The sequence below is a fragment of the Salicola sp. AFF1 genome, from assembly GCF_056783195.1.
Genome location: NZ_JBXAYL010000010.1, coordinates 1 through 57,671, shown reverse-complemented (window position 1 = coordinate 57,671; position 57,671 = coordinate 1). Strand labels below are relative to the sequence as shown.

At 60.9% G+C, this 57,671-nt stretch carries 50 protein-coding genes and 3 pseudogenes (1 of these 53 running past the window's edge); 27 read left to right on the top strand and 26 right to left on the bottom strand.

The window, feature by feature from the left end; genetic code table 11:
• Together hmpA and AC1RQI_RS08695 are read left to right on the top strand one after the other, a co-directional pair.
• Positions 1-398: the 3' end of an NO-inducible flavohemoprotein gene (hmpA, locus tag AC1RQI_RS08700; protein WP_481904439.1), read on the top strand. The gene continues 781 nt to the left of window position 1, outside the view; 398 of the gene's 1,179 nt are visible here — the last part of the coding sequence; its start codon lies beyond the left edge, outside the window; its stop codon occupies positions 396-398.
• A gap of 97 nt (positions 399-495) precedes the next feature.
• Entirely contained in the window at positions 496-675 is a 180-nt protein-coding gene (locus tag AC1RQI_RS08695; RefSeq protein ID WP_481904438.1) for a DUF2897 family protein, read from the top strand.
• A 27-nt stretch (positions 676-702) separates the two neighbouring features.
• On the opposite strand, the gene AC1RQI_RS08690 is transcribed toward AC1RQI_RS08695, so the two are convergent.
• From AC1RQI_RS08690 to AC1RQI_RS08680, 3 genes are all read right to left on the bottom strand, one after another.
• Positions 703-2,268 carry a BCCT family transporter gene (locus AC1RQI_RS08690; protein WP_481904437.1) on the bottom strand — a complete coding sequence of 522 codons (1,566 nt, stop codon included), beginning with the start codon at positions 2,266-2,268 and terminating at the stop codon, positions 703-705.
• Between the two features lie 151 nt (positions 2,269-2,419).
• Entirely contained in the window at positions 2,420-3,466 is a 1,047-nt protein-coding gene (locus AC1RQI_RS08685) for a 3-deoxy-7-phosphoheptulonate synthase (RefSeq protein ID WP_481904436.1), read from the bottom strand.
• Positions 3,467-3,585: 119 nt separating this feature from the next.
• The gene (locus AC1RQI_RS08680; RefSeq protein WP_481904435.1) at positions 3,586-3,723 is read right to left on the bottom strand and encodes a hypothetical protein; all 138 of its coding nucleotides are present in this window, start codon (positions 3,721-3,723) and stop codon (positions 3,586-3,588) included.
• 127 nt (positions 3,724-3,850) lie between these two features.
• Between AC1RQI_RS08680 and AC1RQI_RS08675 the strand changes: the two genes are divergently transcribed.
• Positions 3,851-4,591 carry a siderophore-interacting protein gene (locus AC1RQI_RS08675; protein ID WP_481904434.1) on the top strand — a complete coding sequence of 247 codons (741 nt, stop codon included), beginning with the start codon at positions 3,851-3,853 and terminating at the stop codon, positions 4,589-4,591.
• Between the two features lie 12 nt (positions 4,592-4,603).
• Here AC1RQI_RS08675 and nhaD read toward each other — a convergent pair whose 3' ends face one another.
• Together nhaD and AC1RQI_RS08665 are read right to left on the bottom strand one after the other, a co-directional pair.
• A complete protein-coding gene (gene nhaD, locus AC1RQI_RS08670) occupies positions 4,604-6,022 on the bottom strand; it encodes a sodium:proton antiporter NhaD (protein ID WP_416634859.1) in 1,419 nt (472 codons plus the stop codon).
• Between the two features lie 133 nt (positions 6,023-6,155).
• Complete coding sequence (locus AC1RQI_RS08665) at positions 6,156-7,043, bottom strand: DMT family transporter (RefSeq protein WP_481904433.1); 888 nt, start codon at positions 7,041-7,043, stop codon at positions 6,156-6,158.
• Positions 7,044-7,249: 206 nt separating this feature from the next.
• Here AC1RQI_RS08665 and AC1RQI_RS08660 point away from each other — a divergent pair.
• The 4 genes and pseudogenes from AC1RQI_RS08660 (at position 7,250) to arcC (ending at position 11,896) form a co-directional block, all read left to right on the top strand.
• Positions 7,250-8,694 (top strand): annotated as a pseudogene (locus tag AC1RQI_RS08660) (YfcC family protein).
• A gap of 22 nt (positions 8,695-8,716) precedes the next feature.
• Positions 8,717-9,946: an arginine deiminase gene (locus AC1RQI_RS08655; protein WP_481904432.1), complete on the top strand. Its 1,230-nt coding sequence runs from the start codon at positions 8,717-8,719 to the stop codon at positions 9,944-9,946.
• 18 nt (positions 9,947-9,964) lie between these two features.
• Positions 9,965-10,966, top strand: a complete 1,002-nt coding sequence (gene argF / locus AC1RQI_RS08650; RefSeq protein WP_481904431.1) for an ornithine carbamoyltransferase — start codon at positions 9,965-9,967, stop codon at positions 10,964-10,966.
• A 24-nt stretch (positions 10,967-10,990) separates the two neighbouring features.
• Entirely contained in the window at positions 10,991-11,896 is a 906-nt protein-coding gene (arcC, locus tag AC1RQI_RS08645; RefSeq protein WP_481904430.1) for a carbamate kinase, read from the top strand.
• Between the two features lie 51 nt (positions 11,897-11,947).
• Here arcC and AC1RQI_RS08640 read toward each other — a convergent pair whose 3' ends face one another.
• Entirely contained in the window at positions 11,948-12,943 is a 996-nt protein-coding gene (locus AC1RQI_RS08640) for a M23 family metallopeptidase (RefSeq protein ID WP_481904429.1), read from the bottom strand.
• 223 nt (positions 12,944-13,166) lie between these two features.
• On the opposite strand from AC1RQI_RS08640, the gene AC1RQI_RS08635 reads away from it, so the two are divergent.
• Entirely contained in the window at positions 13,167-13,964 is a 798-nt protein-coding gene (locus tag AC1RQI_RS08635) for a hypothetical protein (RefSeq protein ID WP_481904428.1), read from the top strand.
• Positions 13,965-13,979: 15 nt separating this feature from the next.
• Here AC1RQI_RS08635 and AC1RQI_RS08630 read toward each other — a convergent pair whose 3' ends face one another.
• The 4 genes from AC1RQI_RS08630 to AC1RQI_RS08615 all read right to left on the bottom strand — a co-directional run bounded on the left by AC1RQI_RS08630 (position 13,980) and on the right by AC1RQI_RS08615 (position 16,921).
• Positions 13,980-14,504: an RDD family protein gene (locus AC1RQI_RS08630; RefSeq protein WP_481904427.1), complete on the bottom strand. Its 525-nt coding sequence runs from the start codon at positions 14,502-14,504 to the stop codon at positions 13,980-13,982.
• A gap of 23 nt (positions 14,505-14,527) precedes the next feature.
• On the bottom strand, positions 14,528-15,010 hold the full coding sequence (locus tag AC1RQI_RS08625) for an N-acetyltransferase family protein (protein ID WP_481904426.1): 483 nt from the start codon (positions 15,008-15,010) through the stop codon (positions 14,528-14,530).
• 173 nt (positions 15,011-15,183) lie between these two features.
• Positions 15,184-16,215: an AraC family transcriptional regulator gene (locus AC1RQI_RS08620; RefSeq protein ID WP_481904425.1), complete on the bottom strand. Its 1,032-nt coding sequence runs from the start codon at positions 16,213-16,215 to the stop codon at positions 15,184-15,186.
• A gap of 106 nt (positions 16,216-16,321) precedes the next feature.
• Complete coding sequence (locus tag AC1RQI_RS08615) at positions 16,322-16,921, bottom strand: hypothetical protein (RefSeq protein ID WP_481904424.1); 600 nt, start codon at positions 16,919-16,921, stop codon at positions 16,322-16,324.
• Between the two features lie 299 nt (positions 16,922-17,220).
• Here AC1RQI_RS08615 and AC1RQI_RS08610 point away from each other — a divergent pair, with 299 nt between their 5' ends.
• On the top strand, positions 17,221-19,179 hold the full coding sequence (locus AC1RQI_RS08610; protein ID WP_481904423.1) for a M12 family metallopeptidase: 1,959 nt from the start codon (positions 17,221-17,223) through the stop codon (positions 19,177-19,179).
• 50 nt (positions 19,180-19,229) lie between these two features.
• On the opposite strand, the gene AC1RQI_RS08605 is transcribed toward AC1RQI_RS08610, so the two are convergent.
• Positions 19,230-20,237 (bottom strand): zinc-dependent alcohol dehydrogenase family protein, encoded by a 1,008-nt coding sequence (locus tag AC1RQI_RS08605; RefSeq protein ID WP_481904422.1) that lies wholly within the window; start codon positions 20,235-20,237, stop codon positions 19,230-19,232.
• A gap of 301 nt (positions 20,238-20,538) precedes the next feature.
• Here AC1RQI_RS08605 and AC1RQI_RS08600 point away from each other — a divergent pair, with 301 nt between their 5' ends.
• Both AC1RQI_RS08600 and AC1RQI_RS08595 read left to right on the top strand, forming a co-directional pair.
• On the top strand, positions 20,539-21,489 hold the full coding sequence (locus AC1RQI_RS08600; protein WP_416634873.1) for a DegV family protein: 951 nt from the start codon (positions 20,539-20,541) through the stop codon (positions 21,487-21,489).
• Between the two features lie 67 nt (positions 21,490-21,556).
• Complete coding sequence (locus AC1RQI_RS08595) at positions 21,557-22,855, top strand: NAD(P)/FAD-dependent oxidoreductase (protein WP_481904421.1); 1,299 nt, start codon at positions 21,557-21,559, stop codon at positions 22,853-22,855.
• A 7-nt stretch (positions 22,856-22,862) separates the two neighbouring features.
• Here AC1RQI_RS08595 and AC1RQI_RS08590 read toward each other — a convergent pair whose 3' ends face one another.
• From AC1RQI_RS08590 to zwf, 3 genes are all read right to left on the bottom strand, one after another.
• Positions 22,863-23,969, bottom strand: coding sequence for a glutathione S-transferase family protein (locus tag AC1RQI_RS08590; protein ID WP_481904420.1), 1,107 nt, complete (start codon positions 23,967-23,969; stop codon positions 22,863-22,865).
• Positions 23,970-23,992: 23 nt separating this feature from the next.
• Complete coding sequence (locus AC1RQI_RS08585) at positions 23,993-24,484, bottom strand: N-acetyltransferase family protein (protein WP_481904419.1); 492 nt, start codon at positions 24,482-24,484, stop codon at positions 23,993-23,995.
• A gap of 174 nt (positions 24,485-24,658) precedes the next feature.
• Positions 24,659-26,098 (bottom strand): glucose-6-phosphate dehydrogenase, encoded by a 1,440-nt coding sequence (gene zwf, locus AC1RQI_RS08580; protein WP_481904418.1) that lies wholly within the window; start codon positions 26,096-26,098, stop codon positions 24,659-24,661.
• A gap of 146 nt (positions 26,099-26,244) precedes the next feature.
• On the opposite strand from zwf, the gene galU reads away from it, so the two are divergent.
• Genes galU through AC1RQI_RS08555 form a run of 5 tightly spaced genes read left to right on the top strand, consistent with a single transcriptional unit; the run spans position 26,245 to position 31,183 of the window.
• Positions 26,245-27,090 (top strand): UTP--glucose-1-phosphate uridylyltransferase GalU, encoded by an 846-nt coding sequence (gene galU / locus AC1RQI_RS08575; protein WP_416634878.1) that lies wholly within the window; start codon positions 26,245-26,247, stop codon positions 27,088-27,090.
• Positions 27,091-27,110: 20 nt separating this feature from the next.
• On the top strand, positions 27,111-28,124 hold the full coding sequence (locus tag AC1RQI_RS08570; RefSeq protein ID WP_481904417.1) for a hypothetical protein: 1,014 nt from the start codon (positions 27,111-27,113) through the stop codon (positions 28,122-28,124).
• A 4-nt stretch (positions 28,125-28,128) separates the two neighbouring features.
• On the top strand, positions 28,129-30,618 hold the full coding sequence (locus AC1RQI_RS08565; RefSeq protein ID WP_481904416.1) for an efflux RND transporter permease subunit: 2,490 nt from the start codon (positions 28,129-28,131) through the stop codon (positions 30,616-30,618).
• Positions 30,618-30,944, top strand: a complete 327-nt coding sequence (locus AC1RQI_RS08560) for a hypothetical protein (RefSeq protein WP_416634881.1) — start codon at positions 30,618-30,620, stop codon at positions 30,942-30,944. The genes AC1RQI_RS08565 and AC1RQI_RS08560 overlap by 1 nt, the downstream gene beginning before the upstream one ends.
• 5 nt (positions 30,945-30,949) lie before the next feature.
• Complete coding sequence (locus AC1RQI_RS08555) at positions 30,950-31,183, top strand: hypothetical protein (RefSeq protein ID WP_416634882.1); 234 nt, start codon at positions 30,950-30,952, stop codon at positions 31,181-31,183.
• 38 nt (positions 31,184-31,221) lie between these two features.
• Here the strand turns inward: AC1RQI_RS08555 and AC1RQI_RS08550 are convergent, their stop codons facing one another.
• A complete protein-coding gene (locus tag AC1RQI_RS08550; RefSeq protein WP_481904415.1) occupies positions 31,222-32,106 on the bottom strand; it encodes a DMT family transporter in 885 nt (294 codons plus the stop codon).
• Positions 32,107-32,229: 123 nt separating this feature from the next.
• On the opposite strand from AC1RQI_RS08550, the gene AC1RQI_RS08545 reads away from it, so the two are divergent.
• The 5 genes from AC1RQI_RS08545 (at position 32,230) to AC1RQI_RS08525 (ending at position 36,857) form a co-directional block, all read left to right on the top strand.
• Positions 32,230-33,093, top strand: coding sequence for a LysR substrate-binding domain-containing protein (locus AC1RQI_RS08545; protein WP_481904414.1), 864 nt, complete (start codon positions 32,230-32,232; stop codon positions 33,091-33,093).
• A gap of 91 nt (positions 33,094-33,184) precedes the next feature.
• A complete protein-coding gene (locus tag AC1RQI_RS08540; RefSeq protein WP_481904413.1) occupies positions 33,185-33,493 on the top strand; it encodes a DUF6522 family protein in 309 nt (102 codons plus the stop codon).
• A gap of 110 nt (positions 33,494-33,603) precedes the next feature.
• The gene (locus AC1RQI_RS08535; protein WP_481904412.1) at positions 33,604-34,875 is read left to right on the top strand and encodes an EAL domain-containing protein; all 1,272 of its coding nucleotides are present in this window, start codon (positions 33,604-33,606) and stop codon (positions 34,873-34,875) included.
• A 26-nt stretch (positions 34,876-34,901) separates the two neighbouring features.
• Complete coding sequence (locus AC1RQI_RS08530) at positions 34,902-36,002, top strand: methyl-accepting chemotaxis protein (RefSeq protein ID WP_481904411.1); 1,101 nt, start codon at positions 34,902-34,904, stop codon at positions 36,000-36,002.
• A gap of 3 nt (positions 36,003-36,005) precedes the next feature.
• Positions 36,006-36,857 (top strand): nitrate- and nitrite sensing domain-containing protein, encoded by an 852-nt coding sequence (locus AC1RQI_RS08525; protein WP_481904410.1) that lies wholly within the window; start codon positions 36,006-36,008, stop codon positions 36,855-36,857.
• Here AC1RQI_RS08525 and fghA read toward each other — a convergent pair.
• Positions 36,848-37,690, bottom strand: a complete 843-nt coding sequence (fghA, locus tag AC1RQI_RS08520; protein WP_481904409.1) for an S-formylglutathione hydrolase — start codon at positions 37,688-37,690, stop codon at positions 36,848-36,850. The two genes, AC1RQI_RS08525 and fghA, sit on opposite strands and share 10 nt — an antisense overlap.
• A 9-nt stretch (positions 37,691-37,699) precedes the next feature.
• Positions 37,700-38,809: an S-(hydroxymethyl)glutathione dehydrogenase/class III alcohol dehydrogenase gene (locus AC1RQI_RS08515; protein ID WP_481904408.1), complete on the bottom strand. Its 1,110-nt coding sequence runs from the start codon at positions 38,807-38,809 to the stop codon at positions 37,700-37,702.
• A gap of 245 nt (positions 38,810-39,054) precedes the next feature.
• Between AC1RQI_RS08515 and AC1RQI_RS08510 the strand changes: the two genes are divergently transcribed.
• Positions 39,055-39,507 (top strand): pseudoazurin, encoded by a 453-nt coding sequence (locus tag AC1RQI_RS08510; protein WP_481904407.1) that lies wholly within the window; start codon positions 39,055-39,057, stop codon positions 39,505-39,507.
• Positions 39,508-39,920: 413 nt separating this feature from the next.
• Complete coding sequence (locus AC1RQI_RS08505; protein ID WP_481904508.1) at positions 39,921-40,991, top strand: sensor domain-containing diguanylate cyclase; 1,071 nt, start codon at positions 39,921-39,923, stop codon at positions 40,989-40,991.
• Positions 40,992-41,073: 82 nt separating this feature from the next.
• Here the strand turns inward: AC1RQI_RS08505 and AC1RQI_RS08500 are convergent, their stop codons facing one another.
• Entirely contained in the window at positions 41,074-42,813 is a 1,740-nt protein-coding gene (locus AC1RQI_RS08500; RefSeq protein ID WP_481904406.1) for a bifunctional diguanylate cyclase/phosphodiesterase, read from the bottom strand.
• Between the two features lie 396 nt (positions 42,814-43,209).
• Between AC1RQI_RS08500 and AC1RQI_RS08495 the strand changes: the two genes are divergently transcribed.
• Complete coding sequence (locus AC1RQI_RS08495) at positions 43,210-44,235, top strand: zinc-dependent alcohol dehydrogenase family protein (protein WP_481904405.1); 1,026 nt, start codon at positions 43,210-43,212, stop codon at positions 44,233-44,235.
• Positions 44,236-44,249: 14 nt separating this feature from the next.
• Here the strand turns inward: AC1RQI_RS08495 and urtE are convergent, their stop codons facing one another.
• The 5 genes from urtE to urtA form a co-directional block, all read right to left on the bottom strand.
• Positions 44,250-44,939 (bottom strand): urea ABC transporter ATP-binding subunit UrtE, encoded by a 690-nt coding sequence (gene urtE / locus AC1RQI_RS08490; protein WP_416634912.1) that lies wholly within the window; start codon positions 44,937-44,939, stop codon positions 44,250-44,252.
• A gap of 4 nt (positions 44,940-44,943) precedes the next feature.
• Positions 44,944-45,768 carry an urea ABC transporter ATP-binding protein UrtD gene (urtD, locus tag AC1RQI_RS08485; protein WP_416635614.1) on the bottom strand — a complete coding sequence of 275 codons (825 nt, stop codon included), beginning with the start codon at positions 45,766-45,768 and terminating at the stop codon, positions 44,944-44,946.
• A gap of 5 nt (positions 45,769-45,773) precedes the next feature.
• Positions 45,774-46,868, bottom strand: a complete 1,095-nt coding sequence (gene urtC, locus AC1RQI_RS08480) for an urea ABC transporter permease subunit UrtC (protein ID WP_481904404.1) — start codon at positions 46,866-46,868, stop codon at positions 45,774-45,776.
• Positions 46,869-46,886: 18 nt separating this feature from the next.
• On the bottom strand, positions 46,887-48,578 hold the full coding sequence (gene urtB / locus AC1RQI_RS08475; RefSeq protein WP_481904403.1) for an urea ABC transporter permease subunit UrtB: 1,692 nt from the start codon (positions 48,576-48,578) through the stop codon (positions 46,887-46,889).
• Between the two features lie 61 nt (positions 48,579-48,639).
• Positions 48,640-49,953, bottom strand: coding sequence for an urea ABC transporter substrate-binding protein (gene urtA / locus AC1RQI_RS08470; RefSeq protein ID WP_481904402.1), 1,314 nt, complete (start codon positions 49,951-49,953; stop codon positions 48,640-48,642).
• Between the two features lie 446 nt (positions 49,954-50,399).
• On the opposite strand from urtA, the gene atzF reads away from it, so the two are divergent.
• From atzF to AC1RQI_RS08455, 3 genes are read left to right on the top strand one after another with little or no spacing between them, the layout of a single operon-like run.
• Positions 50,400-52,196, top strand: coding sequence for an allophanate hydrolase (gene atzF / locus AC1RQI_RS08465; protein ID WP_481904401.1), 1,797 nt, complete (start codon positions 50,400-50,402; stop codon positions 52,194-52,196).
• An 11-nt stretch (positions 52,197-52,207) separates the two neighbouring features.
• Positions 52,208-55,846, top strand: a complete 3,639-nt coding sequence (uca, locus tag AC1RQI_RS08460) for an urea carboxylase (protein ID WP_481904400.1) — start codon at positions 52,208-52,210, stop codon at positions 55,844-55,846.
• A gap of 13 nt (positions 55,847-55,859) precedes the next feature.
• The gene (locus tag AC1RQI_RS08455) at positions 55,860-56,564 is read left to right on the top strand and encodes a GntR family transcriptional regulator (RefSeq protein ID WP_481904399.1); all 705 of its coding nucleotides are present in this window, start codon (positions 55,860-55,862) and stop codon (positions 56,562-56,564) included.
• 16 nt (positions 56,565-56,580) lie between these two features.
• Here AC1RQI_RS08455 and AC1RQI_RS08450 read toward each other — a convergent pair whose 3' ends face one another.
• The 3 genes and pseudogenes from AC1RQI_RS08450 to AC1RQI_RS08440 all read right to left on the bottom strand — a co-directional run.
• Complete coding sequence (locus AC1RQI_RS08450) at positions 56,581-56,862, bottom strand: hypothetical protein (RefSeq protein ID WP_481904398.1); 282 nt, start codon at positions 56,860-56,862, stop codon at positions 56,581-56,583.
• Between the two features lie 98 nt (positions 56,863-56,960).
• Positions 56,961-57,417: pseudogene (locus AC1RQI_RS08445) on the bottom strand (methyl-accepting chemotaxis protein); the annotation flags it as partial.
• Between the two features lie 33 nt (positions 57,418-57,450).
• A pseudogene (locus tag AC1RQI_RS08440) lies at positions 57,451-57,531 on the bottom strand (HAMP domain-containing protein); the annotation flags it as partial.
• Between the last annotated feature and the right edge of the window lie 140 nt (positions 57,532-57,671).

Here is a 57,671-nt window from a genome sequence, read left to right as displayed (position 1 = left end):
TGCTGATCAGCGGCGGGGTTGGCCAGACGCCCATGCTGCCGCTGGCCAAGCAGGCGCTGGAACAAGGTCGCCATGTGACCTACTTGCACGCGGCACGCAGCCGGCAGCAACATGCGTTCCGCGATGAAATCAAGGCGCTCAGGGACCAGTACCCGGAACAGTTCAACCCGGTGGTGATCTACGAGCAAGGCACGCCAACCGACGGCGCGGATGCCATCGGAATGATCAACCATTCCCTGCTCAAGCAGCACCTGCCCGCCCCCTCAGCCCGCTGCTATTTTGTCGGACCAGAGGCCTTCATGCAGACGGTTGATGCCGCATTGGAGGCGCTCGGCGTGAATGAGAGTCGACGCCATTTTGAGCATTTCGGGCCCTCCAGGCCGCTGCGGGCCGCCTGAAACGCCCGGCACTCCCTGTCTCCGGCTGGCAGGAACAATGGTACTATGGTTCCGGCCTATACCAACTGCCAATTCTCCAGCCCAAGGGGAGCGCATCATGGCCACCACTGAATGGTTCATCCTCCTTGCCGTTATCGGCTCCCTGCTGGGGGGCCTTGTCACGCTGAAAAACCGGGCTCACAGCCTGGATGTTTCCGGGGACCGGATGGAACGGATCCGCAAACGCAAGGCGGAACTGGAAGAACAGGAAAAGCGCGAGAACGACCAGGAGCCGTAACCTACTTACTCCTGGACGGCGCGCCGCTCAATCACTGTCCCAGAGTTCCGGCTTGGGCGCTTCCGGCGTCTGGGCATGCTTGCTCCAGGGCATCAGCAGGAAGTCCCCCTTACCGCCACGGGTCATATGGCGCTCTGAACGCAGTGCTTTGTAGAAGCCCAGACAGATCGCGATCAGCAGAAAGGACATGAAGAAGCCAAGGGAAATGGAGGCATCCTGAATCGCCCGCAACCCGCCCACAACCAGGAGGATCGTCGCTACAGACCCTTCTGACACCGCCCAGAAAACACGTTGTGCCCGCGGGGGATTGGGGTGACCGCCCGACGTCACCATGTCATCAACAAGTGACCCGGAATCCGAAGACGTAATGAAGAAAATCACGATGACCAGGGTTGCCCACATCATGGTCACCCCCGCCAGGGGTAGCGCCTTCAGCAAGGCGTGCAGTGACAGCGATACGTCCTCGTGAACGATCTGACTCAACCCGCCATTACCAAAGAGCTCGATATGGAGCGCCGACCCCCCAAAGACCGACAACCAGACGAATGTAACCAGCGTGGGCACCAGCATCACCGACAGCACAAACTCACGCAGTGTCCGTCCCCGGGAAATACGGGCCACAAACACCCCAACAAACGGCGACCAGGAAATCCACCACCCCCAGTAGAACATGGTCCAGGTGGTTTGCCAGTCGGTATGCCTGGTGTATTCCACCCACAGGCTCATTTCCGGCAGTGTCTGGATATAAAGTCCCAACGATCCCACGAACGTTTCCAGAATATGGATCGTTTGCCCGGCAAAGAAGACGAACACCATCAGCCCGAAAGCCAGAGACAGATTGATCAGGCTCAACCGCCGGATGCCCGCCTTGATTCCGGAGACCACCGAAAGTGTTGCCACCAGGGTAATCAGGGCAATAATGCCGACCTGCACATTGGTCTCCAGCGGTATGTCCATGTACTGGGCAAGGCCGCTGTTGATCTGCATGGCGCCCAATCCCAGGGAGGTGGATACCCCGAGCAGGGTGCCGACCGTGCAGAGAATGTCCACCCCATGGCCAATCGGCCCGTTTACATGGCGACCAATCAGCGGGTGCAGAATGGACCTGGGGGCAAGCGGAAGGTCGTGACGGAAATGGAAGTACGCAATGGAAGCGCCGAACAGGATATAGATGGCCCAGGGGTGCAGGCCCCAGTGGAAGAACGTGTAGCGCATGGCCTCCTTGGCCGCTTCCGGCGAACCGCCCTCCGCAAACAACGGATTGGTATGGTGGTACAGCGGCTCCGCCACGCCCCAGAACACCAGGCCGGTCCCCATACCGGCGCTGAACAGCATGGCAAACCACACACGATACCGAAATTCGGGCCTTGAATCCGGCGGTCCCAGCCGCAGCCGCCCATAGGGGCTGAGCATCAACCAGAACGCGAACACCACAAAGACAGTGACAATCAGCGCGTAATACCAGCCAAAGGTCCTGGAAATGGCCTGTTGCAGACTGGAAAAGGCCTCACTCGCTGTGGCCGTGAAAAGCCCCCCGAACAAGCAGAAGCCAATGACGCAAAGGGCCGACCCAATAAAGACCGGCGGTGACATTCTTTGGGTAAAACGCTGCCACGCCCTTACTACCCCTGATTGAAGTGCGCCCATAAATCCACAACCCGTAGAAGATCCAAGTGACGGTAACGGTTCACGCGCTACCGTAAGCCATTGTGATGTCGCGCTTATGATAGGGCTTCAGAGCAGCTCAGGCCATCTGTTGCAGTACACGCACCGTTTCATCCCATCCCAGGCAGGGATCCGTAATGGACTGGCCGTGGGTCAGCTCGCCCTCATCCTTTTGTTTACCATCAACCAGGAAGCTTTCGAGCATGATGCCAACAATACGGCGATTGCCCGCCTGGCGCTGACGCAGCAGTTCACGGGCGATTTCCGGCTGGCGTTGATGCTGCTTGCAGGCATTGTCATGACTGCAGTCAACCATAACGGAGGGGGTCAGTCCGTTCTTCCGAAGCGTTTGCTGGGCCGCCGCGATGCTGGCTTCATCGTAATTGGTAATGCCCCGGCCTCCGCGCAACACCAGGTGTGTATCCGGGTTACCGGGCGTCTGCATCATGGCCGGTCGACCCTGAAGATCCGTGCCCAACCGGTAATGGGGGGAAGCCGCTGACTGCATGGCGTTGAGTGCCATTTCGTGACTGCCATCCGTACCGTTCTTGAAACCCACCGGCATGGGCAACTGGCTTGCCATCTCCCGGTGAAGCTGGGACTCGGTGGTACGCGCGCCAACGGCGGTCCAGCTCACAAGATCGGACAGGTAATCCACCGCCATGGGATTGAGAGCCTCGGTGGCCAGTGGCAGACCCAGCTGCGCCAGGTTCAGAAGCAGACGCCGACTGCGCACCAGTCCCTGGGCCAGATCCCCTTCACCGGTGCGCTCCGGATCGTAAAGCAGTCCTTTCCAGCCCACCGTCGTACGGGGCTTCTCAAGGTAGGCGCGCATCACGATGAGGCAGCGGTCCTGTAACGTTGCCGCTAACTCCGCCAGCCGCTCACCGTACTCAAGCGCAGCCACTTCATCATGGACCGAACAGGGCCCGACAACCACCAACAGCCGCTCGTCCTCGCCTCTCAGAATGGCCCGAACCGCCTGCCGATGGCTCTCAACCTGAGCCTGTAGCGCCTCTGAACAGGGCAGCTGCCGCCTCAGTTCCACCGGTGCCGGCAACGCTTGAACAGCATTAGAATCCTGCGCCTGTTGGGTTGTTCCGGTCGTCGTCTGTGCATCGCTCATTGCTGTAACCATTATTGACCTCCCATAAAAAAACCCCGACGGCTGGCTGCCAGTCGGGGTTCTTCATCCGGTGGCAGCCAGGCTTGTTGCCGGGCCGCCTCCTGAAGTGTGAAGGATCGTCAGGCGTGGCCCGGCATGCGGCTAAAGAAAAAGCCGAAACCAAACCACTGGCAATACACAGCAGCCACCATGCCCGCCGGATTGTCGGCGAGTACCTGATTATTGATTGACGTGGATGCTGCGGTAACTGACTTCATGGTTCGAACTATAACGTACCCGCCCGGGTTTGCAACACCCGGCCAGACCGGAACGCCTTTCCTGTTTTCCAGGAAGATGAGAATATTATCACTGGAAAACGCGAACCTGATACTGACCGAGTAAATAATGCCAAGTGATTACAGCCTCACTGTTTACAGCAACGACCGCCTGACCCCGAACATGCGTCGCATCGTGTTGCACGGAGCGGAGCTGGCCACTTTCCCGCCGAATCAGGAAGGGGGCTACGTTAAACTGGTTTTCGAGCCAGCGCATCAAGACGCTAAACCCACCCTGCGTTCCTATACCATCCGCGCCTTTGACGCCGCCCGTCAGGCCATGACGCTTGATTTCGTGGACCATGGTGATGAAGGGCCCGCATCAGCCTGGGCCAACCGGGCCGAACCTGGCGACACCATCACCATCCGCGGCCCCGGCGACCCCAAAGTCGCTCCCCGGGATGCCGACTGGTTCCTGTTCGCGGGCGATATGAGCGCATTGCCGGCACTGGCCGTCAACCTGGAACAGCTCCCAGCCGAGGCCCGTGGTTACGCCATCATTGAAGTCCTGTGCGAACAGGACAAACAGCCCATCAAGCATCCCGAAGGCATCGAGTTGACCTGGCTGGTCAACCCTGACACGGCCAACCCCAACGCCCCGATCGCGGAGCGAGTACGCGCCCTGCCTTGGCTACCGGGCACTCCGTTTCCCTGGTTCGCCGGCGAGTTCAGCACGATGCGCAATCTGCGCCGCTTTTTCCGGGACGAGCAAGGCATCGATAAGCGGGCCATGTATTGCAGTTCCTACTGGAAGAAGGGGGATACCGATGAGGGCATGAAACAAGCGAAAAAACAGGATCTGGAGGCCTAGCACCTGTCGGCACTAGGCGCCGCTCAGCCATAGGTGCACGCCGATACTGGCCACATACCCCAGAAAGATGGCTGGCGTCCACCGTAGATGCCCGAGGAAGGTATAACTGCCTCGCGCCTGGCCCATCAGGGCAACGCCCGCCGCGGAACCAATGGAAAGCAGGCTGCCTCCAACCCCGGCGGTCAGTGTGATCAGCAGCCATTGGTTATGGGGCATGGCGGGATCCATGGTCAGAACCGCAAACATGACCGGGATATTGTCAACAATCGCCGAGATAACCCCGAGGAAAACGTTGGCGTAGGTGGTCGACCATTCCGTGTACAGTGTGTGGGACAGCAACTCCAGGTAGCCCATGAATCCCAGGCCACCAACGGCGAGCACAACACCATAGAAAAAAAGCAGCGTATCCCACTCCGCCTGAGCCACCCGATTGAAGACGTCAAAGGGAACCACGTTACCCAGGCGCTTCAACGCCTCCTGATCGCCCTTGCGTTCCGCATGGGCACGCCTGCGCTCCAGCCGTTCCGGCAAGGTCCGGCGCAGGTAGAACCCAAAGAACTGCAGCAAACCAAGCCCGGTCATCATGCCCAGCACCGGCGGGAGCCGCAGTACAGAGTGCACAAAGACCGCCAACGCCACGGTAACCAGAAACAGGCCAATAATCCGCACCGCACCCCGCTTCATGGTTACTGCTTCATACACAACCCCTGGTTTGCGATCCACCAGGAATGCGTTCATCACCAAGGCAGGGACGAGGAAGTTCACCAGCGCCGGCGGGAACAGCCGGGCAAACTCAGCCACGCCCACAACCCCGGACTGCCAGACCATCAGGGTGGTGATGTCACCGAAGGGGCTGAAGGCACCTCCCGCATTGGCCGCTACTACGATATTGATGCAACACAGATTAATGAAGCGGCTGTCCCCTTCGCCCACCTTGGTCACCACCGCACACATCAACAGGGCCGTGGTCAGGTTATCGGCCACTGGGGATATGACAAACGCCAAACCACCCGTGATCCAGAACAGCGCGCGATACCCGAACCCCTTGCGCAGCAACCAGGCCCGCAACGCATCAAAGACGTGGCGCTCCTCCATGGCATTGATGTAGGTCATCGCCACCAGAAGGAACAGCATCAGTTCGCTGAACTCCAGCAGTGTGTGCCGGAAGGCCTCTTCAACCACATCGGGGCGGCCCTCCGCCACATAAACACCCCCGATCACCATCCAGATAATACCCGCCGCCACCAGGACAGGTTTGGATTTGCGCAACTCAAGCCGTTCCTCGCCCATCACCAGGGCGTAGGCGATGGCAAAGACCAGCAGGGCGACCGCCCCAGGCAGTGTTGCGGTCAAGTCCAGCTCACCGGCACTGGCAACAACCGGCGCACTCGTAAACAGCAAACACAGGACAGCGGCTAGACGGTATAGCATGGGGCTCCGAATGTCGGGTTAGAAAACAGGGGCCAAAAGCGGGCTTAGTCTAATGCAGGCGGCTCGGCCCTGTCCTTGGCGGACATCAAGTGATTGACGGGCATCAAACCGGAAGCGCTCCCCCAGTAACGCCTCAGTCCTCGGGCAGCGACCTTTTCGGGCTTGAGAACACACTCAGCGCCGTAACCGTGGCCAGGATCAGGACCATCCCCACAACCTGGAGGGCGACCAGACTCTCTTCCAGAACCACAACACCGAACAGGGACGCCGTTACGGGCTCCACCATCGCCACAATGGAGGCTACGGCGGGCGCGGTGTGGTTCAGCCCGAGGATGTAGAAAATGAAGGACAGTCCCGCCCCCAGAATCCCAAGTGTTACGAACAGTGGCCAATCCGGCGTTTCCAGAGCGGTAGCGATCTGACTGGTATCACCCAGCCCCACCAGCAGAATGACCAGTGCCGCAAAGGCGACCACCAGTATCGCCTGAGGGCTGCCGTGGGGCGCCGCGTACTTGAACCCGAAAATAAAGACCGCATAGGACAACCCGGCCAGAAGCCCCGCGCCCACGCCAAGCGGCGTTACCCCGCCGGCATCAATGTCGTAAATGCGGGTAAGCAGCACGATCCCGATCATCACCATCACGATCGCCACCCACTTCATCGGAGTTGGGCTTTCCAGCTTCAGCGCAAAGGAAAGGAGATAGACAAACACGGGCGCGCAATACATCAATGTTGCCGCGACCGCAACGCTGCCCTCCGAAATGCTCAGGAAATAGAACGCAAAATTGCCGGCGACCCCCAGGCCTGCAATCGCCGACCAGAACCACAACCAGCGGTTTGAAAGCCCGCTCCCGCGCGGTCGCAGAGCCAGCCACCCCAGGACGAACACCAGCCCAATGGCCCCCCGGTAGAACGACACCACGAAGGCATCCCAGCCATCCGCCATCAGGATGCCACCGATACCGCCTGATAACCCCCAACACAGGGAAGCCAATACTACGAGCGCTGTTGCAGCTGCCATTGAAGCTCCTGATTGCACGTTGAAGATTGGGGCACACCCGACCAGCATTCAGGCTTAACCCTGGGTCAGGGAAAGTGCGGATTATGGGTGACAGACCAACGTCTGTCGAGTTGATACTCCTCAATTGATTAAGCGCTAACAGGGTTCATAGTGGAAGTGGTGGGTCGGCCCATCAGCCAGCCACAATTGGTAATTGGAGATGCCACGTGACGGACGAACAACCTCCCTCGGCGAACCCGGAACAAGACCTGGAAACACGCTTTCCCACTGCCTACACCATATTGTTCCTGCTGATCATTCTGGTGGCCGCGCTCACCTGGATCATCCCTGCGGGGCAGTATGAGCGGTCCATGAACGAAGAGATCGGGCGTGAGGTTGCGGTGCCAGGGACCTATGAAACCGTTGAACCCAACCCCCAGGGCTTCGTCGATGTGATGCTGGCGCCCACGGCAGGCTTTTATGATCCCGGAAGCTACGCCGCCAATGCCATTGATGTGGCCCTGTTCGTGCTGTTCCTGGGGGGTTTTCTGGGCGTCATGAACGCCACCGGCGCGATCGATACAGGCATTCGAAGCGCCATGCATCATCTGGAAGGCCACGAGATCTGGATGATTCCGATACTCATGACGCTCTTTGCGCTGGGCGGAACCACCTACGGCATGGCCGAGGAGACCCTGGCGTTCTACGCCATCCTGATCCCAGTCATGATCTCAGCCGGGTATGACGCGGTTACCGGTGTGGCCGTGATTCTGGTGGGGCCGGCATCGGGGTGCTCGGGTCCACAATCAACCCATTTGCGACGGTTATTGCCTCCAATGCCGCCCAGATTCCCTTCACGAATGGCATTGTGCTCCGCGCCATATTGCTCGTGGGTGGCCTTATCATATGCGCCGCCTACGTGATGCGCTACGCACAGCGGGTGAAGGCGGACCCTTCCCGCTCCGTGGTGGCCAAACAGAGAGCCGCACACCGCAGGATTTTCCTACAGGGCCACGATGAACTGGAGAACTTCGAGCTCACAGGCACACAGAAAATCGCCCTGATCATTTTCGCGCTGACGTTCATCGTCATGATCTGGGGGGTTTCAACCCAGGACTGGTGGATGGCCAGGATGGGATCACTCTTCTTCGGCGCCGCCATCGTTATCGGCATCATCGCCCGCCTGGGTGAAAAGAAGCTGACCAGCAGCTTTGTTGACGGCGCCCGGGACCTGCTCGGCGTAGCACTGGTTGTTGGGCTGGCCCGGGGCATTGTGGTGATCATGGAACAGGGCATGATTGCCGATACCATCCTGCACAGTGCCGAAACCACCCTGGGAGGCCTGCCCGAGCTCGCCTTCATCAACCTGATGTTCTGGATTGAGGTGGGCATGAGCTTTTTCGTGCCGTCATCGTCCGGCCTGGCCGTGCTCTCCATGCCGATTCTGGCACCGCTGGCGGATTTTGCCGGCGTCGGCCGTGATCTGGTGGTCACCGCTTACCAGTCCGCCAACGGCCTGGTGAACCTGATCAACCCAACCTTCGCAGTCGTAGTGGGCGGCTTGGCCATTGGCCGTGTTTCCTATGATCGCTGGCTGGTCTTTATGTGGCCCCTCTTGCTGATCCTGACCGTGTTCATCACGGCCGTGATCAGCATTGGCGCACTCCTTTAACATCAGCGGACGAGGACCTGACATGACCGAGCACACCCTTGGTGTTCACTCCGAAACCGGCGCTCTCAGGCAGGTGATCGTCAGCCGCCCGGGGCTGGCACACCGGCGCCTGACGCCCTCCAATTGCGATGCCCTGCTGTTTGACGACGTCTTCTGGGTCAAGCAGGCCCAGAAAGACCACGATGTGTTTACCTCCGTGATGCGTGAACGTGGCGTGGAGGTACTGGACGTCAACGATCTCCTGGGGGAAACACTTGATATCCCGCAGGCACGGGCCTGGATTCTCGATCATCGGATCACCTGGAATCATATCGGCGTGGGTATGGTGTCCGACCTCCGCGCGTGGATGGACCAACTGCCGGGTCAGACTCTGGCGGCGTTCCTGATGGGGGGCCTGGAAGTGGGCGACCTGCCCTTCGAGCCAACCGGGCTGTTCGGCAACCACCTGGGGCGCCATGGCTTTGTGCTGCCGCCCCTTCCCAACTTCCTGTTCACCCGGGACAACAGCGCGTGGATCCATGATGGGGTGACCCTGAATCCCATGTACTGGGCCGCCCGCAAACCGGAAACACTGCTGATGAGCGCGGTCTACCAGTATCACCCTGCCTTTGCCGGCAGGGTCAACGTCCACTGGGGCGACCCCCTCACCGACCATGCCCTGGCAAGCCTCGAAGGCGGTGACATCATGCCGGTGGGCAATGGGGTGGTGCTGGTGGGCATGGGAGAACGCTCCTCGCCGCAGGCCATAGGCCAGCTCGCCAGGGCCCTGTTCGAAAACGGAGCGGCTGAACGGGTTATTGCGTGCCAGATTCCCAAGACCCGCTCCGCCATGCATCTGGACACGGTGTTCACCTTCTGTGGCGGCAATGTGGTAACCAGCTTCAAGGAAGTGGCGGATCAGGTCGTATGCTACGACCTGCGCCCGGGCGAAAACGGCAAGCACCTGTCATTCCACCGGGACCCCCGTCCGCTGTTTGATGTGGTTGCGGAGGTGCTGGGCTATGCCGCCCTGGAGGTGGTCCCCACCGGCGGCGACACCCCGGCCGAGCGCGAGCGGGAACAATGGAACGACGGCAACAACGTACTCGCATTGAGCCCGGGCGTGGTCATTGGCTATGACCGCAATGACGATACCAATGCCGCCCTGAGGGCCGCCGGCATCGAGGTTCTGGCCATTCCAGGGGCTGAACTGGGCCGGGGCCGGGGCGGAGGGCGCTGTATGAGCTGCCCCACCCAACGTGACCCTGTCTGAACGAAAAGGAATCAAGGTATGGCTTTCAACCTCAGGAACCGGCACTTCCTCACCCTTAGGCACTTCAGTCCCCGCGAGATCGGTTTTCTGCTCAAGCTTTCAACCGACCTCAAAACCGCCAAGTACGCCGGCACTGAAACGCCCTGCCTGGAGGGCAAGGACATTGCGCTGATCTTTGAAAAGAACTCCACCCGAACCCGGGTCGGATTTGAGGTGGCAGCTTTTGACCAGGGTGCCCGTGTCACCTACCTGGGCCCCACTGGCACCCATATTGGCCACAAAGAGTCAGTCAAGGATACTGCCAGGGTGCTCGGACGCGTTTATGACGCTCTCGAATACCGTGGTTTCGGCCAGGATGTGGTCGAGGAACTCGCCCAATACGCTGGCGTGCCGGTCTACAACGGACTCACCGATGAGTTCCACCCAACCCAGATCCTGGCAGACTTCCTGACCATGCAGGAAAACGTGGAGAAACCGCTCCGGGAGACAGCATTTGTTTTCATGGGCGATGCTGCCAACAACATGGGTGACAGCCTCCTCATTGGCGGCGCCAAGATGGGCATGGACGTGCGGCTGTGCGCCCCCCGGGCCTGCTGGCCCGAGGAAGCCGTGCAAGCCGAAGCACGAGCCATTGCCGAGGATACCGGGGCCCGGGTCACGATCACCGACGACATTGATGCAGGCGTAACAGGTGTGGACTTTGTCTACACCGACGTATGGGTATCCATGGGCGAATCCAAGGACAAATGGGCGGAGCGCATTAAGCTGCTTCAGCCCTATCAGGTGAACGCCGCCCTGATGGAGAAAACCGGCAATCCCCGCGCCCGGTTCATGCACTGCCTGCCCGCTTTCCATAATACGGAAACGGCTGTCGGCAAGGAGATCCAGGCCGAATTCGGTATTGAGGCCATGGAAGTCACCGAAGACGTTTTCGAAAGTCCCGCCTCCATCGTTTTCGACCAGGCGGAGAACCGGATGCACACCATCAAGGCGGTGCTCGTCGCCACGCTTGGAAACTGACAGATAGAGATAAGGGAGCCAGACATGCTTGTGGTAGCAGCCCTGGGCGGCAATGCCCTGTTGCGTCGCGGGGAACCGCTGACAGCGGAAGCCCAGCGTGCCAATGCCCGGACCGCCGCGCAATCACTGGCTGGCATCGTCCGTGCCGGTCACCAACTGATCATCACTCATGGCAATGGACCGCAAGTTGGCCTCCTGGCACTGCAGGGAGCCGCCTACAAGCCGGATGAGTCCTACCCACTGGATGTCCTGGGGGCCGAAACGGAAGGCATGATCGGTTACATCATTGAACAGGAATTGGAAAATACCCTGAGCCATGAGCGGGCCGTCGCTACTCTTCTGACCCAGATCCGGGTGGACAGGGATGACCCGGCTTTCAGCAACCCCACCAAGTTCGTCGGACCGGTTTACGACAGGCAGGAAGCCGAGGCCAAAGCTGAAGCCGCTGGCTGGCAGATCGCTCAGGATGGGGACAAATGGCGCCGTGTCGTCCCCTCTCCCCAACCAAAGGAAATTCCCGACACCCGGGTTCTGGAACTGCTCCTTGAGCAGAACGTCGTCGTCATCTGCGCCGGTGGCGGCGGCATCCCTGTACTGCGCCGGGAGGACGGCAACCTGATCGGCGTGGAAGCCGTTATCGACAAGGACGCCGCCAGCGCCCTGTTAGCGCGCCAGCTGGGAGCCGATGCCCTGCTGCTGCTCACCGATGTGGACGCCATCTATCGCGGCTTCGGGACAGACGCCGCTACCCCACTCCATGAACTCAGCCTGAGCGATGCCCGGGCGCTCAACCTGCCAGCCGGCTCCATGGGCCCCAAGCTGGCTGCGGCAACCGACTTTGCCGAAACCGGGGGCCTGAGCGGTATCGGGCGGCTGGAGGATGCCGTGGCGATTCTGGAACGGACAGCGGGGACCCGTATTGGCGGATGAGGACCGGAAACAGGTAGCCGGCTCCCCGCCGCACTAACGTCCTGGTCCAGCCTAACGTTCCGAGGGCGAATGCCGGATCACCTGACCTTTCACCGGCTCGCCTCTGGCAACTGGTTCGCCATCTGCGGCGTAATGCCGGAATTGAGCGGGCAACCCTTCGCCCTTGAACGGCTCTGACGTCGTTTGCAGATGGTAGTGCAGATGGGGTTCACTGGAATGGCCACTGTTGCCACAGTCCCCGAGCAGCTCCCCGGGCTCTAGTTGATCGCCCTCCTCTACCTCAACACTGCCCCGCCGCAAGTGTGCCAGAAACGAGAACTCATCATTGCCATGATCGATGATGACGTAATTGCCCAGTGGCTGACGCGAGTTCATATTCCCCGGGACATTGTCCTCAACCCCGTCCACGGCCGCGACAACCGTTCCGGAAGCGGGGGCCAGAACCGTTTGCCCAAAACAGTAATAGTCCGCATTTCTTTCGCCCTTACCAGCATGCGAGGCCCCCTCCTCCCTGATCACAAAGTCATAGGCAAACCGCTGATCCTTCACGCGGGCATGCCGATTCTGGGATAACGTCCGCCCTCCCCACAGGACATACCACTGCCCACGGAAAGGCAGGCGCAGATCGGCCTTTGTCTCATACTCCCGGTATTGGGTTGGTGCCGCTTCAGCTGGCGTCACCAGGAAACCCGTGACTGCCCCCTCCTTATCGAGGGACCATTGAACCAGCACCGGTCCTGATGCCTTCTCAAAACGGGCCGTCCGTTTGTAAACCTGAGAGTCCCCAGCTGCGTCAACTCCCTCTGAAAGCAAGGATGCCTCCTGCCCCAACTGAGCCCCTATTTGGTCCCGAAAGAGCCTCAAGGCCTCTGCATCCCCAAAGTGTTCCTTCATTGGCGGCGCAAACTGCTCCCAGAGGCTGTCCAGTCGCTCCTGATAGAACCGCTGAGTCAGCTCCCGCCCCCGCTCCAGCGTCTGCCCTGTCTTTGCCACAGCGCCTGCGGCCAGACTGAGGAATAGGGCAAGCATCAGTACCGTTCGCCACATAGAGACCTACCTCCTGAATTCATTCTCTCCACTTCCGACTGCTCCTGTGAGAGCAATCACTCCCCACATTAGAGTCAACCGGGCATTCCCTTTACATTGCTCCCCGAAACGGATCGTCGCCAAGGCCAAGGCAACCAGTCTGACAGACTGCTAACATGCCATTAAGGTTCGCTGCACGAACTGGAACCTTCGTTTTCCTGCTGCCGAAAAAGGTGTTACAGACGTGTTCCGTATCAGCATCATTCTGCTCGTCCTGGCGCTTCTCACACCTGGCTTGGTTCAAGCCGAGACGGTCCGCATTGCGGGTTACCGCTTCCCACCCTTTGTCATGATCAAAGGAAATGGGTATACGGGAATGACTCTGGAAGTTATTGACGCGCTCAATGAGATCCAGGACCAATACAAGTTCGAATTCTTTCTCACCTCTTCGAAACGCCGTTACCTGGATCACGAACAGGGGTTCTATGATGCAATCCTTTTTGAGGACAAACGCTGGCAATGGCGTGACCGCCCGGTTGAAGGGACGCGCGTTATTGCCCGGGACGAAGAGGTGTTTGTCGCTCACAGCAATCGCGTCGATAGCCAAGACTTCTTCAATAACCTGAAAGACAAACAACTGGTGGGCATGCTGGGGTATCATTACCAGTTTGCCGACCATGTAACGGATGAAGGCTTTCTGGACACGAAATTCGATATGCTGCTGTCGAGCAGCCTCGAAAGAAACATTAAGCTCATCCTCCTGGACCGACCCTCGGTGGCGGAAGTAGCTGTCGTTCCCCGCTCCTTCCTCCGCCTGTACTTACGACGTCACCCCCGGGCCCGCGAACACCTAACCATCAGTGAGCGCGTGGACCAGGTCTACAAGCTACGCGCCCTCGTCCGGGAAGGCAGTACCATCCCCGTCAAATCAATGGACCGTCTGCTGGGCCAACTGGAAGAAAGCGGCAGGTTGCCCGAGCTGCGGCGAAAGTATCGGCTACCGTCGCCTCAGAGCGACTCGGACAACAATGCCAAGCCTTGATCCTGGGACAGCGGATCATCCATGAGGGTCAACCGGCCCGGATTGCTCTGGGACGCGCTGAACCACGCGGGTCCCGGCAATCATGTCGTGGATGCAGCGCCTGTCCTTGCGAAAGATAAAAAGCGCATCAATCAACCCGAACAGGTTCCCGGGGGCCATGGACATAAACGTGACCGGCAGATAGCGCTTACCGATGATGGCCGGGGCACCAATGAGGTGGCCTTCCAGGTTCTCGATCCGAATCCCCAAAGCCTTCTTGCCAAGGCTTTGACCACTATGGTGAAGGAAGTAGCCGTTCACCAGAACGTAGCCCACGACGCCGTATATCAGGAGCAAGACATCGGTTCCGAAAGAGGTTTCACCACCACTGAGCAGGTCGCCCCATTTTCCCCATACAAAAAGGACAGGCGTCATGATCAGGAGGGTGACTATTCCATCAATCATGGCCGCCCCCAGACGGCTTACCCTGGACGCCAGAGGCCGGCCTTCAGGGACTTCATCGGTTAGGGTAGAGGCAGGGACCTGATATGGATCCGGCACGGGACTCTCCTTGTCGAAGGCATTCATTCCTGAGCAAAATCTTCAAGCGCTTTGCCATCCAAGCGATAGACAACCCACTCACTCTGTGGTTCAGCGCCAATTGATTCATAAAACCGAATCGCCGGCTCGTTCCAGTCGAGAACACTCCACTCAAACCGCCCGCAATCATTGGCCACCGCAAACTGCGCAAGATGTTTCAGAAGCGCTTTTCCAGCGCCATCCCCCCTGTACTGTGGAGAAACATACAAGTCCTCAAGGTACAGGCCCCGCTTACCGAGCCATGTGGAGAAATTGAAGAAATAGACCGCAAACCCGATAGGTTCACCGTCAAGGTCGCAAATAACCGCATCAGTACTCGAACCGGGATCAAATAAAGCATTTTCTATGTCAGCGACTGTGGCCAGAACCTGCTCTTGCGCTCGCTCATAAGCAGCAAGCTCTGTGATAAACCTATGAATCAGAATCGCATCTTCAATTCTTGCTTGACGAATTTCTACACCTGACACTTCACACTCCCGTCTACAGCACAAAACAGGGGTTCTTCCAGATTGCATGGATACCGGGCACCTGATGAGCAAGCGGCCAGTCTTCCACTAAACAGGGCCCCCTTCAATCCCCTTTTGATCTGTGATGGACGCCGATTTGTCTTCGAGGCCACTCAAGAGCCTGGATGCCATGATCAATGGGTTTGGCCACGGTATTGACCCGGAGATGAACCGGTCCAGCGCTTGAACGCACGCTGGAATGCGCTCTGATCGCTGAATCCAAGCAGCCCGCTGATCGTGTGGAGGGCAAGATCCGGGTTTTCGATGTAACACAGGGCCAGATCGCGGCGCACTTCGTCCAAAAGGCTTTTGTAGCAGTGGCCTTCGGGGCTGAGGCGCCGCTGCAGGGTGCGGGGGCTGACATTCAGGCGCCGGGTAAGCTCGCTCAGGCTGGGCTCACCCTCGTGGAGCATCGCTTCCAGATGGTGCCTGATCAGTGCGGAGAACGCCTGGGACCGCGTCTGCATGAGCTGCGCCAGCTGGCTCTCCGCGCGCGCCTGGAGCACCTTTCGCAACATGGGGTCTGGCAAGCTCAGTGGCAGCTCAAGGATGGATCGCTCCAGGCAGAAAGCTGTCCAGGGCTGACCAAAGTGGACAGGACACTGGAAAAGGCGCTCATAGCGTTCACGTTCAGGTGGTTCGGGGTGTTCAAAGTAAACGCACTGGAGACCGTATTGATACTGGCTCAGCCAGCGGAAAAAGGCGAACCAGGCGGACAGCTTGGCCTCCGCGATGTGCCGTGGCGGCCGCCCCTCGCCAGGCATCGTCGTCCAGCTCAGCAGTAGTGAATCGCGTCGCCCCCTGAGCCGGGTTCGTCCGATGCCATCAACAATGGGCTCATACATCAGGAAGTGTTCAAGGGCTTCCCCCATGGTTTCGCTGCACATCAGGAGAGGGCCGAGAACACCACAATGCCAAGGCTTGGTGACCTGCCCCACATGCAGCCCGAAAAGAGAGTCTTCCAGGCGCCGCGACGCTTCATCGAACAAACACGCTACCGTTGTAGCCGGGACATGTCTCGACGGCTCCTCCAGCCAGCTGCTGGGAATACCACAATCCTCAAACAACCCTGTGGGCTCCAACCCGGAATGACGGACATAGTCCGCGGCAGCGCGTAGCACACTTATGGCAATACCACCAGTAATGGTCTGGCCCTCCTTGTCCAATTGCCTCAAATCCAGATCAGGCCTTCCGACCCTGAAGGCAGACTAATAGAAGGCGGGACCCCCCAGCGTGATCAACGTCACACATAGACGCCGTTGATACCCAGGATCAACCGGGCTCGGGATCCGGGGTTGCTGCTTTAATGGTGATGCGGTAGGGCGCTTCCACGGCACGCATGTCGCTGCACTGACCGGCAATATCCCCGTTGCGACAACCGGGATCGGACGATTGCCGTTCCACGACCCGACGGAACCTGTGCCCTTGAATCCCAATCGTCAGGGTCTCGTGCGTATAGCTGCGAAACGCCACATCCGGTCCTTTGACCCTTGCCTCCGCGAGAATCCGTCTGTCCGGGCTTGAGCCGGGATTCGCTTCGTATTGGATGCGGGCGTACTGGAAGTGTTCCCGGAAGTTATCAAGGCTGTACCCGTGCGCCAGCTCAGGCTTGAAGAACAACGTCAGCTTAAGACGCTGATCCTCGTAGGCCAGGGCGTGGTAGTCGAAGTCCGCATCGCACCGGACCCCACTTGGACAGGCTTTCCGGAACCGATTCCCGTCGCTGGTGGCCGTGTAGCTGAACCCGGCGCCCGGTTCAGACGCTGGGCGGGCAGCAGAGGCCCCGTTACAACCAGACACCGCCATGAGTGCGCCCATCAGCAACACACCCATACCGAGTCGTGGCACGAGCAACACGTGACCAATCGTCATGGGTTCAAGCTCATTCCTTCAATTGAGACCGCTAAAGCCCTTGAGCTGGATCAGGGTACCGGCCAGGTTCCATCACGGATTAGAACAAAGGTTGAACGGCGATGATTGTTCCAACGCGTCAGTCCGGATTGATCCCGGATGACAACAGCGCCTGCTGATCAGCTTGGCGCCATGGATCAATGCAGTCTGACGCAGCAGAACAAGATGACAGAGGCTTAGGTCCTCTTAAATCAATACTCGCGACCTCCGTTTTTTCGGAAGGACGGATCCATAACGTGGCTAACAAGAAAGAGGGAATCATGATGCAAAACAGGAGACCATCAACCACGCTCAAAACCTTGTGCGCCCTGGCGGTCGGTAGCGCCATGGGCATGGCACAGGCGAGTTCCGACGTCAGCCAGAGGACGATGGACACGACGGCCAGTGAGCAGACAGCCATGGCCCGCATCCAGGGCAGTAGCGAGAAGCTGACCTACAAGGTTGTTGATGGCTATGCCATCTTCGGCGGCGACATTGTGCTTGGGCGCCATGAAACAATTCAGGACACCGGTATCCCACCTATGCGCGTCAGCCCATGGACGCGTGGCACGGACAACCAGACCCAGCCAACCACGAACGCCGCCGTTGCCGAGGGCGCCGCTACCTGGCCGAACGGCGTGGTGCCCTACGAATTCGGCGGGAACTTCTCCAGCTCGTTCCGTCAGGTGGTTCAAACCGGCATGGAGGCAATCGAGGCACAGACCGATATCCGGTTTGTCCGGCATAGCGATGAGCGCAACTACGTCAATATCATGCGTGGCTCCGGTTGTTATTCCTTTGTAGGCATGAGCGGCGGTGCCCAGAACCTCAGCCTGGGAAGGGGTTGTGGCCAAAAGGGCGTCGTGATCCATGAACTGGTGCATGCGCTCGGGCACTTCCACGAACAGTCGCGGGAGGACCGTGACCAATACGTCACGATCCAGTGGAACAACATTAAGGACGGCCGCGAAAGCCAGTTCCGAATCCAGAATGAACAGAATATCGGCCCCTACGACTACGGCTCCATCATGCATTACGGCGCCTGGGCTTTCTCCCGCAATGGCGAGCCTACCATCAGGCCCAACCGGGACGGCGTCTCCCTGGGTGACCTGGGCCAACGCGAGGGGCTGAGTGATCTGGATGTGGCTGCCCTGAATGAAATCTACGGCGGTCCCGGCAACAGAGGCCCTGAACTGAGCCTGCGCCACCAGGAAGCCGTCATCTTCAATACCCAGTCCTATGAGCTGACTGTACGGCTGGCAGATGATCAAACGCCGGATTCCGACCTGAATGTCAGCGCCAGATCCTCGAATACCACGGTTTTACCCAATCGCAACATCGAGGTTAACGCCGGCAGCCAGTCCGATGAGCGGATCCTGGCCATGGCTCCCAACCGTCAAGCAACGGGCACGGCCGAAGTAACCATCACCGTGACCGATGGCGAAGGACTGAGCACCAGCAAGACCTTCACGCTGACGGTCAAAAAGGACGATGGCGGAACATCCGACTTCCGGTCACTGGCGTCGATGCTCAATGGCCAGTGCCTGACGGTGACCGGCGATGCCAGCCAGGATGGAGCCCTTGTGGAGCTTACTGAATGCCGGGGCAGCGAGAGCCAGAAGTGGACTCACAATGGCAGCGGCCAGCTGCGCCCCCAGGCGGCCTCCGGTAAATGCCTGGACGTGGGCAACAACCCGAACTGGGGGGTTCGTGCCCGCATCCGCCGCTGTGTTGACAACGCCAGCCATCAGCAATGGGATATGAAAGCCGACAAGCTGGTGAACCGGAAACGCTCCGACCTGGTGCTGATTGCCAGGGACAGCGATGGCGCCGTTTTTGCCTGGGGCGACAGCGGCAGCTATTTCGGTGAGCAGAACAAGCTCTGGCAATGGAGCGATGAAGATTCTGGCGGTGGTGCTGCACCCTGCACGGACTGTCAGAATATCACGGGCAGCCTCGAAGGTAGGGGAGACAACGATATGCTGCCTGACGGTACCCACTACCAATCGGGTTCTGCAGGAACCCACCAGGGTTGGCTGGATGCCCCGGACGACGCCACCTACAGCCTGACCCTGTATCGCTGGGACGGCGCCCGCTGGCAGCGCGTCGCCAGGGACGCGACGGACGGCAACAGCCGCGCCGAGGTGCGTTATGACGGACCAAGTGGCTATTACACCTGGAGCGTGGCCTCCGGGTCCGGCGCCGGCGAATACGAGTTCTGGTTGAACCGCCCTGACTGACTCCTCCATGCAGGCCGGGCACCCCTGGTGCCCGGCCTGCATTGTTCAGCTCAGAACTCCAGGCAGATCTTACCGAAGTGCTTCCCTGCTTCCTCGTGCCGGAAGGCATCCGCGATATTGTCCAATGTAAAGCTGCGATCGATGATGGGCTTGATGCCGGTGGCATTGATGGCCCGAACCATCTCTATCTGGTGCTGGCGGCTGCCCACAAGCAGTCCCTGTAGCCTGACCTGCTTGGCCATGAGCTTGGCCGTGGGCACTTCACCGCCGCTTCCGGTGAGTACGCCAATCAGCGAGATAAGGCCACCAATGCGGACAGCCTCAATGGACTGGGCGAGGGTTCCGGGGCCGCCCACCTCAATCACCTGGTCCACCCCCCGACCGTTGGTAAGCTCCATAACGGTCTTCCCCCACTTCGGGTCTTCCTTGTAGTTGATGGTGTGCTGAGCCCCCATCTCCCTGAGCCGTGCCAGCTTGTCGTTGGAAGAGGACGTGGCGATTACGTTCACGCCCATGGCCCGCGCGAACTGCAACGCAAAAATGGAAACGCCCCCGGTTCCGAGCAGGAGGATGGTGTCTCCGGCCTTGATCCGGTTATCCACCGTCAACGCCCGCCAGGCGGTAAGGCCCGCTGTGGTCAAGGTGGCAGCCTCGGCATGACTGTAGCCAACGGGTGCGTGCGTAAACCAGGTTGCCGGGCGCACGACCTGCTCGCGGGCGTACCCGTCCACCCCATCACCCGGAACAGCAGCAAAGTTGCCCTGCTGGGGCTCGCCTTCTAGCCAGGGCGGAAAGAAGGTGGAGACGACGTGATCACCCACGGCGAAAGCCTCAACGCCCTCACCGAGCGCTTCCACAACCCCTGCGCCATCAGACATGGGGATGCGCCCATCTTCCGTGGGAATACCTCTGTTAACCACCAGGTAATCGTGGAAATTCAGCGAGCTGGCATGGACCCGCACCAGAATTTCGCCGACACCGGGCTGGCCCGGTTCAGACTGGTGGCTAACCTGAAGCTGATCAAGACCGCCGGAGCTGGGGACGGTAACCGTTTTCATCAGGGTTCTCCTATTGCGTTACGGGATTGGGATGAATCGTCTCAATCATTGGGCGTCAATGCCCTGGCGTCAACAACCGCCGGAAATTCCACGGTGTGATTAGCATGACAGGTCAAACTCTTCCCGATTTCGGTTAGCTTTTCAAAGTTCCTTGAAAACCGGAACTGCTGCACGGAAACTCGCCAGCCGGCTGTGATAAACAGGAAATTCGATGATGCAAGGCCGCTAAAGGAAGTGCCCACGAGTTCCGGGGATTTCCCTCTGCTCCCCTGTAAGCAGTGCGGACTTAAGGAGGCTTACCATGAAAACAGGGCTGATTGTCGACTCGGCGTGCGACATTCCCCATGAGTTCAGCAGGGAGCACGGACTCTTCGTCCTGCCGGTTACGGCGCATATCGATGACCAGACCTACACCGATACGCACGACCCCAAGCTGACGCAGGAGTTCTACGAGCAGGGGCTGCTCCAGAAGGGGCATCACGCGGAAACAGAGCCGTTCTCGGCAGAGCAGATCCATAACCTGTTCATGGACCAGATCGTGGATCACTATGACCTGGCAATCTGCGAGACGGTCACCCGTTCACGCAGCAAGATCTACGAAAACGCCAGCGTTGCCATGAACACGGTTCTGTCCGAATACCGCCGCAAGCGCGATGCGGCTGGCGGAACCGGCAGCTTCTCGATGCGGGTGGTGGACAGCAGGCAGATCTTTGCCGGCCAGGGTCTGCTTGCAGCCCACACCACGCACCTGATCCGGAAGAACCTGGACAAGAATGCCCTGCGCCATGAAATCGACAGCTTCACGGACAAGATATACAGCGTGGTCATCCCTCGCGATCTCCACTACATCCGCGAACGGGCACGCCGCCGGGGCGATAACAGCGTCTCCGGACTGGTGGCCTTTCTCGGCAAGGCCCTGAGCATCACCCCGATCATCTTTGGCAAGGGCGCCGAAGGCAAACCCGTCACCAAGACCCGGGGCTTCGAGCCAGCGGTGGAGAAAGTGATGAATTACGCGGTGTCCCGCGTGGAGGCGGGGCTGCTCACCCCCTATGTGTCGCTCTCCTGTGGCATGAGCTGGGAGGAGATCGAAGCCCTGCCCGGTCTCGACCGGTTGCGCGATGCCTGTAAGGCCAACGGTGTGGAGCTTCTGCTGTCCCAGATGGGCATCACCAGCACCATCTACATCGGTCCGGGCAGCCTGTGTCTGGCCATGGCGGCTGAACCACACGAGTTCAACGACTTCCAGTAATACGAGCCCCGACCAGCGCCCCTGGCTGTGTTACGATTGGCCTACCAATCAACACAGCGGAGCCGTCATGACAGCGGAGATCGTGATTGTTGGCGGCGGTGCCGGGGGGCTGGAACTGGCCACCAAACTGGGCCGTCGCATGGGTCGCAAGGGTGAGGCGCGCATCACCCTCATCGACCGCAGCCCTACCCATATCTGGAAGCCCCTGCTGCACGAAGTCGCCTCTGGCGCCATGGACTCCTCCGTGGACCAGATCAGCTACCGTGCCGTGGCCCGCCACCGGGGGTTCCATTTTGTGCTGGGCGAGTTTGCAGGGCTGGACCGTCTGGCCCAGACCATCACTCTTAATGCGATCCTTGATGACAACGGCCAGACCATACTGCCCGAGCGCCAGATCGCCTATGATTACCTGGTATTGGCCATTGGCAGCGTTACCAATGATTTCGGCATTCCCGGCGTGCAGGATCATTGCCAGTTCCTGGACTCTCCCGACCAAGCCCAGCATTTCCATCAGACCTTCCTGAATACCCTGATGCGGGTGAACAGCGAGCGCCGGACAAACCCGGAGGCCTGTGCCCGCATTCCCATTGTCGGCGGTGGCGCCACGGGAGTCGAGCTGGCGGCGGAACTGGTGCATGCCTCGGAAACAGTGCATGAGTACGGGTTCTCCCAGGCAGACCGCAGCATGCTCCACATCACCCTTCTGGAGGCCGGTCCCCGCCTGCTGCCAGCGCTGCCCGAGCGTATCTCACGCGACACATTACGCGAACTCAAGGAACTCGGTGTCGACGTCCGCGTTGAAGCACGGATTACCGAGGCCCGACCCGAGGCGTTGGTGGATGAGGATGGGCATGAGATTCCCGGCGACCTCATGGTCTGGGCAGCCGGCGTTCAAGGACCGCCCCTGATGGAACGACTCGATGGCTTAAGCCTGCAGCCCAACCGCATGCTCAAGGTGGCCGCCACACTGCAGTCCGTGGATGACCCGCACATCTTTGCGCTGGGCGACTGCGCCGCCTGCCCCCAGGGACAGGGCTTTGTACCGCCACGCGCCCAAAGCGCACACCAGATGGCGGATCACCTCGTGACCAACCTGCGCCGCGCCCTCCACGGGCGCGAGCTCAAGGCCTTCCAGTACCAGGACTACGGTTCGCTCGTGAACCTGAGTCAGTATTCCGCGGTTGGAACCCTGATGGGTGGCACCTCCAAGGGCAGCCTTCGCGTGGAGGGTCGCTTGGCCCGCCTGGTTTACGTCTCACTGTACCGGATGCACCAGATCGCGGTCTTCGGCTGGCTCCGGGGCCTGCTGATGGCCTTCACAGACCGCCTGCACCGTGCCTTCAAGCCCAAGATGAAACTGCACTGACCTCGGTTCAGGCCTCAGGCACGAGGCGGTTATTCTCGCGGCGAAGGCGGCGGGGAAGGGTCATAGTCATGGCCTTCCGGCCGCCGACTGCCTCAAGTAAGGCATCAACCGGCCCGCGCTCGCCCGCCGGCAGCCCCTGATAGAAATCCAGGGGCCGTTGCAGCTTCCATTGAGGGAAGCTGAGCAACGCCCGTGCCTCTTCCACTCCACTCAAACAGTAACGGTGCTCGCCCACTTTACGGGGCAATCTCTGGCCCGGATGATCGTTGACCCACTGCCCAACGGCGTCCGCCGTCTCACGCAGTACCGGGAACTGGCTCTCGAACTGGTGCTTGAGCAGTGGGTACAGCGTCTCGGGCACCTGGTCGTCTGGGAGCCAGTCCCCCACCCGGGGTTTGCGGGCGTTCATGCGTTCAATCCACTCGACCAGGTACGGCGCCCGACGCTTCATGATGCGACCCGGCGCCGGATCCCGATAGAGGTGGGCGTAGAAGGGGGCCATCAAGCCGAAATCCCCGATACTGGCACGCTCTCCCAGCAGATACGGATGCTCACGAAAATGGGTATTGAGCTGGTCGAGTACCTGGTAATACCAGTTCTCGATGGCGGAGGCAGTACGATCCGTAATACCGAGCAGGGGCAGCATGCCAGAAAAATGCTTGGCGAGGCGGCTGCCGGCCAGACGGCGCAACGGCCCGGGCAGCCAGGGCGACACCACCTTGCCGAATTCGTCATGAAGGAAACGCCGGTTCTCTTCCGGGAAGTTCCAGCGAAAGTGCATGGCCGGAATCAACAGCCATTCGTCAGCGTACAGCTCCACCAGCAGCGATACCAACCGTTGCTTTGGCGTAGCGGGATAAATGTCGCGCTCCGGGAAGCGCTGCTCCAACGTATCGATGATCTCGACGGTGTCCTGAATGAACTCATGCTCGGGGGTTTCAACCACCGGAATCATTGCCACCCCGGTCTTTGGGATCAGAACCCGACGATAGACGCCCAGGGTGGCCCGCTTTTGCTCAAAAGGAATGCCTTTATAGCGCAAATAGGACCGCGTTTTGCCGCTGTACAGGGAAAACTCGGTTCCATAGTGGGTAAAAGCATGAGTGGTGCTCATTAAGGCTCCCTTTCGGTGGGCAGTCAGGTCAGCCAGCGGTACATGACATGGGCATCCACATAACCGTATTCCGGGTGCTCAAAAGCCCCCGGAAGCGTGCCAGTGACCTCGAAGCCGTTACGCTCCCAGACCTTGATGGCGCCCAGGTTGGTGGCCACCACCAGATTATACTGCATGGCCCGATACCCCATCCGTTTGGCCTCTTCCATGGAATGGCGGCACATGCTGTCCGCAAGGCCACGACCGCGCGCATGCTCGGCCACGATATACCCACAGTTGCAGACATGGCTACCAGGACCAGCCGCATTGGTCTTGAGGAAGTAGGTGCCCAGATAGGTTTCGTCATCATCCAGCATCACGTAACTGCACGCTGACTTTTTCACCCAGAAGGAGAACGCGTCATCCTCACTGAGGTCCGTGGGCACCGCATAGGTTTCACCAGCACGCAGAACCGGCTCCAAAACCGGCCAGATTGCGGGCCAATCGTCGGGCAGGAAGGGGCGAATCTCGGGCATGGTGTCTCCTCAATCATCCCAGCGGAAGATGGTTGCACCGGCTTCGGTATGGCTGGCCCTCATGGTGCTCTCCTTTTCAGTATAACGCACCAGCCCTGGCGTCAACGCGCAAAAGGTCGCCATCACAAAACCGTGCAACGGCTCCGCCACGCACGGATGCGCCACGTTACCGCCTTAAGTGTCGGGGGCATCGCCCGCCCCCCGTTCATCCCATAGCCGCCCATCACGGGCAAGCAGCAGGGTCGCTGCTGAAGGCCCCCAGGTGCCAGCCCTGTAAGGCTCGGGGCGGGCACCGGACTCGCGCCACTCCTGCAGGATCGGGTCCACCCATTCCCACGCGGCCATGAGCTCATCATGACGCACGAAAAGCGTCTGGTTGTCATGGATCACATCCCCAAGCAGTCGCTCATAAGCATCCGGTGCGCGCTCCATTCGCAGGGTCTGAGGGTTCAGGCTGAGCTCGGACATACGGATGTCCATGGCGGCACCCGGGCGCTTTTCGCTGAAAGACAGCTGGATGCCCTCGTCCGGCTGCAGCCGGAACACCAGGCGGTTGGCCATGCTCGCCCGCTGCTGCGGGAAAATGGAGTGTGGTACGGGCCGGAAATGAACCACGATCTCGCAGGTGCGCTGCGGCAAGCGCTTCCCCGTACGCAGGTAGAACGGCACGCCAGCCCAGCGCCAGTTGTCGATGGCCACACGCATGGCCACAAACGTCTCCGTGGTACTCTCACGAACACCGGCATCCTCGGGATAGCCCGCCTCGCCGTTGGCACCTGGCGTGTACTGGCCACGCACCACCTGCTCGGAAATAGTGCTGGTCTCCATGGGCCTCAGGGCCCGCAGAACCTTGACTTTCTCGTCGCGCACGGCATCCGCACTCAGGGTATTGGGGGGCTCCATGGCCGTCATGCACAGCAACTGGAGCAGGTGATTCTGGACCATGTCCCGCAGGGCGCCAACCTCATCATAAAACGCCCCGCGCCCGGCCACACTGCCGGACTCCGCGATGGTGATCTGGATGTGATCGATGTAGCGGTGATTCCACTGGCTCTCGAAAATGGAATTGGCAAAGCGCAGCACCAGCAGGTTCTGGACGGTCTCCTTGCCCAGGTAATGATCAATGCGGAAGATCTGGCGCTCACTGAAGCGCTCGCGCACCCCTGTTTCAATCGCTTGCGCTGAGGCGTAATCCAGCCCAATGGGCTTCTCCAGCACAATCCGTGACTGGTCCGAGACCAGTCCGGCCTCATCCAGTGCCCGGGTGATACCAGCGTAAAGATCAGCCCGGGTAGCGAGATAGAAGATGCAGCGCTTGCCCTCCACCCCCTCACGCAGGCAGGCCAGCGCCCCTGCATCCGTGGCATCCGCCGCCAAATAGGTCACGTGGGCCAGGAAATCCGCCACCCCATCACCCTGGAGCTCCCCGGCAAGCGCCGCCCGCCATTGCTCACTGGTCCAGTCACGGCGGCTGATGCCCACGAGCTGCCAGCCCGCAGGCAAGGCCCCCTCGCACCACAACGCATAGAGCGACGGCACCAGGCGCCGGCGAGCCAGGTCACCGGCGGCCCCAAACAGCACTATGGCAAAGGGCGTGTCATCGTATTGGCTCATGAGCACAGCATGATCAATCCGGACCAACAGCGCAAATCGAGGACACCGCCATGAGAGCCCCCTCCTTTTTGCGCAACGGATTGTTTACACTGGCGGGTTCTGGAATCATCCGCGCATCAGTGAATTCATAACAGGGAATGCCAGTCATGATCAGCAAGTGTCTTTTCCCGGTCGCCGGCTACGGCACCCGGTTTCTGCCGGCTACCAAGGCCATGCCCAAGGAGATCCTTCCGATCGTTAACAAGCCGCTGGTGCAATACGCGGTTGAAGAGGCCTGCGAAGCGGGCATTCAGGATGTGGGTTTTGTAACCGGCCGAGGCAAGCGGGCCATCGAGGATCATTTCGATATCAGCTATGAGCTCGAGCACCAGATCGCCGGCACGGGCAAAGAGGACAACCTCAAGGGCATCCGCGACCTGATCGAGAACCACCGCTTCGCCTTCACCCGCCAGAATGAGATGAAGGGCCTGGGCCACGCCATTCTCACCGGCCGCAACCTGATCGGTGACAACCCCTTCGGCGTCATCCTGGCGGATGATTTCTGCGTGGCGGGATCCGAGGATGAAGGCGTGATGGCGCAGATGGTCAAGCTGTACAACCAGTTCCGCTGCAGTATCGTAGCAATAGAGGAGGTGCCCGAGGATGAAACCCACAAATACGGGGTCATTGAGGGGGAAACCATGAAGGATGGGCTGTACCGGATTACCGGTATGGTGGAAAAACCCCCCAAAGAGCAGGCGCCCTCCAATCTGGCCATCATTGGGCGCTACATCCTGACACCGGATATTTTCGACATCCTGGAGCGTACACAACCAGGCAAGGGCGGCGAGATCCAGATTACGGATGCCCTGCTGGAACAGGCCCGCAACGGCTGCGTTCTGGCCTACCAGTTCCGGGGCCGGCGTTTTGACTGTGGCAGTATTGACGGCTTTGTCGAAGCCACCAACCACGTCTACGAAAACGTCTATCGCCGCGGCGAACGCAACCTCTGAGCAGGAGTCCAGACCGGCGCATGACGGAAAAAGCGGCACATTCAGAGCACCGGCCGGGGACCGTTATACTCCCGGGAGCCAGCTGGCCCGAAGGCCACCCCCTCGGCGGCGAGAGCATCAATGAGGCCCGCCAGCATGCGGTCCTGGCCCTGCAGCGCTTCATTGCCGATGAGCAGCTGCCACAGGGTTGGATGAGTGTTTTCCCGCGCCTGGTCATCCCGATGGCGGCGTGGCTGCTGTCCCAACAGCGCCAGCTCGGTCGTCCGCTGGTCATGGCCATCGGCGGTAGCCAGGGCAGCGGCAAGACAACACTCGCCCGGGCACTGCGGCTGGTACTCCATCATTGTTTTGCGGTTTCGGCATGCGTTCTCAGCCTGGATGACTTCTACCTCAGCCGGGATGCACGCCGCGAACTGGCCTCTACCGTCCACCCCCTTCTGGCCACACGGGGCGTTCCCGGCACTCATGAGGTGGAGGCGCTCCTGGCCTGCGTGGAGAGGCTGCGCAGCGCCACCTCTGATACCCTTACCGCCTTGCCCCGTTTCGACAAAAGCCGGGATGACCGGGTGCCCGACACCGAATGCGATACCTTCCAGGGTCGCCCCGGTGTCATTCTTCTGGAAGGATGGTGTCTGGATGCACAGGCCGTGGATGGTGAAGAGCTGGCCACGCCGATCAACAACCTTGAGGCGGAGCAGGATCCGGACGGGCGTTGGCGCCATTACGTGAATCAACAACTCGCCGGACGCTACCAGGACCTGTTCCAGCGGTTTGACCGCTCCCTGTTCCTTCAGGCCCCCTCCTGGGAGGCCGTACGCCGCTGGCGACTGCTCCAGGAGGCCAAGCTCATCCGCAACCGCAGTGACAGCTACCGCGCCCACCTGGACGAAGGCGATGCCTTCAATACCTTCATGGCGCATTATGAACGCATCACCCGGCGCCTGCTTGAGTCGCCCCCCGCAACCGATATCCGACTTGCTCTGGATGAGCAGCAACGGCTTGCGACTCTAACGTTCAACCCAGCCGAGAGGTAATACCTTGGGTAACCGCCTTTTCCGCCTCTACGACCGTACCGTCCTGGCCCACCCGGTTCTGACACTGCTCGTGGTACTGGCAGCAGCCGTGCTCGCCGGGCTTCGTGTCGACCAGTTCCAGCTGGATGCGTCTCCGGACACACTGGTCATGGAAGGCGACGAGTCGTTTGAATATTACCAGCAGACCTACCGGCGGTTCGAAACCACGGATGGCTTTCTTGTGGTGAGCTACCAACCGGAGGAAGAACTGTTCAGCGACAGTGCCATCAGCCGGCTCCGGAAGCTTCGCGACGATCTGATGGACGTGAAGGGCATCGACCAGAGCAACAGCATACTGGACGTGCCCCTGCTGCACAGTCCAGACATCACCCTGATGACGGTCAGCGAGCACATGAAGACCCTCCAGGGGGATGATGTGGCGCTGGACACCGCCCGCAAGGCGCTGATGGAGAATCCGCTGTACCAGAACATGCTGGTCAGCAAGGACGGCTCGACCACTGCCATCCAGCTTCTGCTGCCCACAGACAAGCGCTATTACGAACTGCGTGACCGGCGTGATGAACTGGAACAGAAGCAGCGTGATGAAGGGCTCTCCGCAGCGGAACAAGCCGAACTTTCGAAGGTGCTGACCGAATACCGCCAGCGCAAGGACGCGCTGAACACCCGGCAGGACCGGATCATCCACGACGTGCGCGAGGTGCTGGCCGATTACGGCGATAACGCCCAGATCCATCTGGGCGGCGTGCCCATGATCGTAGCCGATATGATGGCCTTTGTGGAAAGCGACCTGGTGACCTTTGGACTGGGCGTACTCGCTTTCATTATCCTGATGCTCGGCATCATTTTCCGCCAGCCACGCTGGGTCCTGCTGCCACTGCTGTGCTGCGGCCTCACCGTCTGGTTCACTCTGGGCTACCTGGGCTGGACACACTGGCCGGTGACCGTCATTTCCTCCAATTTCGTGTCACTGCTGCTGATCATCACCATGTCGCTGACGATCCACCTGATCGTGCGTCATCGCGAATACCAGCAGCTCGAGCCCGAGGCCGACCGTTATCAGCTGGTCTCGGAGACCGTCAGCGCCATGGGCCGGCCCTGCTTCTACATGGTCGTCACCACCGTGGTCGCCTTTGGCTCGCTGATCTTCAGCAACATCCGCCCTGTCATCGACTTCGGCCTCATGATGACCGTCGGCATCCTCATCGGCTACGCCGTGGTGTTCCTGGTCCTCCCGGCCGTGGTCATGCTGCTGCCGCGCGCGGCGCAGCCAGGCGGCGCCCTCCACCGCACCCCCATCACGGAATACCTGGCCCGGATCACGGACAACTACCGTGGCACTATCCTGGCCGTGAGCGCGGGGTTGGCCGTGGTCTGTGCTGTGGGGGTCTCCTGGCTCTCGGTTGAAAACCGCTTTATTGACTATTTCAAGTCGGACACCGAAATCCACCAGGGCATGAAGGTAATCGACCAGAAACTGGGAGGTACCACACCACTGGACGTGGTGATCAGCCTTGAAAAGAACGATGACACCACCTCACAGTCATGCGATCCCTTCGTGGACCCGGACTGTGAGCCCGAGCAACGGATCGACAGCTTCTTCAGTACCGAGGGCGCAAAGCTGGTCAAAACCATTCACGACTACCTGGATAAGCAGCCCCAGACCGGCAAGGTCATTTCCCTCGCCACAACCATCCGGCTCGCGGAACGCGTTAACCAGGGCGAGTTGAACCCACTGCAACTGGGCCTTATGGGGCGGGCATTCCCAGAGGACCTGCGAGGGTTGCTTCTGGATCCCTACGTTAACGAGGAAACGGGCGAAGCCCGCTTCAGCGTCCGTCTGATCGAGTCCTCTCCCAACCTTCAACGGGACGCGCTGTTCGACCGGATCCGTTCACACCTGAGCGGGGAAGTCGGCCTTAAGGACGAACAGGTCAATCTCACCGGCATGGCAGTGCTCTACAATAATATGCTTCAGAGCCTGTTCAGTTCCCAGATCAAGACTCTGGGCGCGGTCTTCCTGGCCATCATGGCCATGTTCCTGGTTCTGTTCCGCTCCCTCCGGGTGGCGGTGGTGGCGATTGTGCCCAACCTTCTGGCCGCGGGGACGGTGCTGGGTATCATGGGGCTGATGGGGATTCCGCTGGACATGATGACCATTACGGTCGCCGCAATAACGGTGGGCATTGCCGTGGACGACACCATTCACTACGTCTACCGTTTCCGGGAAGAAGTCCGGCGTGATGGCGACTACCAGGCAGCCATGCACCGCAGCCACCAGACCATCGGTCGTGCCATGCTCTATACGTCGCTGACCATCATTGTTGGCTTTTCGATCCTGGCATTGTCGAACTTCATCCCGACCATTTACTTCGGGGTCTTTACTGGTCTGGCCATGGCCATTGCGCTGCTCGGGGCACTGACGCTGCTGCCGAGGCTCATGCTGATTGCCCAACCCTTCGGCCCGGACCAGGGAGCCAATGAGGAAAACCGATAATGGCCATTGTCACGACCATTGGGCTGCTCATTCTGATCGCGCTCAGCGCCTGGGCCCTGTATCACCTGCGGGAGCAGCGCCGGCGCATCGAGCATGCGCTGGCTCGGGTGGCGGATCCCGAAGTGCCGCCCCCCGAGATGCTGATGACGGTGCGCGTACTCAACCCGATTGAGGTGGCACGGCGTGAGTCCGCCTCCGCACGACTCGTGGGCGACTACATGCCCGAAACCGTCAGGCGCATTGTATTCCGCCAGCTGACCACGGAACTCGATGAAGCGCTTTCCGAGCGGGGCATTGAGTCCGAGATCAGCGTTGAGTACCGTTAGCCGCCATGATAACGATCCTGAACGTCCTGCTCGGCATCATTCTGCTGGCGCTTTCCGCAGCGGTGATCTGGGAGATACACCGCCAGGAACAGCTCGTTCAGCGCCTGGAACAATACGCTGCTAATGAACGCCGCCCCAAACACGGGCGGGTGATCCACAGCAACTTTGAAGAGCCCATCGCGCCCACGTTCGAATCGCTCCCCCAGCGGATCATCGAGCGCTTCACTGGCAGGCGTTAGGGCTTCTGGAACAGTGGCACCGGTTCACGTTTCAGAAGTCAGCTGGCGCGGCGCGCAAGAAGCGACCCGAAGACAACCATCAACGCTGCCATCGGCAACTGCCAGCTGGGCGTAGCAAAACCAGCCACCACCAGGAAGAACGCCGCCATCACGGGCACCCCGTAAGCCAGACTGCCCACAAGGCCCGTCGGCCCATTGCGGATCGCAACGTCCCAGGCAACCATGGCAATCCCGTAGGGGCCAAGCCCCAGGGCCGCACCCGCAGCAATACCCTCGTAGGGGAACCGCAGCACCTCCGGCTCAAGTATCACGCCCATGGTGGCAGCGACCAGCGCCGCAATCATGAAGATGGTAGGCATGAACGGCATCAGCGTGACCGGCGTGGTCTGACAGAGCCAGGAATAAAGGGCCCAGCAACACCCTGCGGTCAACGCAAACGCGTACCCCGACAGATTGCCCGAGAATCCATTGTTCACGACATCCGGCGCCAGCAACAAAACAGCCCCACCAAAGGCAACGGCAGCACCACCGAGCACCGCCCCGGACAACCTCCCATGGGTGAACCACTGACTGACCAATACGAACACGACCGGCCAAGTGTAGGTAATAAGCGCGCCTTCCGCCGTGGGCGCCATTCCCAATCCCACCAGATAAGAGCCCACTGCCCCCAGCACCAGCAGCGGCATCAGCCCATAGATAACCACTGATAACCCTGAGGGTATCTCTACGTGGAAATTCCTCCCAAGGCTGAGCGGCAAGGCAGCCATTGAACCAGCCAGAAGGGTGACCGCGGTCAGTCTCAGCGGCGGGATCGTGGCCGCCAGGTCAATCAGAAGGGGAGCCGAGGCCCAGAGAACAACGGCAAACAACCCTGCCATTGGGCCTATGGGAAACCGGCGATTCTCAATGCTCACTGCCTGCACAGTCGTCTCTCCTTTCAATGCGTTCAATGATTCGGCCATGAAATGACAGGTGCAGATTACGATGTGCACAATAATCACAAAATCAATTTTATTTGAACGTTCTCATCATAAGTTGTGATCAATATGCGTGCTCCCGTACTCGACCTTAACCTGCTGCAGACCCTGCTCGCGGTGGCAGATACCGGCACCGTCACCGGCGCGGCGGAACGGCTCGCCTATACCCAGTCCACCGTCAGCATGCAGTTGCACCGGCTGGAAAGCACGCTGGGGGTAACGCTGCACGAAAAGGCCGGTCGCGGTATCCGCTTCACCAATGAAGGTGAACGCCTCCTGGGCTACGCCCGGCGGTTGCTGATCCTGAACAACGAAGCCCTGCATGATCTGAAGAACCGCAGAGTGGCCGGTTCCCTGAGCCTGGGGATTCCAGAGGACTACGCCTTCCTGCTCACCTCCGCGCTGGCGTACTTCCACCAGATGTACCCAGCCATGCAGCTGCAGGTAACCTGCGGGGCCAGTACCGACCTGGCCCGCCAGGTACAGGCCTCCGAACTGGATCTGGCAGTGGTGACCCGCCAGACGCACTCTCCTGGAGGCGAGGTCATCCGCCAGGATCCGCTGCTATGGGCGGTGGGCGCGCACCAGCAACCGTCTCTGGAAGATCCACTGCCGCTGGCGCTTTACAGCCCGGGGACGGATGTTTTCCGGGACGTGGCCGAGCGTGCTCTTGGGGCCGCAGGCAGGCAGTGGCGACTGGCCTATTCCAGCCAGTCCATGACAGGGCTGATGCCCGTCGTGGTAGCAGGACTTGCGGTGGTGCTGATCACCAGGGACATGCTCACCCCCCAATTAAGAGCCCTGGATGAGAAAAGCGGCTTGCCCATGCTTCCCTCGGTCGAGATCGCCCTGCACCGGGCTCCCGGCCGCCCCTCGGAGCCGGCGCGACAGCTTGCGGATCTGATCCGGGACCATATGGGTTCCGAAAGATAGCGGAGCTCCGGCATCATTGGCGTTGCCCGGCCTTTGCTATTTAATGGGGACAATCGAGCGAATCACGAATGAGAACGCGGGGAGGTCAGTCTTGGTAACCAATGCTGGGGGCTCGGTCAGCCTGGATTCAGGGGATGTTGTCATCGACGCCGACACACTTGCCGAATGGCTTGGCGTGGACACGGCCACGCTGTCCCAGGCCATTGAAAACGGCACAATCCGCACCCTTGTCGAACGGGGTGAAGGCGAGGATGCGGGGCGGGTGCGACTGACCGTGCGGTACCAGGACCGGCAACTGTGCATGATCCGCGAACCGGATGGCTCGCTCACCGAAACCACACCGCCCCCCGAAACACGCCGCTATGTAAAACCTTCCCTGATGCAGCTTTTGGATAGATAGCCGGACTGAGACCCGCCGTGTAACAAACCGAAACATCAGCCAATGCTAAATGGTATCCCCATTGCTTGCTTCCTGGATGTATCCGAGCAAACAGACACAGGGGAACCGCGATGAACGATCTTACTGGTGGCGCGCGCCTCGATGGGCAGGCTCCGTGCCTGCCAATGCGGTTTGGCGCGTTCTCGCTTGCCTGTGAATTCCAGCCGATCGTCAGCCCTGCCCACCGGCGTACCGTCGGCTTTGAGTCACTCGCCCGGCCCTGGTGTGAGGGCCATCCAGCCTCACCGGGCACCCTGTTTTCACATGCCAACGCCGAACAGCGTGAACCGTCCCTGGATATCGCGCTCTGGCAACAGGCCCTTCGATCCTATGCCTGGTCCAACCCTCATGCCTGGCTGTTCCTGAACCTCAGCGCCGCCAGCGTTGGGGATTCGTGCACCACACCGGAGACACTGGCGGCGCTCGTGCACCAGGCTGGCCTGTCCTGCGACCGTATTGTGCTGGAGATTGTTGAAGATGCGGTTCATGACCAGAACGCACTGGTGCAATTCGTGGCCCATTGCCGACAGCACGGATTCCGTATCGCGATTGATGATTTCGGGGCCGGCGATGCCCACTTCGAGCGGATCTGGCGGCTCCGGCCGGACATCGTGAAAATGGACCGCACCATGGTGGTGCATGCGGTGGAAAACACCCGGGCTTCCAGGCTGTTTCTGAGCCTGATCCGGATGATCCGCGAAAACGGCAGCCTGGTTCTGGTGGAAGGCCTGGAAACACACCAACAGGCCGCGCTGGGCTGGGAATCCGACGCGGATCTACACCAGGGATTCTGGTACAGCCACCCCTCTCCCACTCTGGAGACAGCCTCCGCCGATGCGGAAAGCCAACTGCTCGAAGCGCAGCAGCACTTCACGGTTCCCAATTGCCAGCAGGAATCAGAGCGCAATCAATACTTCAGACACCTGCGCCACGAGATCCTGGAGGTGTGCCATCGGGTTGCCGGAGGTGCCCCGCTGTCTGAAGCGGCCAGCAGGCTACTGGCGTGCCCTGGTGCTAAACGCTGCTATCTGTTGGACACCAGGGGCGAGCAGCAAGGGGAAACGGCATTCGCCGCCGGCTACGACCGCACCCGCTCGATGTTCAATCCCCTGCTGAGAGCCAAGGGCGCCAACTGGTCCCACCGGGAATACTTCCGCAACGCGGTCAACACCCCCGGCAACATTCACCTGTCCCGGCCCTATGTGGCGCTGCCCGATACGGCCCGAACGGTCACTGCTTCGCACATGACATTCACGCTGGAGGGATACCGCATCCTGTGCCTGGACATTCACCCGGAAGAAGCCTTTCCGGATTCCCATCACCAGCTACCGCGCCAACTCTAAGTCCCCGCCAAACGGAGGTCGGAGTCATGACGATGCTACTAAGCCTGCCCGGCGGTTTGTTGGTCCAGGAAGTGGGCTTCAAGGGTGCCATTCGTGTGGTAACCGGCCTTGTAATGGCGGCGGCAATTGCGTCGGCCCTTCTGCCCTGGTCCATTGCCTTTGGCCTGGTCGGTGCCGGCGTACTGCTCGCACTCTCGCTCCTGGTTCTCATCCAAAGGGAACTGGCCGCCGACGGCGACGCCACTGGTGTCAACGGCAAATGGCTGGCAGGAGTGCTGACTTCCCACTCCAGCGCGCAAGTGGCAGAGGCACAACGAACCACGCACCGCCTGCAGCAACGCCTCGACGAGATCGCTCATGCCGCCAGCGAGGTGGCGCAGAGCGCGGAATCCGTCACCGACAACACACAGGCACAGAATGAAGCCTCTGAAACCGCCGCATCCGCCATTGAGCAGCTGACTGCCAGTATCAACGACATTGCCCGCATCGCGGACGAATCGCGCGCCAGCTCTCTCCAATCAAGCAGTGAATTGACGGATGGCAACAACAAGCTTGCCCAACTGGTGGACGATGTCACCACGATGGCGCAAAGAGCCCAGGAAACCCATGCATTGATGACGGAACTGAATGCGTACTCCCAGCGGATTACCGAAATGTCCGCCACGATCCGCGGCATCGCGGACCAAACCAACCTGCTGGCGTTGAACGCCGCCATCGAGGCCGCCCGTGCTGGTGAGAGCGGGCGTGGCTTCGCGGTGGTCGCGGACGAGGTCCGCAAGCTGGCCCGTTACAGCGAAGAGTCGGCCTCCGAGATCGACCGCAACAACCAGCTGGTTCTGGATCAGATTGAAGGGGTTACCCAGCGGGTCAGCCAATTGACGGAAGCGGCACAGAGTAGCGCCGCTCATTCCAATGACGTCAGTTCGTTGCTGGATCACATCCAGGAAGGCGTCAACAACCTGACCGACCAGGTGGTCCAGGTGGCCACCAGCACGCAACAGCAGAGCCAGGCCCTCACCGAGATTGCCACGCTCGCTGAACGTGTCCGTGAGGGCAGCGCCGCGAACCTGGAAGCGGCCAACCAGGCCCGCGCAATGGCGACCCATCTGTCCCGGTTGACGGAGTAACCCATGGCTTTCTTCCTCTCGACCCCATTCGTAGTGACCGCTGCCCTCCTGCTCGGCCTTGCCGGTTCAGGCGCCGTACTGGTGCTGCGCCAGCACCACCGTCACAGACGGCGCCGGCGGCAGCAGCTGGCAGCCCTTCGCAGCCTATGCGATCTTATCCAGAACCTGCAGCGCCACCGAGGCCTGAGCACAGGCGTGCTGTCCGGCGGGTCAGGCATGCAGCAGGAATTGGCCTCCCTGCACCAGCATCTGGACCGGGTATTCCGGGAAGCGCCGATGAGCGATGCACGATACGCCGAGCGCTGGCTGGGCCTCGAGGATCACTGGAGGCGGTTACGCCAAACCGGCAACCGGTCGGTTGAGGCCAACCTGAACCAGCATCACCAGATCATCCGCAATACGCTTTTTCTTATCCAGAACATAGCCGCTGACGACAGGGTTGCGCCCCACCCTGCCAATCACCACTGCATCTGGCACGAAGTGCTCGAAGCCGCCGAATGGGCAGGCCAGGCCCGGGCCCTGGGAACTGCCATGGCTGCCGCGGGCCACAGTTCCGCGGCTCAGCGAGTTCGCCTGCGGTTCCTCCGGGAAAAGATCCGAGACCTCTCCAGCATTGCCTTCGAGGCCCTGAATCAAGCCCAACCGGCAAAGGTTGACGCGAACCAGCTGGAGGACGTTCAAAAGGCCGTTGATCAGCTTTTGCATGAAATGGACTCCGACCTGCTGGCCGCCACCCCCATCGTGATCCCCGCCCAGACGTTTTTCCAGGACGCCACTGCAACGGTGGACGCTCTGTTTTCGCTGGTCGCGGCTACGCTGGAGGCCATGGCGGAGGATCCACCAGTTCACACATAACGGGCGTGAAACCGCAGGTGATCCTCAATAAAGCTGGCTATGAAGAAATAGGAGTGGTCGTAGCCCGACTGATACCGCAGCGTCAGGTCCACTCCGGCCTCGGAACAGGCGGCCTCAAGGGCCTCGGGCTGAAGCTGGCCCGCCGCCAGGAAATTGTCCGCATCCCCCTGATACACCAGCAATGAATGCGCCGTCCCCTGGGAACGGATCAGCTCACTCGCATCCCATGCTTTCCAGGCCTCACGGTCACTGCCCAGGTAGTTGCCAAACGCCTTCTCCCCCCAGGGACAGTTCGCCGGATGGCAGACCGGCGCGAACGCGGACACCGACTGGTAGCGATCCGGATTGTGGAGCGCACAGATCAGGGCCCCGTGGCCGCCCATGGAATGCCCGGCAATGGCTTCCTGGCCGTTGAGCGGGAAGACGTTGTGCACCACATCGGGCAGCTCTTCCACCACATAACGGTACATACGGTAGTGCTGGTTCCAGGGGGGCTGTGTGGCGTCCACATAGAACCCGGCCCCGGAGCCGAAATCATAGCTGTCATGCTCGCCAGGCAGGTCCGTGCCGCGAGGACTGGTATCCGGGCAGAGGATCGCCATGCCCAGTTCCGCCGCAACGCGGTGCGCCCCTGCCTTCTGCATGAAGTTCTCATCCGTGCAGGTCAGACCCGACAACCACCAAAGAAGAGGGACCGATTGCCTCTCGGCCTGGGGTGGCAGGTAGAGGCCGAAAACCATGTCGCAATCCAGCTCCTGGGAGCGGTGGCGATAACGCCTGAACCAGCCCCCAAAGCTTTTGGTCTCTGAAACCAGTTCCAGTGTTTCGGTCATGGATGCTCCTCAGTAGTGCAGAACGGTGCGGATGCTTTCGCCACGATGCAGCAGCTCAAACGCGTCGTTGATCTGCTCAAAGGGCATGTTGTGGGTGATGAACTCATCGATCTTGAGCTTGCCCTTCATGTAATCGTCCACATAGGTAGGCAGCTCACTGCGCCCCTTAACGCCGCCGAAAGCGGACCCTTTCCAGACACGCCCGGTAACCAGCTGCACCGGACGGGTACTGATTTCCTCACCCGCACCCGCGACACCGATGATGATGGACTCCCCCCAGCCCTTGTGGCAGCACTCCAGCGCGGAACGCATAACATTCACGTTACCGATGCACTCGAAGGAATAATCCACACCGCCGTCGGTCTGGTCGATGATCACCTGCTGGATGGGATCGTCGTAATCGTTCGGGTACACAAAATCAGTGGCCCCGAACTGGCCAGCCAACTCGAATTTCTCCGGATTCACGTCAATAGCGATGATCCGCTCCGCCCCGATCATCTGCGCGCCCTGGATCACGGCTAGCCCAATTGCTCCGAGACCGAAAACGGCGATGGTCGATCCCGGCTCCACCTTGGCCGTGTTGTGAACAGCACCAATGCCGGTGGTCACACCGCAACCAAGCAGGCAAATCTTGTCCAGGGGGGCTTCTTTGGAGACCTTGGCCAGCGAAACTTCCGGCAGCACGGTGTACTCACTGAAGGTGGAACACCCCATGTAGTGATGCAACGGTTTGCCATTCAGTGAAAAACGCGAGGACCCGTCGGGCATCACGCCCTGCCCCTGCGTCGCCCGGACAGCACTGCACAGGTTCGTCTTGCCGGATCGGCAGAACTTGCACTGGCCACACTCCGCCGTATAGAGCGGAATAACATGATCGCCGGGCTGAAGGCTGGTAACGCCCTGGCCAACCTCCTGAACCACTCCGGCACCCTCATGCCCGAGCACCGAGGGGAACAGCCCCTCCGGATCCGCTCCGGAGAGGGTGTACGCATCGGTATGACAGACACTTGTGGCAGCCATACGCACGAGGACTTCACCCTGCCTCGGCCCCTCCACATCGATTTCCTCCAGAACCAGAGGCTCGTTCGCCTCCATCGCAAGTGCCGCACGTGATTTCATCAGGCATCTCCCTCCCGTTGGCGCCGTTTCAACCGTCCAGCGCCTGTGTAAATGTCAAAAAAGATTACTTCATTCAAGGATATGATGGCTGGCAACATACTGATACAGCCTCAAGCGTAAGAGCAATCTCCCCAAGGCCAACGCTCCAGGTTGTTGTTGCGTTCAGCCATAAGGGGTTACCCCGGTTTTACGACCGTTGCCCCCCAAACTATACTCTCCCTATCCAACTTGCGATCAGAGACGATATGACGACGCGCGGACTGATTTCTTTGCTGACGTTCATCCTGGCCCTGGGGGCAGCCCAGGCGCTGGCGGAAAACCATACGGTCAAGATGAAAAACAGGGGCGAAGACGGCCACATGGTCTTCGAGCCAGGCTACCTCAAGGCCTCAAAAGGCGACACCGTCACGTTTCTGGCTACGGACCCGAGCCACAACTCCGTGTCGGACACGGTGCCGGAAGGAGCGCCCACCTGGAACGGCGCCATTGACGAGGAGTTCACCGTGACCTTGTCGGAGGAAGGCGTCTACGTCTACAAGTGCGTGCCACACCTGAAAATGAACATGACCGGTATCATCCAGGTGGGGGCGCCCACCAATTACGGCGCGGCTCATGAGGCGGTCATCGAGATTACCGAAAAGACCGCCACCAACCAGGACCGCCTCCGCGGTTACTTCAGGCAGGTTCCCATCCCCTGATGCCTTTAAAGGCCCGGCCCTATGCCACCCAGGCCGGGCGCAACCGATGTCCGCCCCGAACGCCTGGACCGAACCACGGCTGTTTGAGTAACATCCCTCCCTACCCAACGTCCTGGTCCCACCCCCAAAGATCACGCCTGAAAACCGGCCTAACCAACGACTTAAACCCAGCACAAAACCGGTTAGCCCACACAGTCGTATCAACGGCTAATCCGGAATGGACTAACGGCTGCAATCACGCTTACACGGAAACAAACGGTTTCTTGCGGAAAAAGCAAGCCTGAACGACAGTGCCCGTTATGTGTGTAACGCACTATTTTGAGTCACTAAGGATTCACTTTATGACCCAGCCGCCCAAGCTCTAGACTCAGGACGGATTCGACCAGTTTCTCGCTCAATTATCCGCACGCCTTATCAACAGCAGCACCCATGAAACGCGGAACTGTATTGATGAAGTACTCAAGGCACTCGGGGAGTACACCGGCGCAGCCCGCTGTTACCTGTTTGAGCTGCATCCTGGTGGGCGCCGGATGAGCAACACCCATGAATGGGTCCAGTCAGGCATCAGCTCCCAAATCAACGACCTCCAGAACCTGGATCAGGAAGATCTGCCTTACTTCTTCAAACAGATGAAGACCCACTACCGGTTTGTCGTCGACGACATCGAAACACTACCCGCCGACGCTCAGGCCGAGCATGCGGAATTCGAGCGGGAAGGCATTCGCTCGGTCATCTGCGTGGGCCTGGTCATCCACAACGAGCTCCTCGGCTTCCTGGGGTGCGATATCGTGGCCAGCCCCCATATGTGGTCCGAGGCCGAGGTCCAGAGGCTGGGGCTGGTCGCCGATATGGTCGCCAACGCCATGGAGCGCGAGAGGAAACACCAGGAACTGCTCACTGTCCAGAAACAACTGGAAAAGGCCAACCGCCAGCTTGAACGCCAGGTCAATCAGGATGGACTGACGGGAATCAGCAACCGCCGCGCGCTGGAAGAGCGGCTGATCTTTGAGATGCAACGCGCCAAGCGCGCCGGCACTGGCGTCGCAATACTGTTAATCGATATTGACAACTTCAAAGCTTACAATGATCACTATGGACACCTCGGGGGCGACCATGTGCTCCAAAGCGTGGCAACAACGCTGGAACAATCCATGCAGCGCGCCACGGATTTTGTAGCACGCTTCGGCGGCGAAGAGTTCGCCATCATTCTTTCAGTGGACTCCCTGGCCAAGGCCCAGCAAAGCGCGGAGACCGCCCTGCACTCGGTTTCCAGGCTCGGGATCGGGCACGGTTACTCCGACAGCCACGAGGTGGTCACGATCAGTGTCGGTGGCTTCTTCGACCGTCCTCCTCCGGACCAGGACGTAGAGTCCAACATCACGGAGTTTCTCCGGGAATGCGATAAGGCCCTTTACAAAGCCAAGGCAGACGGACGGAACCGGATCTGTTTTCGTTCTCCCTTTTTGCCCGACAATCAGAGTTGAGACCGCGACTACCCCCGCTTCCAGGCCATTCATTGATCAGGCCCGGCCACCACAGACAGCCCCCTTGAAACCAGGTACCCCCTCAGCTCGCACGCGTTAACCAGGAATCAAAGACACTGGTCCCAGAGGCCTTAACGCGCTTTTTCGCCATCGCGGCTTCTTTCACTACCTCGTCAGTATCACCCACGGCCTCGGGCAGCACGCGTGTGATGCCCGCGGCAAGCGTGGCCAGCGGCCAGGTCTGGACCCGGCCATTACGGTCCTCGGCGCAGACGCACCCCGCGGCGCGATCCTCGGCACGATAGAGACCCCGACACTCCGTATTGAACCGGCTGATCACCTGTGTGCTGCCCTGAACGGCGTGATCAACATCGGTGCAGAATACGATGAAATCGTCACCGCCAAGGTGCCCGACCATATCGCCCTTTTGGGCAAAGCACTGTTTCAGCAACTGCCCCAGTAAAACGATCAGCCGGTCACCTACCGAGAACCCGAGATGATCGTTCAGCGGCTTGAAAGCATTGATATCAAAGTAAACCAGAAAGAAGGACTCGCCACTCCCCAGTCTTGCCTCGATCTCCTGGTGGATGGGAACGTTGCCTGGCAACAGCGTTAGCGGATTGGCATGGCGGGCCTTCTCGATCCGGTTCTCGGTCATCCGCTTGAGCAGGGCCCGGGTGGCGCCCATGCCTTCATAGAACCCATCACGGGTCACCAGAAAATGCTGGCGAAGATAGTCGTCTTCATCCTCGGTCAGACGCCGGCTGAGCTCCTCCAGCGGTTGATCGTGTTCAAACACCAGGGCGTCCGACTTCATGACCTGTCGCACCCGTTTTTTCTCATTCAGCGACCGCCCGAAAGTGGAACCAAACGCTTCCAGTAGCTGCCACTTATGGAGCAATCCCAGCGCCCTGCCTCCGGAATCCAGAACCGGCAGTGCAAATACCCCATGCTGCTCCTGGAGCAGTGCCCAGGCATCCCTCAGGGTGTGCTCAGGGGATAGCGTGGGCGGATGATGCACAAGACTGGCAGCGCTCACGGTCCCCTGGGCTGGATGACGGCTCAGCTGGCTCAGCGGTTCAAGATTGGCCGTGGCAACGGCACGCGGGCGCCCAAACAGGAAGCCCTGAATGTAACGGACACCAAGATCCCGCAACAGTTCAAGTTCCCGGTACCGTTCAACCCCTTCCGCAACCACGCGACAATTGAGGCGCGATGACAGCTGCATGACGGATCGCACGAACTCACGCTTGACCAGATCCTCATGAATATCCAGCACGAAATGCCGGTCAATCTTGACGTAATCCGGCTCCACCTCCGACCACAGCTTCAGCCCCGAATAGCCGGCGCCCAGATCATCAATCGCCACCTGGAAGCCGCGACTCTTGAGCCACGTCAGCGAGCGCTTAAGTTCGTCCAGGTCCAGGGCCGGGTAACGCTCGGAGAGCTCGATCACCACCTGTTCAGGTGGGATCAGGTCCCCTTCCAGCAGCTCTTGTAGCAGGCGCTGCTCCGAGGTCCCGGGCAGCAGGTGATCCGGGCTGACATTAACGAAAAGCTTCTGGGTCTTGCGCGTCGTCGTCCAGTTAACATGTGTGGCTTGAAGACAAGCGCTTTCCAGCTCCAGCGTACGGCCACACCGCTCCGCTGTCTCAAACAACACCGATGCGGGGTGCAGGGGGCTGTCCGAAGGCCCGCGACTCAACGCCTCATACCCCTCCACCACCAGCTCCCTGGCATCGACAATCGGTTGGAACAGTGTCTGTATGCCCTCCTCGACCAGGATCCGGTCCAACTCCCGTTCGAGCTGCTCAATACTCATTGCCCACTCCCCGCATGACGTGAGTGTCCTTCCGCGGCCAGGCCCGGGGCCGTCAGCAGCAGGTTGTACTGATTCGCTGTTGCCGTTTGATGAAGCCAACCTCACTTCAGAACCTCCGGCGCGGCTGGCGCCCGGCCTATCCCGACCGAAGACCAGGCGGCGAGAACGGAAAGCCACCACGGCGACACGATCATGAAAAACAAATTCCAATCACGGACAGTACCCAACATGCTCACTTTCTCACGGTGCGAACTGACACGGAGGTTAGGGTCGGCGTATGACACCTGGGTTGCACGGAACCTGTATCCGCAGGATTTAACATTCCGGGATGACGGATTGACCGGCCCCCGCCTATGCTTTAACACGGAACCCAGCCAGCTATAGGAGAACGCGGCCATGACGCAGGAAGACAGTCTTCCCGAAACAATGAACGCGATGGTTCTGGATGCCCAGGGGCAAGCCTTGCAGCATCGGCGGGTTCCCCGACCCGTGATCCAACACGCCGACCAGGTCATTCTCAGGGTGGAGGCCTGCGGTGTGTGCCGAACGGACCTGCATATACTGGATGGCGAGCTCTCCGAGCCCTCCCTGCCCCTGATCCCCGGTCACCAGATCGTGGGCACCGTGGTGGCCACCGGTCGTCAGGTCAGCGGATTACAGGTGGGCGACCGTGTTGGTGTTCCCTGGCTCGGGCACACCGATGGCAGCTGCCGCTACTGCTGCCGGGGCCAGGAGAACCTCTGTGAACAGGCACGCTTCACCGGCTACACCATGGACGGCGGCTACGCCGACTATGCGCTTGCGTACGCGCCCTACTGCTACCCGTTACCCGCCGAAGCGGAGGCCCTGGAGATTGCCCCGCTGCTGTGCGCGGGACTGATCGGATTCCGCACCTGGCGCCTGGCCGGGGGTGAAAGCATTAACCGGCTCGGCATTTACGGCTTCGGCGCCGCCGCCCACCTTCTGTGCCAGATCGCCTGCTGGCACGGGCAATCCGTTTACGCGTTCACCCGCACTGGCGACGACCAGGCCCAGCAACTGGCCCGGAGCCTTGGCGCCGTTTGGGCCGGCCCCAGCACCGAGGACCCACCCGAGATCCTGGACGCGGCCCTGGTCTTCGCTCCTGTCGGGGAACTGATGGTCAGCGCGCTCAGGAACGTGGACCGCGGCGGTAGCGTGGTCAGCGGCGGCATTCACATGAGCGACATCCCCTCTTTTCCCTACAGCCTTCTCTGGGAAGAGCGCAGCCTGAAGTCCACCGCCAACCTCACCCGTGAGGACGGCCGCGCTTTCCTGGAGGTCGCTCCCCGGGTACCGGTTCGCACCGAGGTCCATTCCTACCCGCTCAGCCAGGCCAATGACGCTCTGGACGACCTGCGGGAGGGCCGGTTTGCCGGCGCTGCCGTGCTGATTCCGGATTAAACGCCCGAGACAGGCTAGACCGTGAGGTGCCGGGCGATGAGCTCATCGTCCAGCTCCTCCATGGCGCCTTCAGCAACGCTCTGGCCGTTGTTCAGGATCGAGAAGGCATCCGCCGTCGCGCGGGCAAACGCCAGCTTCTGCTCCACCAGCAATACCGTCATCCCCTCTTCCTCATTGATCCGGCGGATCACATCGCTGATTTCCCGCACAATATTGGGCTGGATGCCTTCGGTCGGCTCGTCCAGCAACAGGATCTCGGGATCCAGGACCAGGGCGCGGGCAATCGCCAGCTGCTGTTGCTGGCCACCCGACAGATCGCCCCCCCGGCGGCGACCCATGTCCCGCAGCACCGGAAACAACCGGTACACCCGCTCAGGGATGCCCTTTGAGCGTTTGCCCGCCAGGGGCACCTTGAGGTTCTCCTCCACCGTGAGCTGGGGAAAGATGTCGCGCCCCTGGGGCACATACCCCACGCCCATGCGCGCTCGCTTCTGGGCACGCAGCCCGGTAAGCTCCCGCTGTTGCAGCCGGATGCTGCCGGACTCAATGGGCAGCAACCCCATGATGCATTTCAGCAGCGTCGTCTTGCCCATCCCGTTGCGCCCCATGAGGCAGGTCCGTGAGCCGGTTTCCACGCGGAGATCAACCGACTTCAGCGTGTGCGACTCTGCGTAGTACTGGTTCAGACCAGTGATCTCCAGCATGCTGTTATTCCCCCAGATAGACTTCACGAACCCTGGCGTCGGACTGGATCTCGTCCATACTGCCCTCGGCCAGCACCGAACCCTGGTGAAGCACGCTCACGGTTCGCGCAATCGAACGCACGAAATCCATGTCGTGCTCCACAACCACCACGGAATGCCGCCCAGCCAGGGAGGTGAGCAGTTCCGCCGTCTTCTCCGTCTCCTGGCCGGTCATCCCGGCCACCGGCTCATCCACCAGCAACAGGCGCGGGTTCTGCATCAGCAGCGAACCAATCTCCAGCCACTGCTTTTGCCCATGTGCGAGTACACCCGCCGGCTCATGGCGCTGCCCGGTGAGCGAGGTCAGCTCCAGAATCTCGTCAATGCGGTCGCGCTGCTCGCCGTCCAGGCGCCACCGCAAACTCGTCCAGAGCCCGCGCGAGGCGTGCATCGCCAGCTCCAGGTTCTGGAAGACGGTCAGCTGTTCAAAGACGGTCGGCTTCTGGAACTTCCGGCCGATCCCCGACTGGGCAATCACATGCTCCGGCAGCTCCAGCAGGTTCAGCTTCTGGCCGAACCACGCCTGGCCCGTGTCCGGCCGGGTCTTGCCGGTGAGAACGTCCATGAGCGTGGTCTTGCCGGCGCCATTGGGCCCGATCAGGCATCGCAGCTCCCCGTCATCGATGTAGAGGGTCAGGTCATTAAGCGCCTTGAAGCCGTCAAAGGACTTGGTCACCTCCTCCACATACAGGATGGGGCCGTGCCGGGTGTCCAGAGCGGGGCTGGGCGCGGCCTGCTGCATGAACGAAAAAACCTCATCGCGATTGCGCAGCTCCTTGAGCGTATCCATCATGCTCATTGATTTGCCCTCCCGGTGAGTTGTGACTTCAGGCCCATCAGTCCTTTTGGAAGGAACAGGGTGACCGCCACGAAAAGCCCGCCCAGAACAAACAGCCACAGGTCCGGGTGCGCCGCTGTAATCCAGGTCTTGAGCCCGTTGACCATGCCCGCGCCCACCAGGGCGCCCACCAGCGTGCCCCGGCCGCCGAGCGCGACCCATACGACCATCTCGATGGACTCCGCCGGCGCCATTTCCCCCGGGTTGATCACCCCGGTCTGGGGCACATAGAGGGCACCAGCCAGCCCGCACAGCATGGCCGAAACGGTCCAGACAAAGAGCTTGTAGCGCAGCGGGTTATAGCCCGTAAACCGGACCCGGCTCTCGGCATCGCGAATGGCGATCAGCACCCGTCCCAGCTTGGAGGTCACAATGACGCGGCACAGCAGATAACACAGCAGCACCGCCACCGCGCTCACCATGAACAGCACCAGCCGCGTATCCCCCTCGCGAACCGAGAAGCCAAGCAAGCCACGAAAATCGGTCAGCCCGGTATCGCCACCAAAGCCAGTCTCGGTGCGGTAGAAGAACAGCATCGAGGCAAAGGTGAGCGCCTGGGTGATGATGGCAAAATAGACACCCCGCACCCGCGAACGGAAGGCAAAGAAGCCGAACACCAGCGCCAGCGCACCCGGCACCACAAGGGCCATGACGGAGGTGAACCAGAACGATTGGAACGGGACCCAGAACCAGGGCCAGTCATCCTGGCCCAGGAACTGTATGAAGTTGGGAACCTTGCTTCCCTCCATACGGTTATGCGTGAGGTGCATGCCCATCACGTAACCGCCAAGAGCAAAGAAGGTACCATGCCCCAGAGACAGGATGCCGGTATAGCCCCAGATCAGGTCCAGTGCCAGCGCCACCAGCGCCAGGCACAGGAAACGCCCGGTCAGGGTCACCAGCCAGTTGGGCACATGCAGCAGGGCGTCCGGCGGCACAAGCTGGTTCAGTACCGGCACGCCAACGAGCGCAAACACGGCCAAAAGCAGCAGCACGGCCCAGCCGAATCCGGAGTGCAGGCCAGAGAAACGCATTATGAATGGCTGTCGCATCAGCATCACTTCCTTGGGTCAGTCGTCGTCGCCAGCCCGGCCCTTGAGGGCGAATAGGCCCTGGGGCCGCCACTGGATGAACACGATGATGGCAACGAAAAGCAGGATCTTGGCGAGAACCGCGCCCACCACCGGCTCCAGGAACTTGGAGAACACACCCAGGCCCAGTGCCGAAAACACCGAGCCCAGGATGTTCCCCACGCCCCCAAGAACCACCACCATGAAACTGTCCACGATGTAGTTCTGGCCAAGCTCAGGGCCCACGTTCACGATCTGGGACAGTGCCACGCCCCCCAGGCCAGCAACGCCCGCGCCGGTAGCGAAGGTCCACATATCCACCCGGTTGGCCGAAACCCCCAGGGCCGCGGCCATCTCCCGGTTCTGCATCACCGCGCGCACTTCCAGTCCCAGCCGGGTCCGGTTCATCAGCAACCACACCAGCGCCACCACAAGCAGCGCGAAGCCAATCACGCCAACGCGCGAGGTGGACAGCGACACGCCCTGCATCAGCTGGACGCTGCCGGAAAACCAGTCCGGGCTGGCAACCCGCACATTCTGGGCACCGAACAGCATCCGGGTTGTCTGCATCAGAATCAGACTGATGCCCCAGGTGGCCAGCAGCGTTTCCAGTGGACGGGCGTACAGGAAGCGGATAATGCCCCGCTCCATGAGAATTCCCACCACCGCGGTCACCAGAAACGCGGCAGGTATGGCGGCGAACAGGTAGAAACCCAGCCATTGGGGCGCGAAGGCCGCGAACAGGTTCTGCACCATGAAGGTGGTATAGGCGCCGATCATCAGGAGCTCGCCATGCGCCATATTGATCACCCGCATGAGCCCAAAGATGATCGCCAGGCCCAGCGCCGCCAATAAGAGGACGCTGCCCATGGAAAGCCCGTACACCAGGTCGCCGATAAAGCGGGCGATGCGCTGGCGCCTCTCTATCGCCGCAAGCGCGTCTTGCGCCGCCTCCCGTACGGCGGCACTGGGTTCCACTGGCTCTCCCTGGGCATCACGCGCGAGCAATGCGTTGAGCGCCGGCTTCATGCGCGCCGCCTGTACCTCAGCAATCACGTTAACGGCTTGCAGCCGGGTTTCCGGGTCGGACGCGTCCAGCTGCAGCTGCGCAATGGCAATATCCAGAAGCCGCAGCACCTCTGGATCCGATTCCGACTCCCGGACCTTTTTCAACGTATCCAGCATGTCCGGCCTGGGACGGTCCGCCATTTCCTCGGCACCGGCCCGGCGCTCCGCAACATCATCGGACAGCAGCTGTAACCGCCCGATCAGCGGCCGTATGCCACGGCGTATGGCATTGGTCAGCACGGGCTGGGACAGTTCCCGCTGCGCAACCGACACCCGCTCCCCGGTAATGGCGTTCCAGTACCGCTCGCCCTCCGGGGCCTCGATCAACACCCGCCCCTGAGCATCAAAATGCAGGCGCCGGTCACTGAGCGCTTTCAGCACCGGCAGCGTCTCTGGCGCCTTCAACGCAACCAGCGCATCGACGGCATCACTGACTGTCTGCCAGTCATCGGTCGCCAGCTGGCGGACGGCGGAAGCCGCTTTGCCTGATAGCCCCTCGGTCAGTACCTGCACCTGGCTTGGCTGCTGCGACGCTGGTTGTTCAGCATTGGCCTGTACGGTGACCATGGCCAGGGCCACCCAAACGCCCAGCAGCATCATATGTATCCCGTTCAATCCACGCATTGAACACTCCCGATCCCGGCGCCCGGCCTAATCACAGCCGGGCGCCCTGCTTTCGCTCGCGTTAGAATTCCAGGTTGTACCTGGGCGCCTTGCAGTCACCGCAAACCCACGGATAGGTCCAATCCGCCTTTTTGTCCTCACTGCCCTCGAGATACTTGCTCCAGGGCTGCGCGCGGATCGGCCCATCGGTCTCCCAAACGGTGGCAAACTGGCCATTCGGCTGGATCTCGCCAATCAACACCGGTTTATGGAGGTGGTGGTTCTCTTCATCCATGCAGATCTCATAGCCGGAAGGCGCATCCACGCACTGGCCGGGAACCGCCTGGCGCACGGCGTCCGGGTCGCTCGTTCCCGCCTCCATCACGGCCTGCGCCCACATGCGGATGCCAATATGCGTCGCCTCCATGGGGTCATTGGTCACGCGGTCGCTGCCACCCGGCAGGTCATTGGCTTCAACGTATTCCGCCCAACGCTGTGTGAACGCCTCATTCTCCGGCGAGTCCACGGACATGAAGTAGTTCCAGGCCGCCAGGTGACCGACCAGAGGGCCCGCATCCATTCCTCGCAGCTCCTCTTCGCCCACGGAGGTCGCCATCACCGGCACGTCCACCGAATCAACGCCCTGGTTTGCCAGCTCCTGATAGAAGGCAACATTGGAATCGCCGTTAATGGTATTGATGACCGCCGTGTCACCCCCTTTGGAAAACCGCTTGATGTCCGAGACAAGGCTTTGGAAGTCCGAGTGCTCAAAGGGAAAGTACTCCTCACGGATGGCGTCATCCTCGATCCCCTGGGCGTTGAGGTAGGCGCGCACGATGCGGTTCGTGGTGCGCGGGAACACATAGTCGGTGCCCACCAGGTAGAACTGGTCGGCACCGCCGCCGCGCTCGCTCATCAAGTAATCCACCGCCGGCAGCGTCTGCTGGTTCGGTGCCGCCCCGGTATAGAAGACATGGCGGTTGGACTCCTCGCCCTCATACTGCACGGGGTAGAACATCAAGCCGTTGAGCTCCTCCAGCACCGGAAGCACGGACTCGCGGGAAACCGACGTCCAGGCACCAAAAATCACGTCCACGTTGTCCCGCTCGATCAGCTCACGCGCCTGCTCGGCGTAGCGGGGCCAGTCCGAGGCCGGATCCTTCACCACCGGCTTGAGCTTACGGCCCAGGAGACCGCCCTGTTCGTTGATGTCCTCAACGGTCATCAGCGCAACGTCGCGCAGCGAGGTCTCGCTGATCGCCATGGTTCCGGACAGTGAATGGAGAATCCCCACCTTGATGGGGTCTTCCTCGGCTTGAAGCACGCCCGAGGCGAGCAGCCCGCCCAGGGCCAGACCGGCAAGACCGGCTTTTTTGATGGATCCACGCGTTTTCATTGCAATCTCCTTGTTCATCAGGATTGAAGCCTACGCACGGCCCCTGATGCAGGCACTGTTCCATGTACCCTGAAATTCCCCCTTTTTCAGCAACCTGACTTGTATACAAGCTTTTCAGAGCAGAATACCAACGATTGAATTGCACCATGCACCAGCATGACCAGAAACGGACACTGGCGGGTTGGATTCCGTAAATGATGACATAGTCGATTGTTTTATAGGCTTTTTTACAGCCTTCCAGCCAGACGCCAGGCCAATAATGGGGCTTGCACTATCCCGGAGCACAGCTCCCCAATTCAGGGCACACCAAGCCGTTACGGCGCCCTCACAAAAAGCGATGAATCACTTCAAAAAGCTGTTTTTATTCGGATTTCAGAAAAAATAGAACCGTGGCACACCCGTTGCTTGGGCGTTCTTGTATACAAGCAAGCAAGGGACCTCACACCATGGCCAATACCACAGTGGGATGGACCATCGCGGAGTGGCAGGACGCCTACCGCCGTGGCGAATCACCCAGGGCCCTTCTGGGGGCACTGCTCGACGCCCAGCACGCAACGGATCCAGCCTGGATCAGCCTGGCAACCCCGGAGCAGCTGGCCGCCCAGATTGACGCCACCTCTCCGGATCAGCCTTTGTACGGCGTTCCGTTTGCCATCAAGGACAACATTGACGCGCTGGGCTTCGAGACCACCGCCGCCTGCCCGGATTACCGCTATCAACCGGAAGCGGACGCGGAAGTGGTGCAGGCACTCAAGCACGCCGGCGCCATCCTGATCGGCAAGACCAACCTGGACCAGTTCGCAACGGGCCTGGTCGGCACGCGCTCCCCCTGGGGCGCCGTCCCCAACGCCTTCGATGACGCCACCATCGCCGGCGGTTCCAGCTCCGGTTCCGCTGCCGTGGTGGCCCGGGGGATCGTCCCGTTTGCACTGGGGACGGACACCGCCGGCTCCGGGCGTGTTCCGGCCGGGCTCAACAACATCGTCGGACTCAAGCCAACACGCGGGGCCATCAGCATCCGCGGCGTTGTCCCGGCCTGCCGGAGCCTGGATTGCGTCTCCATCTTTGCGCTGACCACTACCGACGCGGGCCTGATCCGTCACCACCTGGAGTCCGGCCCCAATACGGATCCCTTCGGTCGCTCCCCCGCACTGACCGCCGCGCCCGGCTGTGCCCTGCGGACCCCCGGCCCCATTCACCGCCTGGCCATCCCCTCAAACACGGAATGGCACGGCGACCAGCCGCAGAAAGCGGCCTGGGAAGAGGCCATCGGGCAGTGGCGGGCTCTGGGCTACGAGCTGATTGAAAAAGACTTCACGACGCTCTACGCCATGGCCGCACTCCTGTACGAGGGGCCCTGGATCGCCGAGCGCCATGCCGCCATCGGCGCCTTCATCAACGCCCACCCTGACAGTATCAATCCGGTGGTGCGCTCCATCATCCGCCGCGCGGAACCGTTCACCGCCACTGATGCCTTTAAGGGGCTGTACCGCCAGCAGGAGCTGCGCAGGTCCCTGGACCGGGAACTGAGCGACATCGACGCCCTGCTGGTGCCGACGACCCCCCGGATCCCCTCGATCGAGGCGGTCGCCGCCGATCCGGTGGGTCTCAATGCCCAGCTTGGCCGGTACACCAACTTCGTGAACCTGGCCGACCTGTGCGCGCTGGCGCTGCCGGGAGGATTCCGGGAGGACGGCCTCCCCTTCGGCATCACCCTGATCAGTGGCGCCTGGCGGGACCAGGACCTTCAGGCCCTGGGCGCGCAATGGCTCAACCACGCGCCCACGCCACTTGGCGCCACCCACTGTGAGCGCCCACCGGAAGCAGCGCCGGAGCCGGACGGGCATACGATCCAGGTAACCGTTGTGGGCGCCCACCTCGACGGCATGGCGCTGAACCCACAGCTCACTGAACGTGGCGCGCGGCTGGTTAGCCGCACCACCACCGCGCCCTGTTACCGACTCTATGCCCTTGCCGGCACCACGCCTTCCAAACCCGGACTGCGGCGCGATCCCACCGGCGCCGCGCTGGAAGTCGAAGTCTGGGAAATGCCGACGGACCGCTTCGGCTCCTTCGTCAGCCTCATTCCCCACCCACTCGGCATGGGAACCGTGGAGCTGGCGGACGGCAGCTGGCGCAAGGGCTTCATCTGTGAGGAAGCCGGCCTGGAGGGCGCCACTGACATCACGCATCTGGGGGGCTGGCGCGCTTACAGCCGGTCCCTGACGGAACACCAGGATTAAGGAGCACAACCATGTTTGCCAGGGTTCTTGTTGCCAACCGGGGCGAAATCGCGGTCCGGATCATCCGCAGCCTGAAGCGGATGGGGATCACCAGCATCGCCGTGTACGCCCATCCGGACCGCCACAGCCAGCACGCCACCATGGCGGACGAAGCCTACCCGTTGCCCGGCGACAGCGCTGCGGAGACGTATCTCGATACCCAGCGGATCCTTGCCATTGCCCGCGAAGCCAACGCCGACGCCGTGATTCCCGGCTATGGCTTCGTGTCGGAGAACGCGGATTTCGCCGAAGCCTGCGCCGACGCCGGCATCCATTTCGTGGGCCCAACGCCAACCCAGATCCGGGAATTCGGCCTCAAGCACCGCGCCCGCGCGCTGGCGGAAGAAGCCGGTGTGCCATTGGCCCCCGGTACGGGCTTGCTCACCAGCCTGGACGAGGCGCTGACGAGCGCCCATCAGCTGGGCTACCCGGTCATGCTGAAAACCACCGCTGGCGGTGGTGGCATCGGCCTCAACCGCTGCGATGACGAAGCCGGGCTGCGCCAGGCCTTCGAGAGCGTGCAACGCCTTGGCGAGAGCTTTTTCAATGACAGCGGGGTATTCCTGGAGCGTTACATTGCCCGGGCCCGGCACGTGGAGGTGCAGATTGTGGGCGACGGTCAGGGGCAAGTGATCGCCCTGGGCGAGCGCGACTGCTCGCTCCAGCGCCGTAACCAGAAGGTGGTGGAGGAAACACCGGCCCCGCACCTGCCCGCCAACACACGCCAGGCCATGCTGGATGCAGCAGTGGCGCTGGGTGAATCGGTGAACTACCAGTCGGTCGGGACCGTTGAATACATCTACGATGCGGACCGCGATGCGTTCTACTTCCTGGAGGTGAACACACGGCTTCAGGTGGAACACCCGGTTACCGAATGCGTCACCGGCATCGACCTGGTCGAGTGGATGCTGCGCATCGGGGCGGGCGAATCCCCGGAGCTGGCGGCATTCGAGCCCCGTTTCGAGGGCGCGGCCATGGAAGTCCGCCTGTACGCCGAGGACCCGCTCAAGAACTTCCAGCCCGCACCCGGCGAGCTCAATGACGTGCATTGGCCGGAACAGGCCGTCCGGATTGACGGCTGGGTGGAGACCGGAACCAAGGTATCGCCGCATTACGACCCCATGCTGGCCAAGCTGATCGTACACGGGCAGGACCGCGACGACGCCCTGGCACGCCTTCGCGCCGCGCTGGACGAGACCCGCCTGCTGGGCATCGCCACCAACCTGGACTACCTGCGCCAGGTACTGGCGGATCCGGATTTCAGTGCCGGCCGGGTCACCACAGCCTCACTGGACCAGTTCACCTTCACACCCAATGCTGTGGAAGTGGTCAAGCCGGGCACCTATACCACGGTCCAGGACTGCCCCGGCCGTGTTGGCTACTGGCACATCGGGGTTCCGCCCTCCGGTCCCATGGACGACTATGCCTTCCGCCTCGCCAACCGCATTGTGGGTAACGCCCCGGAAGCAGCCGGGCTGGAATGCACCCTCATCGGCCCCACACTGACCTTCCACCGGGACAGTGTTATCGCCCTCACCGGGGCCCGCACGGAAGCCACCATTGATGGCGCCCCCTGCCCCTTCTGGGAACCCGTAAGCATCTCGGCAGGCCAGACCCTGACCGTGGGCCGGGCCCATCAGGGATGCCGGACCTACCTCGCGGTGCGCGCTGGCTTCGACGTCCCCGAGTACCTGGGCAGCCGCGCCACCTTTGCGCTTGCCCAGTTCGGCGGTCACGGAGGCCGGCCACTGCGCGCTGGTGACACCGTCCCCCTCAACCAGCCCGGGCTGGCGGCTTGCACCACCCCAGCGCCCAGCAGTGCCCCCCAGGCCGCGGATCCGGCGTTGATCCCTGACTACCCGGACCATTGGCACATCGGTGTGCTGTATGGGCCACACGGCGCCCCGGATTTCTTCACCCAGGACTCCATCACGCGCTTTTTCGAGACCGCCTGGGAAGTTCACTACAACTCCAACCGCCTGGGCCTCCGGCTGAACGGGCCGCGCCCGGAGTTCACCCGTACCGATGGCGGCGAGGCCGGGCTTCACCCCTCGAACATCCACGACTGCGAATACGCCATTGGCAGTATCAACTTCACCGGTGACATGCCCGTGATCCTCACCCGGGACGGCCCCAGCCTGGGCGGTTTTGTCTGCCCGGTCACCATTGCCAGCGCTGAACTGTGGAAGGTGGGCCAGGTCAAGCCCGGGGATACCATCCAGTTCGTCCCCATGGACATGGACACAGCCATGGCACTGACCCGCCAGCAGGAACAGCGCATCGCCACCCTGCAGCACCAGCCCGAGCCGGCATGGCAGCCGCCGCGGCTGGAGCCGGAAGAAGAAGCGTCCGCCACCATCCTGGCATCGCTGCCGGAATCCGATACCGGGCCGGCCGTGTGCTACCGCCAAGCGGGAGACAACTACATCCTGATGGAGTACGGGTCCAATGTCATGGACCTGGGCTTCCGCCTGCGCATCCATGGCCTGATGGAAGCACTGGAGGCCCGTTCACTGGCCGGGCTACTGGAGCTTTCCCCCGGGGTGCGATCCCTGCAGCTGCGCTACGATCCACACCGCCTGCCCCAATCCGCCCTGATCCAGGTGCTGCTGGACATTGAACAGACCTTGCCGGCAACAGAAGCGCTCAGCGTGCGCAGCCGGGTGCTGCACCTGCCCATGGCATTTGAGGACACCGCCACTCTGGAGGCCGTGGACAAGTACCGCCAGTCCGTGCGCGACACCGCTCCCTGGCTGCCCAACAACGTCGACTTCATCCAGCGCCTTAATGGCCTGGAGCACCGTGACGAAGTCCGGGACGTACTCTACAGCGCACGCTACCTGGTGCTGGGGCTGGGGGATGTATACCTGGGCGCCCCCTGCGCGGTCCCCCTCGATCCGCGCCACCGGCTGATGACGTCCAAATACAACCCGGCACGGACCTGGACGGCGGAAGGCACTGTCGGCATCGGCGGCGTCTACATGTGCATCTACGGTATGGACTCACCGGGCGGCTACCAGCTGGTGGGGCGCACGCTCCCGATCTGGAACAAGCACCTGACCAATCCCCAGTTCGAAGCCGGCAAACCCTGGCTGCTGCGGTTCTTCGACCAGGTCCAGTTCTACCCGGTCAGCGAGGCGGAGCTGCACGAGCTCCGGGACCAGTTCCGTGCCGGTGAACTGACCATCCCCATCGAGGAAGAAACTTTCGAGCTGGTCTCCCACCAACAATTCCTGGCTGAAAACGCGGATTCCATCGCCCAGTTCCGGGCCCACCAGAGAGCCGCCTTCCATGAGGAAGTCGCGCGCTGGAAAGAGAGCGAAGACCGGGCCGTGGAAGCACTCCATGGCAACGGTAACCGCCCCGCTCAGGACGAGCTTGAGGGCCTTGGAGAACTGATCAGCGCCGAGATCGCGGGCAACATCTGGCGTTGTCTGGTGCAGCCGGGGGATACGGTGGCCCAGGGGGATCCGGTCGTGATTGTGGAAGCCATGAAAATGGAATTCGAAATGACCGCCCCCGACGCCGGCCACATCAGTGCGGTACACTGTGACCCCGGTAAGGCGGTCTCACCAGGGGACCCGCTGGTGAGCATCGAAACCGACTCCTGATCAGGCGAGACCCATGGCGGATCCTGGCACACCCCCGCAACGTGAGAGCATGGCGGACCGGATCTATCAGGCGCTCAAGGAGGACATCTTTGAGTTCCGCCTGATCCCCGGTGACAAGTTCAGTGAGTCCGACATCGCACAGCGCCTGTCCGCCAGCCGCACCCCCGTCCGCGAGGCCCTGTACCGGCTGGAGCGCGAAGGCTATGTGGACGTGCTGTTCCGCAGTGGGTGGCAGATCCGCCAGCTGGACTTCAAGCAGATCGAGGACCTCTACGACCTGCGCATTACCCTGGAACGCGCCGCCATGCACAAGATCTGCCACCTGACCACGCCACCCCCGGTACTGCGGCTGCTCAGCGACATCTGGAACCCCGATGATCCTTCCGAGCAGGCCTTCGGCAGCACCGTGCGCGCGCTCGATGAGAGCTTCCACTGCGAACTGGTCGCCGCCGCCGGCAACGACGAGATGACCCAGGTGCATCAACGCATCACCGACCGGCTCCGCATCATCCGCCGGCTTGATTTCACCCGACCCGACCGCATCGATGCCACATACCGGGAACACGCCGAGATCCTGCAGGCACTGAGCGCCAATAAGCCCGGAGAAGCCGCGGAAAAGATGGCCGCACACATCCGAACCAGCCAGGAAGCGGTCAAAGGGATCTCGCTGGAACGCATCCGGGAGGTTTCGCGGAACCAGCGTTCGCGAAACGACTAGAGGCCAGGTGTTCCTGTTACTCAGGCACCTTGAACTCATTGGCCATATCCTGAAGCTCACGGGCCAGCCCCGCCTGCTCCGAGGCCACACGCGCTATTTCCTCCGAGCCGCTGAGGGTCTGGGCCGATGACTCGCTGATGGACTCCATGCGGCCAGCGAGCTGGCGCGTTGCCGTTACCTGCTCTTCAGATCCGGTCGCGATCTGGACGGTCATGTCATTGATGTTGTTCACGTCGCTGAGGATGTCCGCCAGCGTCTGCTCCAGGTCCGTGGCCTGCTCACAGGTCTGGTTGGCCAAAGCATTGCTCTCTCTGACGGAGCGGCTGGCATTGTCGGTGATGGTCTGCAGGCCATTAACGATGGTTTCAATCTCGGTCGTGGACTCCTATGTCTTCTGGGCCAGACTGCGCACTTCATCCGCCACAACCGCAAACCCCCGCCCATGCTCTCCCGCGCGTGCAGCCTCGATGGCCGCATTGAGCGCCAGCAGGTTGGTCTGCTCGGCCACCTGCCGGATCACCTCGATCATCTCGGTAATGGAGCCACTGCGCTGTTCCAGTTCATTGATCACGGTATTCACATTCTCGACGGAGCCCGCCAGGCTCCGGATCTGTTCGACACTGGCCCGCAGTAGCTGTTCACCGCTCTGGCTCTTCTCGGTTGCGTTGTTGGCAGCGTCCGCCACCTGCTGGGTGTTCTGCGAGATCTCCTCGGCAGTTGACGACATTTGTTCCGTGGCCGTGGTGACCTGGTCCATGTTGGACTGCTGATCCTTCACCTGAGCGGCGTTTTGCTGCGCGGTTGAATGGGTTTCCTCGGTAGCGCTGGCCAGCTGCACACTGAGTTGCTCCATCCGGCGCAACGCCTCACCGAATCGTGCGAACAGGTCGTTAACGGTGGTGCTGATCGCCCCGATCTCATCCTGGGAATTCACTGGCACTGGCGTACTCAGGTCCTTGTTTTCCATAGCGGACCGCAACCCCTTCAGCAGGCCCGAAACCTGGCGGTTAATGCTGACGGTTATCAACACCCTGAATCAGTGACTTCGCAGGCCAATATACCCCGCAAAGCGCAAGCTGGGCTAATACGGGCAAAATCTGAATAGAT

Excerpts from the sequence above, each read along its gene's own strand:
- AC1RQI_RS08695 (WP_481904438.1), top strand. The coding sequence starts at position 496 with ATGGCCACCACTGAATGGTTCATCCTCCTTGCCGTTATCGGCTCCCTG.
- AC1RQI_RS08690 (WP_481904437.1), bottom strand. The coding sequence starts at position 2,268 with ATGTCACCGCCGGTCTTTATTGGGTCGGCCCTTTGCGTCATTGGCTTC.
- AC1RQI_RS08685 (WP_481904436.1), bottom strand. The coding sequence starts at position 3,466 with ATGAGCGATGCACAGACGACGACCGGAACAACCCAACAGGCGCAGGAT.
- AC1RQI_RS08680 (WP_481904435.1), bottom strand. The coding sequence starts at position 3,723 with ATGAAGTCAGTTACCGCAGCATCCACGTCAATCAATAATCAGGTACTC.
- AC1RQI_RS08675 (WP_481904434.1), top strand. The coding sequence starts at position 3,851 with ATGCCAAGTGATTACAGCCTCACTGTTTACAGCAACGACCGCCTGACC.
- nhaD (WP_416634859.1), bottom strand. The coding sequence starts at position 6,022 with ATGCTATACCGTCTAGCCGCTGTCCTGTGTTTGCTGTTTACGAGTGCG.
- AC1RQI_RS08665 (WP_481904433.1), bottom strand. The coding sequence starts at position 7,043 with ATGGCAGCTGCAACAGCGCTCGTAGTATTGGCTTCCCTGTGTTGGGGG.
- AC1RQI_RS08655 (WP_481904432.1), top strand. The coding sequence starts at position 8,717 with ATGACCGAGCACACCCTTGGTGTTCACTCCGAAACCGGCGCTCTCAGG.
- argF (WP_481904431.1), top strand. The coding sequence starts at position 9,965 with ATGGCTTTCAACCTCAGGAACCGGCACTTCCTCACCCTTAGGCACTTC.
- arcC (WP_481904430.1), top strand. The coding sequence starts at position 10,991 with ATGCTTGTGGTAGCAGCCCTGGGCGGCAATGCCCTGTTGCGTCGCGGG.
- AC1RQI_RS08640 (WP_481904429.1), bottom strand. The coding sequence starts at position 12,943 with ATGTGGCGAACGGTACTGATGCTTGCCCTATTCCTCAGTCTGGCCGCA.
- AC1RQI_RS08615 (WP_481904424.1), bottom strand. The coding sequence starts at position 16,921 with ATGACGATTGGTCACGTGTTGCTCGTGCCACGACTCGGTATGGGTGTG.
- AC1RQI_RS08610 (WP_481904423.1), top strand. The coding sequence starts at position 17,221 with ATGATGCAAAACAGGAGACCATCAACCACGCTCAAAACCTTGTGCGCC.
- AC1RQI_RS08605 (WP_481904422.1), bottom strand. The coding sequence starts at position 20,237 with ATGAAAACGGTTACCGTCCCCAGCTCCGGCGGTCTTGATCAGCTTCAG.
- AC1RQI_RS08600 (WP_416634873.1), top strand. The coding sequence starts at position 20,539 with ATGAAAACAGGGCTGATTGTCGACTCGGCGTGCGACATTCCCCATGAG.
- AC1RQI_RS08595 (WP_481904421.1), top strand. The coding sequence starts at position 21,557 with ATGACAGCGGAGATCGTGATTGTTGGCGGCGGTGCCGGGGGGCTGGAA.
- AC1RQI_RS08590 (WP_481904420.1), bottom strand. The coding sequence starts at position 23,969 with ATGAGCACCACTCATGCTTTTACCCACTATGGAACCGAGTTTTCCCTG.
- AC1RQI_RS08585 (WP_481904419.1), bottom strand. The coding sequence starts at position 24,484 with ATGCCCGAGATTCGCCCCTTCCTGCCCGACGATTGGCCCGCAATCTGG.
- zwf (WP_481904418.1), bottom strand. The coding sequence starts at position 26,098 with ATGAGCCAATACGATGACACGCCCTTTGCCATAGTGCTGTTTGGGGCC.
- galU (WP_416634878.1), top strand. The coding sequence starts at position 26,245 with ATGATCAGCAAGTGTCTTTTCCCGGTCGCCGGCTACGGCACCCGGTTT.
- AC1RQI_RS08570 (WP_481904417.1), top strand. The coding sequence starts at position 27,111 with ATGACGGAAAAAGCGGCACATTCAGAGCACCGGCCGGGGACCGTTATA.
- AC1RQI_RS08560 (WP_416634881.1), top strand. The coding sequence starts at position 30,618 with ATGGCCATTGTCACGACCATTGGGCTGCTCATTCTGATCGCGCTCAGC.
- AC1RQI_RS08555 (WP_416634882.1), top strand. The coding sequence starts at position 30,950 with ATGATAACGATCCTGAACGTCCTGCTCGGCATCATTCTGCTGGCGCTT.
- AC1RQI_RS08545 (WP_481904414.1), top strand. The coding sequence starts at position 32,230 with ATGCGTGCTCCCGTACTCGACCTTAACCTGCTGCAGACCCTGCTCGCG.
- AC1RQI_RS08535 (WP_481904412.1), top strand. The coding sequence starts at position 33,604 with ATGAACGATCTTACTGGTGGCGCGCGCCTCGATGGGCAGGCTCCGTGC.
- AC1RQI_RS08530 (WP_481904411.1), top strand. The coding sequence starts at position 34,902 with ATGACGATGCTACTAAGCCTGCCCGGCGGTTTGTTGGTCCAGGAAGTG.
- AC1RQI_RS08525 (WP_481904410.1), top strand. The coding sequence starts at position 36,006 with ATGGCTTTCTTCCTCTCGACCCCATTCGTAGTGACCGCTGCCCTCCTG.
- fghA (WP_481904409.1), bottom strand. The coding sequence starts at position 37,690 with ATGACCGAAACACTGGAACTGGTTTCAGAGACCAAAAGCTTTGGGGGC.
- AC1RQI_RS08515 (WP_481904408.1), bottom strand. The coding sequence starts at position 38,809 with ATGAAATCACGTGCGGCACTTGCGATGGAGGCGAACGAGCCTCTGGTT.
- AC1RQI_RS08510 (WP_481904407.1), top strand. The coding sequence starts at position 39,055 with ATGACGACGCGCGGACTGATTTCTTTGCTGACGTTCATCCTGGCCCTG.
- AC1RQI_RS08500 (WP_481904406.1), bottom strand. The coding sequence starts at position 42,813 with ATGAGTATTGAGCAGCTCGAACGGGAGTTGGACCGGATCCTGGTCGAG.
- AC1RQI_RS08495 (WP_481904405.1), top strand. The coding sequence starts at position 43,210 with ATGACGCAGGAAGACAGTCTTCCCGAAACAATGAACGCGATGGTTCTG.
- urtE (WP_416634912.1), bottom strand. The coding sequence starts at position 44,939 with ATGCTGGAGATCACTGGTCTGAACCAGTACTACGCAGAGTCGCACACG.
- urtD (WP_416635614.1), bottom strand. The coding sequence starts at position 45,768 with ATGGATACGCTCAAGGAGCTGCGCAATCGCGATGAGGTTTTTTCGTTC.
- urtC (WP_481904404.1), bottom strand. The coding sequence starts at position 46,868 with ATGCGACAGCCATTCATAATGCGTTTCTCTGGCCTGCACTCCGGATTC.
- urtB (WP_481904403.1), bottom strand. The coding sequence starts at position 48,578 with ATGCGTGGATTGAACGGGATACATATGATGCTGCTGGGCGTTTGGGTG.
- urtA (WP_481904402.1), bottom strand. The coding sequence starts at position 49,953 with ATGAAAACGCGTGGATCCATCAAAAAAGCCGGTCTTGCCGGTCTGGCC.
- atzF (WP_481904401.1), top strand. The coding sequence starts at position 50,400 with ATGGCCAATACCACAGTGGGATGGACCATCGCGGAGTGGCAGGACGCC.
- uca (WP_481904400.1), top strand. The coding sequence starts at position 52,208 with ATGTTTGCCAGGGTTCTTGTTGCCAACCGGGGCGAAATCGCGGTCCGG.
- AC1RQI_RS08455 (WP_481904399.1), top strand. The coding sequence starts at position 55,860 with ATGGCGGATCCTGGCACACCCCCGCAACGTGAGAGCATGGCGGACCGG.